50 protein-coding genes are annotated in these 56706 nt (G+C 69.3%); 24 read left to right on the forward strand and 26 right to left on the reverse strand.

Translation table 11 applies throughout. The features are described from left to right. A partial coding sequence (locus QTI51_RS39065; protein WP_286515975.1) for a YadA-like family protein occupies nt 1–3043 on the forward strand: 3043 nt, incomplete at its 5' end. Between the two features lie 149 nt (nt 3044–3192). Here the strand turns inward: QTI51_RS39065 and QTI51_RS07970 are convergent. The 10 genes from QTI51_RS07970 to QTI51_RS08015 all read right to left on the reverse strand — a co-directional run bounded on the left by QTI51_RS07970 (nt 3193) and on the right by QTI51_RS08015 (nt 14923). Next, nucleotides 3193–4836 (reverse strand): two-partner secretion domain-containing protein, encoded by a 1644-nt coding sequence (locus tag QTI51_RS07970; RefSeq protein WP_165840271.1) that lies wholly within the window; start codon nt 4834–4836, stop codon nt 3193–3195. Nucleotides 4837–4932: 96 nt separating this feature from the next. Then, nucleotides 4933–6636, reverse strand: coding sequence for a ShlB/FhaC/HecB family hemolysin secretion/activation protein (locus QTI51_RS07975; RefSeq protein ID WP_116907803.1), 1704 nt, complete (start codon nt 6634–6636; stop codon nt 4933–4935). A 138-nt stretch (nt 6637–6774) separates the two neighbouring features. Then, complete coding sequence (locus tag QTI51_RS07980; protein WP_286515974.1) at nt 6775–7863, reverse strand: ABC transporter permease; 1089 nt, start codon at nt 7861–7863, stop codon at nt 6775–6777. Beyond that, nucleotides 7860–9374, reverse strand: coding sequence for a sugar ABC transporter ATP-binding protein (locus QTI51_RS07985; RefSeq protein WP_286515973.1), 1515 nt, complete (start codon nt 9372–9374; stop codon nt 7860–7862). Before QTI51_RS07985 ends, QTI51_RS07980 begins: the two co-directional genes overlap by 4 nt. 17 nt (nt 9375–9391) lie before the next feature. Next, nucleotides 9392–10492, reverse strand: a complete 1101-nt coding sequence (gene torT, locus QTI51_RS07990) for a TMAO reductase system periplasmic protein TorT (RefSeq protein ID WP_116907800.1) — start codon at nt 10490–10492, stop codon at nt 9392–9394. A 63-nt stretch (nt 10493–10555) separates the two neighbouring features. Then, a complete protein-coding gene (locus tag QTI51_RS07995; RefSeq protein ID WP_286515972.1) occupies nt 10556–11542 on the reverse strand; it encodes a 5-oxoprolinase subunit C family protein in 987 nt (328 codons plus the stop codon). Then, on the reverse strand, nt 11532–12443 hold the full coding sequence (locus tag QTI51_RS08000) for a 5-oxoprolinase subunit B family protein (protein WP_116907798.1): 912 nt from the start codon (nt 12441–12443) through the stop codon (nt 11532–11534). Before QTI51_RS08000 ends, QTI51_RS07995 begins: the two co-directional genes overlap by 11 nt. Continuing rightward, on the reverse strand, nt 12440–13846 hold the full coding sequence (locus tag QTI51_RS08005; protein ID WP_116907797.1) for an acetyl-CoA carboxylase biotin carboxylase subunit: 1407 nt from the start codon (nt 13844–13846) through the stop codon (nt 12440–12442). The genes QTI51_RS08000 and QTI51_RS08005 overlap by 4 nt, the downstream gene beginning before the upstream one ends. Before the next feature lie 3 nt (nt 13847–13849). Next, nucleotides 13850–14098: an acetyl-CoA carboxylase gene (locus QTI51_RS08010; protein WP_116907796.1), complete on the reverse strand. Its 249-nt coding sequence runs from the start codon at nt 14096–14098 to the stop codon at nt 13850–13852. 51 nt (nt 14099–14149) lie between these two features. Next, nucleotides 14150–14923, reverse strand: coding sequence for a 5-oxoprolinase subunit PxpA (locus tag QTI51_RS08015; protein WP_207786626.1), 774 nt, complete (start codon nt 14921–14923; stop codon nt 14150–14152). Between the two features lie 266 nt (nt 14924–15189). Here QTI51_RS08015 and QTI51_RS08020 point away from each other — a divergent pair, with 266 nt between their 5' ends. Next, nucleotides 15190–16116, forward strand: coding sequence for a LysR family transcriptional regulator (locus QTI51_RS08020; protein WP_116907794.1), 927 nt, complete (start codon nt 15190–15192; stop codon nt 16114–16116). Nucleotides 16117–16128: 12 nt separating this feature from the next. Here the strand turns inward: QTI51_RS08020 and QTI51_RS08025 are convergent, their stop codons facing one another. After that, nucleotides 16129–17373: an MFS transporter gene (locus QTI51_RS08025; protein WP_286515971.1), complete on the reverse strand. Its 1245-nt coding sequence runs from the start codon at nt 17371–17373 to the stop codon at nt 16129–16131. Nucleotides 17374–17463: 90 nt separating this feature from the next. Beyond that, nucleotides 17464–18447 carry a LysR family transcriptional regulator gene (locus tag QTI51_RS08030; protein ID WP_116907792.1) on the reverse strand — a complete coding sequence of 328 codons (984 nt, stop codon included), beginning with the start codon at nt 18445–18447 and terminating at the stop codon, nt 17464–17466. Nucleotides 18448–18607: 160 nt separating this feature from the next. Between QTI51_RS08030 and QTI51_RS08035 the strand changes: the two genes are divergently transcribed. Then, nucleotides 18608–19483, forward strand: coding sequence for an NmrA family NAD(P)-binding protein (locus QTI51_RS08035; RefSeq protein WP_116907791.1), 876 nt, complete (start codon nt 18608–18610; stop codon nt 19481–19483). Nucleotides 19484–19502: 19 nt separating this feature from the next. Here QTI51_RS08035 and QTI51_RS08040 read toward each other — a convergent pair whose 3' ends face one another. Beyond that, nucleotides 19503–20390: a LysR substrate-binding domain-containing protein gene (locus QTI51_RS08040; protein WP_116907790.1), complete on the reverse strand. Its 888-nt coding sequence runs from the start codon at nt 20388–20390 to the stop codon at nt 19503–19505. A 183-nt stretch (nt 20391–20573) separates the two neighbouring features. On the opposite strand from QTI51_RS08040, the gene QTI51_RS08045 reads away from it, so the two are divergent. Continuing rightward, entirely contained in the window at nt 20574–21686 is a 1113-nt protein-coding gene (locus QTI51_RS08045; RefSeq protein ID WP_116907789.1) for an MFS transporter, read from the forward strand. Continuing rightward, complete coding sequence (locus QTI51_RS08050; RefSeq protein ID WP_116907788.1) at nt 21683–22303, forward strand: pyridoxamine 5'-phosphate oxidase family protein; 621 nt, start codon at nt 21683–21685, stop codon at nt 22301–22303. The genes QTI51_RS08045 and QTI51_RS08050 overlap by 4 nt, the downstream gene beginning before the upstream one ends. Nucleotides 22304–22352: 49 nt before the next feature. On the opposite strand, the gene QTI51_RS08055 is transcribed toward QTI51_RS08050, so the two are convergent. From QTI51_RS08055 to QTI51_RS08065, 3 genes are all read right to left on the reverse strand, one after another. Further along, nucleotides 22353–22511, reverse strand: coding sequence for an HHHH-motif protein (locus tag QTI51_RS08055; protein WP_165840270.1), 159 nt, complete (start codon nt 22509–22511; stop codon nt 22353–22355). A gap of 161 nt (nt 22512–22672) precedes the next feature. Continuing rightward, on the reverse strand, nt 22673–23977 hold the full coding sequence (locus QTI51_RS08060; RefSeq protein ID WP_116907787.1) for an MFS transporter: 1305 nt from the start codon (nt 23975–23977) through the stop codon (nt 22673–22675). Between the two features lie 85 nt (nt 23978–24062). Continuing rightward, nucleotides 24063–25922 (reverse strand): M48 family metallopeptidase, encoded by a 1860-nt coding sequence (locus QTI51_RS08065; RefSeq protein ID WP_116907786.1) that lies wholly within the window; start codon nt 25920–25922, stop codon nt 24063–24065. A 265-nt stretch (nt 25923–26187) separates the two neighbouring features. Between QTI51_RS08065 and QTI51_RS08070 the strand changes: the two genes are divergently transcribed. The 11 genes from QTI51_RS08070 to QTI51_RS08120 all read left to right on the forward strand — a co-directional run bounded on the left by QTI51_RS08070 (nt 26188) and on the right by QTI51_RS08120 (nt 39144). Then, nucleotides 26188–26928 (forward strand): SDR family NAD(P)-dependent oxidoreductase, encoded by a 741-nt coding sequence (locus QTI51_RS08070; protein ID WP_353506503.1) that lies wholly within the window; start codon nt 26188–26190, stop codon nt 26926–26928. A 94-nt stretch (nt 26929–27022) separates the two neighbouring features. Next, on the forward strand, nt 27023–27856 hold the full coding sequence (locus QTI51_RS08075; protein WP_116907785.1) for a CmcJ/NvfI family oxidoreductase: 834 nt from the start codon (nt 27023–27025) through the stop codon (nt 27854–27856). Nucleotides 27857–27866: 10 nt separating this feature from the next. Next, nucleotides 27867–29222, forward strand: coding sequence for an LLM class flavin-dependent oxidoreductase (locus QTI51_RS08080; RefSeq protein WP_116907784.1), 1356 nt, complete (start codon nt 27867–27869; stop codon nt 29220–29222). Nucleotides 29223–29282: 60 nt separating this feature from the next. Next, the gene (locus QTI51_RS08085) at nt 29283–30521 is read left to right on the forward strand and encodes a multidrug effflux MFS transporter (RefSeq protein ID WP_207786625.1); all 1239 of its coding nucleotides are present in this window, start codon (nt 29283–29285) and stop codon (nt 30519–30521) included. Continuing rightward, nucleotides 30521–31999, forward strand: a complete 1479-nt coding sequence (locus QTI51_RS08090) for an MFS transporter (protein ID WP_207786624.1) — start codon at nt 30521–30523, stop codon at nt 31997–31999. Before QTI51_RS08085 ends, QTI51_RS08090 begins: the two co-directional genes overlap by 1 nt. A gap of 20 nt (nt 32000–32019) precedes the next feature. Then, a complete protein-coding gene (locus QTI51_RS08095; RefSeq protein ID WP_116907782.1) occupies nt 32020–32673 on the forward strand; it encodes a paraquat-inducible protein A in 654 nt (217 codons plus the stop codon). Next, nucleotides 32670–33434 (forward strand): paraquat-inducible protein A, encoded by a 765-nt coding sequence (locus QTI51_RS08100; RefSeq protein ID WP_207786623.1) that lies wholly within the window; start codon nt 32670–32672, stop codon nt 33432–33434. The genes QTI51_RS08095 and QTI51_RS08100 overlap by 4 nt, the downstream gene beginning before the upstream one ends. Further along, entirely contained in the window at nt 33431–35107 is a 1677-nt protein-coding gene (locus QTI51_RS08105; RefSeq protein ID WP_116907781.1) for a PqiB family protein, read from the forward strand. Before QTI51_RS08100 ends, QTI51_RS08105 begins: the two co-directional genes overlap by 4 nt. Further along, entirely contained in the window at nt 35104–35757 is a 654-nt protein-coding gene (locus tag QTI51_RS08110; protein WP_503011486.1) for a PqiC family protein, read from the forward strand. The genes QTI51_RS08105 and QTI51_RS08110 overlap by 4 nt, the downstream gene beginning before the upstream one ends. A 280-nt stretch (nt 35758–36037) precedes the next feature. After that, nucleotides 36038–37639 carry an MFS transporter gene (locus QTI51_RS08115; RefSeq protein ID WP_116907780.1) on the forward strand — a complete coding sequence of 534 codons (1602 nt, stop codon included), beginning with the start codon at nt 36038–36040 and terminating at the stop codon, nt 37637–37639. 11 nt (nt 37640–37650) lie between these two features. Further along, nucleotides 37651–39144 (forward strand): flavin-containing monooxygenase, encoded by a 1494-nt coding sequence (locus tag QTI51_RS08120; protein WP_286515969.1) that lies wholly within the window; start codon nt 37651–37653, stop codon nt 39142–39144. 4 nt (nt 39145–39148) lie between these two features. Here the strand turns inward: QTI51_RS08120 and QTI51_RS08125 are convergent, their stop codons facing one another. Continuing rightward, nucleotides 39149–39700 carry an HD domain-containing protein gene (locus tag QTI51_RS08125; RefSeq protein ID WP_116907779.1) on the reverse strand — a complete coding sequence of 184 codons (552 nt, stop codon included), beginning with the start codon at nt 39698–39700 and terminating at the stop codon, nt 39149–39151. 213 nt (nt 39701–39913) lie between these two features. On the opposite strand from QTI51_RS08125, the gene QTI51_RS08130 reads away from it, so the two are divergent. From QTI51_RS08130 to QTI51_RS08150, 5 genes are all read left to right on the forward strand, one after another. Next, on the forward strand, nt 39914–40948 hold the full coding sequence (locus tag QTI51_RS08130; protein ID WP_116907891.1) for a TRAP transporter substrate-binding protein: 1035 nt from the start codon (nt 39914–39916) through the stop codon (nt 40946–40948). Between the two features lie 105 nt (nt 40949–41053). Then, nucleotides 41054–42853 carry a TRAP transporter large permease gene (locus tag QTI51_RS08135; protein WP_116907890.1) on the forward strand — a complete coding sequence of 600 codons (1800 nt, stop codon included), beginning with the start codon at nt 41054–41056 and terminating at the stop codon, nt 42851–42853. 33 nt (nt 42854–42886) lie between these two features. Beyond that, nucleotides 42887–43933 carry a LacI family DNA-binding transcriptional regulator gene (locus QTI51_RS08140; protein ID WP_116907778.1) on the forward strand — a complete coding sequence of 349 codons (1047 nt, stop codon included), beginning with the start codon at nt 42887–42889 and terminating at the stop codon, nt 43931–43933. 40 nt (nt 43934–43973) lie between these two features. Then, nucleotides 43974–44984: an NAD(P)-dependent oxidoreductase gene (locus tag QTI51_RS08145; protein WP_116907777.1), complete on the forward strand. Its 1011-nt coding sequence runs from the start codon at nt 43974–43976 to the stop codon at nt 44982–44984. 61 nt (nt 44985–45045) lie between these two features. Beyond that, the gene (locus QTI51_RS08150) at nt 45046–45867 is read left to right on the forward strand and encodes an amidohydrolase family protein (RefSeq protein ID WP_116907776.1); all 822 of its coding nucleotides are present in this window, start codon (nt 45046–45048) and stop codon (nt 45865–45867) included. Between the two features lie 146 nt (nt 45868–46013). Here the strand turns inward: QTI51_RS08150 and QTI51_RS08155 are convergent, their stop codons facing one another. Beyond that, nucleotides 46014–48083 (reverse strand): alpha/beta hydrolase family protein, encoded by a 2070-nt coding sequence (locus tag QTI51_RS08155; RefSeq protein ID WP_286515968.1) that lies wholly within the window; start codon nt 48081–48083, stop codon nt 46014–46016. Nucleotides 48084–48170: 87 nt separating this feature from the next. Here QTI51_RS08155 and QTI51_RS08160 point away from each other — a divergent pair, with 87 nt between their 5' ends. The 3 genes from QTI51_RS08160 (at nt 48171) to QTI51_RS08170 (ending at nt 50813) form a co-directional block, all read left to right on the forward strand. Further along, nucleotides 48171–48827 (forward strand): response regulator, encoded by a 657-nt coding sequence (locus tag QTI51_RS08160; protein ID WP_116907889.1) that lies wholly within the window; start codon nt 48171–48173, stop codon nt 48825–48827. Then, nucleotides 48824–50239, forward strand: coding sequence for a HAMP domain-containing sensor histidine kinase (locus QTI51_RS08165; protein WP_116907774.1), 1416 nt, complete (start codon nt 48824–48826; stop codon nt 50237–50239). Before QTI51_RS08160 ends, QTI51_RS08165 begins: the two co-directional genes overlap by 4 nt. Nucleotides 50240–50336: 97 nt before the next feature. Continuing rightward, entirely contained in the window at nt 50337–50813 is a 477-nt protein-coding gene (locus QTI51_RS08170; protein WP_116907773.1) for a VOC family protein, read from the forward strand. A gap of 11 nt (nt 50814–50824) precedes the next feature. Here QTI51_RS08170 and QTI51_RS08175 read toward each other — a convergent pair whose 3' ends face one another. From QTI51_RS08175 to QTI51_RS08210, 8 genes are all read right to left on the reverse strand, one after another. Then, complete coding sequence (locus tag QTI51_RS08175) at nt 50825–52252, reverse strand: MATE family efflux transporter (protein WP_116907772.1); 1428 nt, start codon at nt 52250–52252, stop codon at nt 50825–50827. Then, entirely contained in the window at nt 52249–52875 is a 627-nt protein-coding gene (locus QTI51_RS08180; protein ID WP_116907771.1) for a DUF2239 family protein, read from the reverse strand. The genes QTI51_RS08175 and QTI51_RS08180 overlap by 4 nt, the downstream gene beginning before the upstream one ends. Nucleotides 52876–52938: 63 nt before the next feature. Beyond that, on the reverse strand, nt 52939–53409 hold the full coding sequence (locus tag QTI51_RS08185) for a winged helix DNA-binding protein (RefSeq protein WP_165840269.1): 471 nt from the start codon (nt 53407–53409) through the stop codon (nt 52939–52941). Further along, entirely contained in the window at nt 53406–53771 is a 366-nt protein-coding gene (locus tag QTI51_RS08190) for a GIY-YIG nuclease family protein (protein WP_116907770.1), read from the reverse strand. Before QTI51_RS08190 ends, QTI51_RS08185 begins: the two co-directional genes overlap by 4 nt. A 60-nt stretch (nt 53772–53831) precedes the next feature. Then, the gene (locus QTI51_RS08195; RefSeq protein WP_116907769.1) at nt 53832–54362 is read right to left on the reverse strand and encodes a hypothetical protein; all 531 of its coding nucleotides are present in this window, start codon (nt 54360–54362) and stop codon (nt 53832–53834) included. A gap of 83 nt (nt 54363–54445) precedes the next feature. Continuing rightward, complete coding sequence (locus tag QTI51_RS08200; protein ID WP_116907768.1) at nt 54446–54781, reverse strand: hypothetical protein; 336 nt, start codon at nt 54779–54781, stop codon at nt 54446–54448. Between the two features lie 16 nt (nt 54782–54797). After that, nucleotides 54798–55853, reverse strand: coding sequence for a hypothetical protein (locus QTI51_RS08205; protein WP_286515967.1), 1056 nt, complete (start codon nt 55851–55853; stop codon nt 54798–54800). Nucleotides 55854–55936: 83 nt separating this feature from the next. After that, nucleotides 55937–56626, reverse strand: a complete 690-nt coding sequence (locus tag QTI51_RS08210; protein ID WP_116907767.1) for a hypothetical protein — start codon at nt 56624–56626, stop codon at nt 55937–55939. Nucleotides 56627–56706 lie beyond the last annotated feature (80 nt).

Below are 56706 nucleotides of genomic sequence, written 5' to 3' on the forward strand. Positions count from 1 at the left end.
CAACGTCGACAGTTTGTCGACTTCAACGTCCACGGGCTTGAGCACGGCAACGAGCGGGATCGCAAGCCTTTCGTCCGGGTTGAGCACTGCGACGAGCGGCATCAGCAGCCTGTCGACCGGCTTGAGTACGACGAACAGCAACGTGGACAGCTTGTCGACTTCGACATCGACAGGCCTCAGCACAGCAACCAGTGGAATCACCAGCCTGTCGACGGGCTTGAGTACCACGAACAGCAACGTCGACAGTTTGTCGACTTCAACGTCCACGGGCTTGAGCACGGCAACGAGCGGGATCGCAAGCCTTTCGTCCGGGTTGAGCACTGCGACGAGCGGCATCAGCAGCCTATCGACCGGCTTGAGCACGACGAACAGCAACGTGGACAGCTTGTCGACCTCGACATCGACAGGCCTCAGCACGGCGACCAGTGGAATCACCAGCCTGTCGACGGGCTTGAGTACCACGAACAGCAACATCGACAGTTTGTCGACCTCCACTTCTACGGGCTTGAGCACAGCCACAAGCGGAATCGCGAGCCTGTCGTCCGGCTTGAGCACTGCGACAAGCGGCATCAGCAGCCTGTCCACCGGCTTGAGCACGACGAACAGCAACGTGGACAGTCTGTCGACTTCCACTTCAACGGGCTTGAGCACTGCAACGAGCAGCATCGACAGCTTGTCTACTTCGACATCGACGGGGCTCAGCACAGCCACAAGCGGAATCGCGAGCCTGTCGTCCGGCCTGAGTACCGCGACCATCGGCATCACCAGCTTGTCGACTGGCCTCAGCACCACGAACAGCAACGTAGACAGCTTGTCTACTTCCACTTCCACGGGCTTGAGCACAGCCACCAGCGGAATCGCGAGCCTGTCATCTGGGTTGAGCACGGCGACAAGCGGCATCAGCAGCCTGTCGACCGGCTTGAGCACCACGAACAGCACTGTGGACAGTCTGTCTACATCGACTTCAACAGGCCTGAGCACCGCAACAAGCAGCATAGACAGCTTGTCGACCTCGACATCGACTGGTTTGAGCACGGCGGCCAGCGGGATCACGAGTCTGTCCACCGGGCTGAGCTCCACGAACAGCACCGTAGACAGCTTGTCGACTTCAACCTCAACCGGCTTGAGCACGGCGACCAGTGGGATCGCGAGCCTGTCGACAGGCCTGAGCACGACAAACAGCAACGTCGACAGCTTGTCGACCTCCACATCGACAGGACTGAGCACCGCAACGAGCGGAATAACGAGCCTTTCCACAGGCCTCAGCACAACCAACAGCAACGTAGACAGCCTTTCCACCTCCACATCGACAGGCCTCAGCACCGCAACAAGCAGCATCGGCAGCCTCTCCGCCTCCACCTCCACAGGCCTCAGCACCGCGGCAAGCGGCATCGCCAGCCTGTCGACCGGCCTGGGCACCACGAACAGCAGCCTGAGCAGCCTGTCGACTTCCACCTCGACCGGGCTGAGCACCGCGACGAGCAACATCACCAGCCTGTCGACCGGACTGAGCACCACGAACAGCAGCGTGGGAAGTTTGTCGACCGGGCTCAGCACCACCAACAGCACGGTCGGCAGCCTCTCCACCGGCCTCAGCACGACGAACAGCACGGTCAGCAGCCTTTCCACCGGCCTGAGCACCACGAGCAGCAGCATCGGCAGCCTGTCGACCGGGCTCAGCACCACCAACAGCACGGTCAGCAGCCTCTCCACCGGGCTGAGCGCCACGACCAGCAACATCAGCAGCCTGTCGACAGGCCTCAGCACCACCAACAGCAACGTCAGCAGCCTGTCGACCTCGACGTCGAGCGGGCTCAGCACGGCGAACAGCGGCATCTCCAGCCTGTCGAGCGGGCTCAGCAGCACCAACAGCAGCCTCAGCAGCCTGTCGACCAGCGTCATCGGCGCGACCACGGGCTACAACAGCCTGTCGACCGGGGTGAGCACGGCCAACAGCAACGTGAGCAACCTGAGCACGACGATCAACAACATCAACGACACGGGCACCAAGTACTTCCATGCCAACTCGACCGCGGGCGACGCCACGGCCAGCGGGGCGGAGGCGGTGGCGATCGGGCCGCAGTCGATGGCGAGCGGGGCAAACGCGTTCGCGGCCGGCAACGGCGCGAAGGCGACGGCCGACGGCACGGTGGCGGTGGGCTTCGGCGCGCAGGCCACGGGCGCCAACGCGATCGCGATCGGCACGGGCGCGCTGGCCACGGGCTCGCAGGCGATCGGTGCCAATGCACGCGCGGGCGGCGGCGGCGTGGCGCTGGGCGACAACGCCGACGCGGGCGGCACGCCGCTGAGCAAGGCGGGCGCCATCGCGCAGGGCACGGCCATCGGCTTCGGCGCGGTGGTGCAGCAGACCGGCGGCGTGGCGCTGGGCGCGAACTCGGTGGCGTCCACGGCCGCCGGCGTGGCCGGCTATGTGCCGGGCAGCGCCACGCCGCAGCAGGCCGCGGCCATTCGCGCGACCAACAGCACGCAAGCGGCGGTGTCGGTGGGCGACGCCGGCAGCGGGCAGTTCCGCCAGATCACGGGCGTGGCCGCGGGCACCGCCGACAGCGACGCCACCAACGTCGCGCAGCTCAAGGCCACGGCAAACGCGGTGGCCGCGGGCGGCGTGCAGTACGCCACCAACCCCGACGGCTCCATCAACTACAACCAGGTGACGCTGGGCAACGGCCAGGCGCCCAACGGCACGCGGCTGTCGAACGTGGCGCCGGGCGTGCTGCCCAACGACGCGGCCACCGTCGGCCAGGTGGCGGGCGTGCAGAACCAGTTGCAGGGCCAGGTGCGCGACGTGGCGCGCATCGCGTACTCGGGCGTGGCCATGGCCACGGCCATGAGTTCGCTGCCGCAGGCGATGACACCGGGCAAGAACCTGCTGTCGGTGGGCGTGGGCTACTTCTCGGGCTACAGCGCGCTGGCCATCGGCTATTCGCGCCGCTCGGAAAGCGGCAACTGGGTCTACAAGGTCAACGGCGGCATCAGCGCGCAGCGCTTCAACCTGGGCTTGGGCATCGGGTACGAATGGTGAAAGAAAAAAGGGTGCCACGCATGAGCGCGGCACCCTTGAAGGGGGCGGAGGGCTCCAGCAACAGCTGGTGGTGGCGCCGACGCCGAAGGCTTCAGTGGCGGTGTCCAGCTAGTTCAGGTGAGCCGCATGGTCTTCGGCTTGGCCTCAGTTCAGAAAATAGGGGGTGTCCGGCTGTTCACCCACCAAGCCATGCCAGGCACTGCGTAGGGGCTTCCGTTGATGATGAGGTCGAGGCCATGGAGGGACGGATCTCTGCTCGAACTGCGAGGGTTCAAGACGATGAATTTGCCGTGGTTTGGCCCTTCGCCGAATTTGCCGACAGACGTGAGTGTCGAGTGAGTCCCGTTGCTGAAGCTGAGCATGCCGGAGCTCGGCGAATACGACAAAGCAGTGAATCCGTCGTTGAAATTGACCACGTCCTCACCGGTCAGCCGAGCCGCGGTATGCACCCGGGCGCGCTGCTCCTGCTTGCTCCTGGCTTCTTCCTGCGCCGTTTTCGGCTTTTGTTGCTCCTCCTGTGCTTGCGTCGCAGCGAGCTGGCGGCTGCGTTCGAAGGCGGCTGTTTGCTCCTGGCGCCGCGCATCGTCCTCGCGCGAACGCGCCTGCAATGCCTGCTCGTCCTTCTTCTGAGCTGCCTCCCGTGCTTCCTGGCGCCTGCGTGCCAACATTGCTACCTCCGCCGCCTGTTGCTGAGCGCGTCTTTGTGCCGCCTGCTCAGGGTTCTCCACGTCCGCCCGTAGCTGAGCTGTTACTGTTGCCACGTGCTGAGCGCGATCTATCGCCGCCTGTTTCTCCGCCTGCTGTTTAGCGCGTTCCTTTTCCGCTTCCTGCCGCGCGCGTTCCTGCACCATCTCTGCTCTCAGCTTTGCCACATCCATCCGCTCGGGCTTGGCCGCCGAAGGCCCGTGCGTGACGCCGCCTTGCGGCGAAACCTCCAGGCTGCCCGTCAACGCCTTCGCGGTACCGCCGACGTTCACGCCCACGCCCTGGCCGTTGCCCACCAGCGAGATGCCGCTCGAATACATGCCGCCGAGGTTCGACGCGTCCAGCACGATGGTGCTGCTCACGCTGTTCGACGTGTTCTTGCTCAGGTCGATGTCCGTATTGGCTGCGCCCGTGACGATGCTCGCCTGCCGCTTGCTCTGCAAGCCGGAGACTTCGACCGCGTAGGCAATCAGGTCGACCTGGTCGACCGTGCTGGCGTCCAGGCCTTGCCCGTCGATCTTGCCCTTGGCGGTGTCGATGCGGGTGATGTTGCCGCTGGCGTCGAACACCGGCTTGCCGGTGGTCAGCGTGGCGCGCGACACGTTGACGAAGCTCGCGCCCTTGACGCTGATGCCATTCGGGTTGACCAGCACCAGCCGCGCGCGCTGCCCGGCGATTTCAGTCGCGCCGCCCAGCAGCGATGCCTTCGAGCCGATCACCTCGTTGAGGATGACCTTCGCGGCGCCGCCGCGCAGCGCAGGGTTGCCTGCGATATCGCCGCCGAGCTTGGTGCTCAAGCCCGCGGCGCTGTTGTTCAGGATGAGGCCCTGCGCGCCGACGTTGTAGTCGGTGAACCGGTTGTGCGATACGCCCGCGGCGTTCGGCGCCACGATGTTGACGATGGGGGTCTTGTTGCCAGGGGCGGAAAGTGTCGCCTGGCTTGGTCCGGCGGCAGGCGTGAGTTGCGCGAATGCTGCCGTCGACGAGAGCAGCAGAGAGGCGAGGGCTGCGATTCGGTGTTTGTTTTTTTTCATGATTCCCTTGAGGAGTGAAGACAGAAGGCAGGCGGCAACAAAGGCGACCTGCATTGATAGAGCGGTGTGGGTGTGGCGCTGCCTGGTTTGCCCTTGCATCGAATGCCGATGAACCGATGGCCACGCCCGGCGCGGGCGCGATCGCAAGGTTCAAAAGCTGGTGGTTAAAAGAAAGTTCAGGAACGGCTTGCGGCTCTTCAGTACCTCCGGTTTGGTAACGGGTGTTCCCACTGAAAAGTCGTAGCCGACGCGCCCCTGGTTGCCCCGCAAGCCCACGGCGGCGCCGGCCAGGCGGCGCGCGTGGCGCGGCGTGCCGCCGCCCGACACGGCGCCGGTGTCCAGCGCCGCGTAGGCCTCGCCGAAACCCGACGTGGACGCCGCTACCGGTATCGGCATGGCCACTTCGTTGCGCCACAGCCATCCGCCGGGCGCGAACAACGTCGTGTTGCCGTCGAAGCCGCGCACGCTCTCGCGGCCTCCCAGCTGCAGGTATTCGGACGAAGGCAGCGGCGTGGGCGCGTGCTGCAGCAGCAGGCTGCCGCGGTAGCCGAATCTTTGCCCGCCTGCCTCGAACGGCAGGTCCGCGGAGGCCCGCGCCGTGGCGACGCGGTAGCGCCCGTTCCAGTCCGGGTGGTCTTGCACATGGCCAGGAAACCGGCTCTCGCCGGGCAGGCTGCCACGCAGGCCGACGCCGAATTCGAACAAGGCGTCGTCGAACTTCTCGAGATGGCTGAACGCGAGGTCGAAGCCCGTGGTGTCGCGCCGCTGAACATCGAGCGCCTTGCCGTCGAACCAGCCGTTCTCCTGCCGGCGAAACAGCGAGAGCCTGAGCGTGCCCTTGCTGTGGCCCGAGCGATATGGCACATAGGCCATGCCCATCTCGAAGCGGCGCGTGCGCGAGGCATAGGGATACGTTCCCTCAGGGTCTTCGATGCGCTGCCGCGCGGCCCACTCGCTGGCACCGACGGAGACCGACGCGTACCCGATGGGCACGTTCCACGCAATGCTCCTTGCCGTCGAGCCTCGCGTGCGCCTGCGAAAGGGCGCGTCGCCGCTGAAGGTGGCGATCAGCTGGTCGTGCAAGTGCAGCGGCGAGTCGATGGAAACCACGGCCCCCAACTGGTTGCGGCCCGACGCATCGACACCCGCGTTGTCGGCGGTCAACACGCCGTGCACGCGCGCGGCGTCGGCGGGGTGCCTGAACACGATGTCGCTCTGGCCGGCCTCGGCGCCCGGCAGCAGGTCAAACGCCGTGGTGCGTTGGCCCGGCAGGCGGCGGATATTTTCAAGCGCCTGGTCCAGGTCGCGCACGTTCAGCAAATCGCCTGCCGTGGCCGGCAGCACCGTGGCGGGCGATCCGATGCGGCCTTCGGTGTCGCGGATCTGGCCGATGCGGCCCGCGACGATCTCGATGAGCAGGCGACCCGTCGACAGATCCTGTTCCGGCACGACGACCTGCGTGGTCATGTAGCCCCCGTCGAGCAGCGCCCGTGCAATGGCCGTGCGGGCCACCCGCAGCCCTTGCGCGCCGAGGCAATGGCCTTCGATGGCGACGCGGCCGGGCAGCCACGGAAAAGACGCGGCGCCGCGCCATTCGATGGACGAAATCAGGAAGCAGGGCGTTTCGGCGGGGAATACGGTCGGCGAGGCGGCGCCGGCTTGCGTGCGGGTCAACAGGTCGGGCCGCTCGGCCACGCGCGCCCTGGCTTCGTCGAGTTGCAGCCGCAGCCGCTGTTCGTTGTGCGCCGACGCATCGGGCGATGCGGTTTGTGCGGCGGCCTTCAGCGCGAACAGCAGGCAGACCGCCGCGTGGAGCGAGGCGCGCGCCGCCGTTTTTCTTCTTGTTCGATTCAAACTGTTCCATGCCGTAGCCAAACGGCGATTGAAGTTCAGTTCGACTTTTCGACGGCTAGGAGAGGGCTGATTCGGCTTTTGTTTTTTGCCGGGAACGTGGGGTTGTGTTAGCTAGCCTCCTTTGTTTTCATTTGCAGCTCAATGCCCTGTCGGCGCCACCATGCGATGGCGCAGCTGGTCGGCCACCACGGCCACGATCAGCAGCACGCCCAGCACCACCATCTGCAGGTACGAGCCCACGCTAGCCAGGTTCATGCCGTTCTGCACCAGCCCGATGAAGATCGCGCCCATCACCACGTTGGGCACGCGGCCGATGCCGCCGCGCAGGCTCACGCCCGCGATCACGCAGGCGGCGATGGACTCCAGCGCCACCGTGCCGCCCAGGTTGGCCTCGCCGGTCTCGACGCGCGCGGTGAGCAGCAGGCCGCTCACGGCCGCCAGCCCGGCGCACAGCAGGTAGGCCGTCAGCAGCACGCGGCGCGTGTCGATGCCCGAGAGCGCCGCGGCCTTGGCGTTGCCGCCCACGGCCAGCAGGTGCGTGCCCGTGGGCATGCGGCCCATGAGCACGGCCATGCCCGCGACGCACACGGCCGTGACCCACACAGGCACCGGTACCCCCAGCAGCGTGCCGAAGCCGAACAGGTCGCTGAAGCCGGCCGGCAGGCCCGACACCGGCACGCCGCCGGTAAGGTACAGCGCCAGGCCGAAGCCGATGGACTGCACGCCCAGCGTCACGATGAAGGGCGACACGCCGACCACGGCCACGCCGATGCCGTTGACCAGGCCCACCGTGAGCCCCGCGAGCAACCCGCACGCGCAACCGGCGATCACCACGACCCAGGTCGCATCGGGCAGCGCCGCGCCCAGGGCCTGCATGGCCAGCGCCGACACCACCGAGGCGATGGCCATCACCGTGCCCACCGACAGGTCGAAGCCGCCCGTGACCAGCGCCAGCATCTGGCCCATAGACACCAGCACCAGGTAGACCGACTGGCGCAGCAGGTTGACCATGTTCTGCACGGTGAGGAACTGGTCGGACAGGGTGCTGAACACCACGATGGCGATCACCAGCATGAAGGGCAGCACGCCCAGGCGCAGGAACAGGTTGCGCAGCATGCCGAGCACGCGTGCGCCCAGGCCGGGTGGAGCGGACAAAGGCGAGGCTGAAGGCATCGAGGAAGGCATCGAGGAAGGCATGGACGAAGGCAGGGAGGAGGGCGCGGTCATGGGTCTCTTTCGCTGGAACCGAAGAACAGGTTGAGCACGGCGGTCTCCTGGATGGCGTCGCCCCGCAGCTCGCCGGCGATCTCGCCGCGGCACATCACGTACAGGCGGTGGCTCAGGTGCAGCACCTCGGGCAGGTCCGACGAAATGACCACCACCGCCGCGCCGCCCTCGCAGAGCTTGCGAATCACCTGGTACAGCGCGGCGCGCGTGCCGATGTCCACGCCCACCGTGGGTTCGTCGAACACGTAGAGCGCGGCGTCGCGCGTCATGCCCTTGCCGAACAGCACCTTCTGCTGGTTGCCGCCCGACAGCAGGCCCACCGGGCGGTCGAGGTTGCGCGGGGCCAGTTCCACGCGCTCGGCCGCTGCCGCCGAGAGCTTGCGACCCAGGCGCCTGCGCAGCCAGCCACCATGCCCGCGCAGCGGCCCGTGCACCAGCGGCAGCACGATGTTGGCGCGCGAGGCAAAGCCCAGCACCAGCCCCTCGCCCTTGCGGTCGGGCGGCAGGTAGAACATGCCCTCGTCGAGCAGCCGGCGCACCGTGGCGCCGGTGCGCGGCTGGCCCTTGAACAGCACGCGGCCTTCGCTGACCGCGTCCAGCCCGTACACGGCACGGAACAGCTCCGACTTGCCGCAGCCCACCAGCCCCGCCAGCCCGACCACCTCGCCGCGCCGCACCACCAGGGTCGCACGGCGCACGCCGTTGGGCGAGCTGAGCCCGTCGATCTGCAGCACCACCTCGCCGGGGCTGGACGCGATGCGCGGATAGACCTGCTCGACGGCGCGCCCGCTCATCAGTTCGATCAGCCGGTCGGCGCCGGTCTCGCGCGCTTGCACGGTGGTCACCTTGCGCCCGTCGCGCAGCACCGTGATGCGGTCGGCGATCTGCGCAATTTCCTGCATGCGGTGCGAGATGTAGACGATGCCCACGCCGCGCGCCTTCAGCCGCGCGACCAGCGCGAACAGGCGCTGTGTTTCGGTGTCGGTGAGCGAGGCGGTCGGCTCGTCGAGGATCAGCACCGACACCTCGCCGCGCAGGCCCTTGGCAATTTCCACCATCTGCTGCTGCGCGCGCGACAGGCCCGCCACGGGTGCGTCGCAGTCGATGTCGAAGCCCAGGTCGGCCAGCATCGCGCGGGCGCGCTCACGCAGCGCGCCGCGGTCGAGCAGGCCGGCCTTGCACGGCTCCTCGCCCAGGCTCAGGTTCTGCGCCACCGACAGCGTGGGAATGAGCGAGAACTCCTGAAACACCGCGCTGATGCCGTGGCGCCGCGCCTCGTGCACGCTCGACAACTTCACCGGCGCGCCGTGCATGCGGATCTCCCCGGCCGAAGGCACGTTGGCGCCGGCCAGCAGCGAGATCAGCGTCGACTTGCCCGCGCCGTTCTCGCCGAACAGCACGTGCACTTCGCCCGCGCGCAGGTCGAAGTCGACGCCGTCGAGCGCGATCACGCCCGGGTAGCGCTTGCCGAGCCCGCTGGTCTGGAGCAGCGGCTGAGACGATGAAGGCATGGGCCCGCCCGCCTTGGCTACTTGACCTCGAACACCGGCTTGAAGCCCGGCGGCGGCAGGATGTCGTCGAGCTTCACGCTCTTGATGTTGCCGCTGTCGACCACGAAGATCTTCGGGCCCACGTGCTTCACCAGCTCCTTGTTCTCGAGCAGGCGCACGGCCTGGTCGACCGCGATGCGGCCCTGCACCACCATGGAGTCGGCCGGGGAGGCGACGATGCGGCCCTTTTGAATGCCCTCGTACACGCCCGGTGTCATGTAGAAGGACAGCACCTGCACCTTCTTGTCGAGGCCGCGCGAGCGCAGTAGGCCGGTGGCGGCCTCGGCGGTCACGGCCGTGCCGGCCACGTAGGCCAGGTCGGGATTGCCCTGCAGCACGTCTTCGACCAGCTTGCTCTGCGCTTCCTTGCCGGTGTCGCCGTACTTGGGGTCGAGCATCACCACGGCGCTGCCCTTCACCGCGTCCATGAAGCCCTTGTGCGCGGCCTCGACCCAGCCCGCGCCGGCCGGGCCCGGGAACCAGCCGACCTTGACCGCGGGCGAGCCGGCCGGATGCTTCTTCGCGAGGTACTCGCCGGTGGAATGCCCCATCGTGTAGAACGACACCAGCGACTTGGCCGACAGGTCGGGGGAGTTGATGCCGTTCACCAGGTCGATCACCGGCACCTTCTTCGCTGCCGCGGCCTTGATGACGTTGTTGAGCCCGTCGCCCGAAATCGCGCCGATGATCACCGCGTTGGCGCCGCGCGCCACGCAGTCTTCGATCTGCGAGACCTGCTTGCCCAGGTTGGTGTAGCCGCCCGCGTCGGCCACCTGCAGCTTCACGCCCTGGCGCCTGGCCTCTTCGATGACGCCGTAGTCCACGCCCAGCCAGTAGGCGTCCTTCATGTGCGGGAACGACACGCAGATGTCCCACTTCTTCGAGGCCTTGGCCAGCGGCGTGTAGTCGATAGGCTTCTTCGTGCCCTCGGCGGAGAAGGCGGGCTCGGTGGCCTCGGCCTTGTAGGGGAACCAGTCGGCCGCCGAGGCACTGGCGTGCCAGAGCAGGGCGGCGGCGAGCGAACTGGCGAGCAGTGAAATGCGTGACACGCGTGAAACGCGCAGGAGCGAGCTGTTCATGAAGAACTCCTAGGTGGCAACAACAGAAAAAGGAAAAGGCGAAAAAAGGCGAAAGGCGCGCGGCTAGTTAGGGAGCGCCGCGAGCGCCTCACGAAGGCGCGCGATGCGCTGTCGTCGCTCGGCGCGGGCTTCCAGCGCCTGCGCCATGTCGACCTCGACGAAGCGCGCCTTGTGGTTGGGCTGCATCTGCGCGATGAGGTCCATGTCTGCGCTGATCACCGTGCCCACCATGGCGTAGCCGCCACCCGAGACCGCGTCGCGGTGCAGGATGATCGGCTCGCGCCCGCCCGGCACCTGGATCGACCCGTAGGGGTAGCCCGCGTCCACGATGTTCGACGGGTCGGCACCCGCGCCGAAAGGCGGCTTGCGCTCCAGGAACTTCAGCGGCGTGCCGTTCTTGTAGCGGTACCCGATGCGGTCGGCCTCGGAGCCCACGCTCCAGGCGTCGGCGAAGAAGCTGTGCACCGATTCTTTCTGCAGCCGATGAAAGTAGATGCCCGGCAGCACGCGCAGCGCGACTTCCTTCGCGAGCACCGGCAGCAGTTCGGCGGGCGCGGCGCGGCCGGCCCTGGCGCGCGGCGATGGCGTGCCGACGGGCAGCCGGTCTCCGGCCAGCAGCTTGCGGCCGTTGAAGCCGCCGAAGGCGCCCAGGCCGTAGGTGGAGCGGCTGCCGAGCACCACCGGCACGTCGATGCCGCCCGCCACGGCAATGCACATGCGCGCGCCCAGCTTCATGAAGTCGAAGGCGAGCACATCGCCGGCCTGCACCGCGAACGATGCGTTGCGCGGCGCCTCCTGCCCATTGAGCTTCGCCCTGGCCTCGGCGCCCGTGACGGCCACGATGGCCGGCGCGTCGAAGCGCAGTTCGGGCCCGAGCAGCGTGGTTTCCATTGCCGCCGCGCCCTCGTCGTTGCCCACCAGCAGGTTGGCCAGCACCAGCGCCTGCTGGTCGAGCGCGCCCGACAGCGGAATGCCCAGGTGGTAGTAGCCGGGGCGGCCCGCGTCCTGCACGCTGGTCGCAAGGCCGGGCTTGATCACTTCAATGGCCATGGAGCACCTTCAGCAACTGTCGGTTGTAGCCGTCGGGGTCGGCCAGGAATTCGTCGAGCGAGAACGACACGGGTTCGATGCGCAGCGTGTACGTGCCGGCCTCCACCTGCGCGACCTGGCGGTCGTACTCGGCGCGGTCGATGGGCTTCCACTTCACGATGTCGCCGGGGCGGAAGAACACCATCAGCTCCTTCAGGTACGACAGGCGCTGCGCCGGGTCGAAGATGGGCGCGGGCGTGACGCCGAACATCTGGTAGCCGCCCGCGCCGCGCACCGAGTAGATGCAGCTGAAGCAGCCGCCGTGTCCCAGCGTGAGCCGGGGTGTGTCGGTGCGCGGGCTGAGGTACTTGGGCACCTCGATCTGCCGCTGGCGCTCCACCATCTGGAAGAGAAAGGGCAGCCCCGCCACGAAGCCGACCATCGACACGAACCACGGCGCACCCGAGTGCGCGGCGATGAAGGCGTCGACCGAGGCGTGGCCGTTGATGCGCGCGGCGTATTCGATGTCGGTGCTGGCCGGGTCCTGGTGACGCTCGCGAAAGCGCATGAGCGTCTCGTGCGTCCACGGGTCGTTGTAGAGCACCGGAATCTCCACGATGCGGGTCTGCAGTTGCCGGTCGGCATCGCCCAGGCCGGCCTCGATCTCCTTCAGCGCATGGAGCAGCACGTCGGGCACGATCCTGTCGGGGTCGAAGCGCACCAGGTAGGCGGCGTTGGCGGGGCAGATCTCGGTCACGCCGGCGAGCTCGCCCGCCTCCACGCGGCGGCGCAGCGCGTTGCAGATGGCCATGCCCTTGAAGAAGGCGGGCAGCGACATCTCCTCGCTGATCTCGACGAACAGGTGCTCGTCGCCGCCGAAGCTGTAGCGGGCCTGGGCGGGCAGGGTGGTGGCAGTGGTCATGCGGTGACTTTCAGAGCTGGAGCAGCCAGGGGCGCGACATCCACCAGCGGGTTCTCCGCGAGCCAGGGCTCCAGGAAGCCGGTGTGGAAGGCGGCCTTGGCAACGTTCGCGTCGTCGCACAGCGCGCGGTGCAGTGCGATGGTCGTGTGGATGCCTTCGACCTGCAGCTCGCCCAGCGCGCGGCGCATGCGGGCCAGCGCGCTGGCGCGGTCGCTGTCGTGCACGATGAGCTTGCCCAGCAGCGAGTCGTAGTAAGCCGGCACCGTGTAGCCGGGGTACAGCATGGTGTCGAAGCGCACGCCCGGCCCGCCCGGCACCACCAACTGATGCACCTTGCCCGGGCTGGGCATGAAGTTCTTCGCCGCGTTCTCGGCGTTGATGCGCACTTCTATCGCCGCGCCGGTGAGCCGGATGTCTTCCTGCTTCAGCCGCAACGGCTGGCCCAGCGCGATGCGCAGCATTTCTTTCACCAGGTCGATGCCGGTGACCATCTCGGTGACCGGGTGCTCGACCTGGATGCGCGTGTTCATCTCGATGAAGAAGAACTCGTGCGTGTCGTCGTCGTACAGGTACTCCAGCGTGCCCGCCCCGCGGTAGGCCACGGCATGGGCCAGGCGCAGCGCCGAGTCGCACAGCGCGGCGCGCGTGGCCGCGCTGATGGCGGCCGAAGGCGCTTCTTCCCACACCTTCTGGCGGCGGCGCTGCAGCGAGCATTCGCGCTCGAAGCAGTGCACCACGCGCTGGCCGTCGCCCAGTATCTGCACCTCGATATGGCGCGCCCGGCGAATGAAGCGCTCCAGGTACACCTCGCCGTTGCCGAAGGCGGCCAGCGCTTCGGCCGTGGCCGTGGCGAACTGCTGCCGCAGCTCGGCCTCGCCGTGCGCCACCCGGATGCCGCGCCCGCCGCCACCGGCGGAGGCCTTGATCATGATCGGGTAGCCGATGTCCTTCGCCACCTCCACGGCCACGTCGGGGTCGCTCACCACGCCGGCGCTGCCGGGCACCGTGGGCACGCCGGCCTTCATGGCGGCGGCGCGCGCGGCGGCCTTGTCGCCCATGGTGCGAATGGCGTGCGGCGTGGGGCCGACAAAGACCAGCCCCGCGGCTTCGACGCGCTCGGCGAAGGCGGCGTTTTCCGACAGGAAGCCGTAGCCGGGGTGCACCGCGCCGGCACCGCTCGTGGCTGCCGCCTGCAGGATGGCGTCGATGTCCAGGTAGCTCTTGCTCGCGTGGGCCGGGCCGATGCGCACCGCCTCGTCGGCCATCTTCACGGCCAGCCCTTGCGCGTCGGCGTCGCTGTACACGGCCACGGTCTTCAGGCCCAGTTCCCTGGCGGCGCGCACGATGCGCACCGCGATCTCGCCGCGGTTGGCGACGAGCAACTTGTCGAATGCGGCAGCCATGGCTCAGGCGGTCTCGATGACGGCGAGCACCTGGCCCGGATCGACCGGCTCGGCGTTCTCCACGCCGAAGCGCACCAGCCGGCCGGCCGCGTCGGCCGTGACTTCGCTGAACTGCTTCATCACCTCGACCAGGCCCAGCACGTCGCCCACGGCCACCATGTCGCCTTCGGACTTGAACAGCGGCGCGTCGGGCGCCGAGCGGCGGTAGAAGGTGCCCGGCAAGGGGCTCAGGACTTCATGGGTAGCGGACATCGGTGCACTCCTGGAACAACAACAACGGAAACAAGAACAAGAAAAAGAGGCTCAGCCCAGCGCGGGCAGGCCCGCCACGCGAATGCCGTGCCCGGCCAGCGCGGCCCGCGTGGTGCGCACCAGCGCCAGCGCGCCGGGCGTGTCGCTGTGGATGCAGACCGAGTCGAAGCCGATGGCCACGTCCTCGCCCTCGACCGTGCGCACCACGCCCTCGGTGCAGGCGCGCACCACCTTGGCCGCGACGGCTTCCGCATCGAGCGCGCCGACGCGGCGCGTGAAGACAATGGCGCCGCTCAGGTCGTAGTCGCGGTCGGCGTAGAACTCGCGCACCACCGGCTGCCCCAGCTCGCGCGCGACCCGGCAGGTGACGGAGGCCTCCATGCAAAACAGGCGCAGCGTGGGCTCGATCTGCCGCAGCGCCGTGACCAGCGCGCGCGACAGCGCCTCGTCGCGCGCCGCATGCATGTACAGCGCCCCATGCGGCTTGATGTGCTGCAGCCGCAGGCCCTCGAGCCGTGCAAACTCGCGCAGCGCGCCCAGCTGGTAGACCATGTCGTTGACCAGCTCGTCGGCCGGCGCGTGCATGTGGCGGCGCCCGAAGCCCACGAGGTCGCGAAAGCCCGGGTGCGCGCCGATGGCCACGCCGTGCTCGCGGGCCAGGCCGACCATCCTGCGCATGATGTTCGGGTCGCCGGCGTGGAAGCCGGTCGCGATGTTGGCCGAGGTGATCAGCGGCATCAGCGCTTCGTCGACGCCGTCGCCGATGGTCCAGGGGCCGAAGCCTTCGCCGATGTCGGAGTTCAGATCGATCTGCGTTTTCTTCACGGGTCGCGGCCTTTGTTCGGTGCGCATCGCCGGGGCGGCGGTGCAGGACGAAGCGAAGATTAGTCAGCACCCCCACGGCTGAAAAGCATTGTTTTCAGGCAGCCCGGTATCTGAAAAACAGATACTGCGCCGGCGCGCGTTGGCCGCTACGCTGGAGGGGCGCGACACGGCGGTATCGGCTTTGCGCCTGCGGGAGCACGTTGCCAGCGCACTCGCGAATACCCTCGAACGCCCCCAACACCCCCAACACCCGAAAGACCCGCACCATGTCCCTGACGCTGCGTCAGCTCAAGTACTTCTCGGCCGTGGCCGAGGCCGGCCGCATCTCGCACGCGGCGCAGCAGCTAAACATCTCGCAGTCGGCCGTCACCATGGCCATTCGCGAGCTGGAGGACATGATGGGCCGGCAGCTGTTCGAGCGGCACCCCCACGGCGTCGAACTCACCAAGGCAGGCCGGCGCTTTCTGGGCCATGCCTACACGGTGCTGGCCGCCGCCGACGAGGCGCTGCGCATGCCGCACGAAGGCGCCGACGTGGAAGGCGCCATCACCATCGCCGCGAGCTACACCGTGCTGGGCTACTTTCTGCCGCACCACCTGCAGCGCTTCGAGCAGCTGCACCCGCAGGTCACGGTGAAGGTGCACGAGGTGGCGCGCGAGGCCATCGAGGAAGGGCTGATCACCCAGCGCTACGACATCGGCGTGCTGCTCACCTCGAACGTGGTGCTGCGCGAGCTGACGCTGGAAACCTTCTTCGGCTCGCAGCGCCGGCTGTGGGTGCCGGCCAAGCACCCGCTGCTGGACAAGCCCGAGGTCACGCTGGCCGACGTGGCGGCCGAGCCCTACATCATGCTCACCGTGGACGAGGCCGCCGCCACCGCGCTGAAGTACTGGAGCAAGACGCCGCTGCAGCCCAAGGTGCGCCTGCGCACCAGCTCGGTGGAGGCGGTGCGCAGCACGGTGGCCAACGGCCTGGGCGTGACGGTGCTGTCGGACATGGTCTACCGGCCCTGGTCGCTGGAGGGCAAGCGCATCGAGACCATCAACCTGCGCGACACGGTGCCCACGATGAACATCGGGCTGGGCTGGAAGCAGGGCGTGGAGTTTTCGCCGGCGATGACGGCGTTTCGCGAGTACTTTCGCCAGCAGTTCCTGGAGCCGGCCTCGGCGCGGCAGGTGCGAAGCCGGGGCTGAAGGGCGCGCGGCTCAGGCCGCCACCGGCAACCGCCGCAGCCCCGAGACGCGCGAAGCAAAAATGATCGCGGCCTGCAACGCAAAGCCCGCGAGCGCCAGCAGCAGGCAGGCCGGCTCGCCCCACGCGGCGCCGACCACGCCGCCCAGCGCCGCGCCCAGGGGCCGCGCGCCGGTGTTCACCGTCAGGAACACCGCCGACACCCGCCCCAGCATGCTGGCCGGCGCCACGCTCTGGCGCAGCGTGGTCGATGTGATGACCCAGACCATCGGCCCCGCGCCGAACAGGAAGAACGACAGCGCGGCCAACCCGGCACCTGCGGCACCTGCGGCCCCCGAAGCATTCGGCACCGCGAGCGTGGCCGCCATGACCGCCGCCGCCACCACCGCGACCGCGGGCCCGACCTGGATCGCGCGGCCGAACGGCAGCCGCGCGACCACGCGCGAGGTCAGCAGCGCGCCGGCCACCATGCCCGCGCCGTACATCGCCAGCGTGAAGCCCACCGCCTGCGCGCCCAGCCCCAGCGCACGCACCGCATAAGGCACATAGGCGGCCTGCAGCACGAACCACGAGATGTTGAAGACCGCGCCGGTCAGCAGCATGGGCCGCAGCAGCTCGCTGTGCCACACCAGGCGCGCGCCGTCGCGCACCTCCAGCAGCGGATGGCGGCCCGACGCCGGCGCGCGCGGCGCTTCGCTCAGCCGCAGCAGCAGGCCGACGGCCGCCACCGACAGCGCAGCCGCCAGCACGAAAGCCGCCGGCGCGCCGGCCCACGCGACCAAGGCGCCCGCCAGCGCGGGCCCGGCCGTGAAGGCCGCGCTGCGCGCCAGCTCGAGCCGACCGTTGGCCACCGCGAGCGATTCGCGCGGCACCAGGGCCGGCACCAGCGCGGGCGCCGCCACGCTGAAGCCCACGGTGCCGACCGCGCCCAGGAAGCCCAGCAGCGCCAGCCACCCGATGCCGAGCGTCGACGTGCACACCATGCCCAGCAACACCAGCAAGGATGCCGCGCGCAACCCTTCGGCCGCGACCATCAGGCGCCGTCGCGACATGCGGTCGGCGAGCAGCCCCAGGGGCATGGACACGAGCAGGAATGGCAGCGTCTGCACCGCCGCAAGAAAGCCGATGTCGCCCGGCCCGGCGCCGAGCGCGAGCACCGCGACCAGCGGCACGGCGGCCAGGCTCAGTTGTTCGGCGGACTGCGCGGCGAGGTTGGACCAGGCGAGGAAGACGAAGGGGCGGGGCAGGCGTGCGGGCATGGGGGTGAACTGAGATGAAGTGCGTGCGAAGACTTCATCTTGCGAGCCGGCAGCCCGTGGCGCTGGCCGTTTACGGACCTGCGAGCAAGCTCAGCGCGCGGGTTTGGCTTTCGGCTTCGCTGGCTTCACTGGTTTCACTGGCTTCGGGGCCCGCGCGGGAGCCGGCGTGGGCCCCGGCACGATCACGCTCATCACGAAGTCGATGAACGCCCGCACCTTGGCCGCCGGCAAGTGCCGCGACGGGTACAGCGCGTAGATCGGCAGGCGCTCGTCGGGCCAGTCGGGAAACAGGTCGACCAGCTCGCCGCTGTCGAGCTGCGGCTGGATGCCCACCGCCTTGATCTGCGCCACGCAGATGCCCGCGAGCGTGGTCGTGAGCACGGTGCCGGGGTCGCTCAGCAGCAGCCGCCCGGTGGTGGGCACCGTGAGCTGCTTGCGCCCGCGGTGGAACTCCCAGGTGTACGGCTGCCCGGTGACGGGGTTGCGCACCTGCAGGCAGGCGTGCGCGGCCAGGTCCGCCGGCCTGGCGGGGCGGCCGTGGCGCTCCAGGTAGGCCGGGGTGGCGACGGTGACCACGCGCGAGTCCATCAGCTTGCGCGCCACCAGCGACGAGGAGGGCGGCTCGCCGAAGCGCACCGCGATGTCGAAGCCCTCGGCCACCAGGTCGCCGAGCTGCTCGCGCGCGATGAGCTCCAGCGTGAGCTCGGGGTACAGCGCCACGAAGCGCGGCAGGTGCGGCGCCAGCAGCAGCCGCGAGGTGAAGGCGTCGGTGTTCACGCGCAGGCGCCCGCGCACCGCGCCGGACGCGCCCGAGGCCGTGGTGACGGCGTCTTCGATGCCCAGCACCAGCGGGTTGATGTTGGCGTACAGCAGCCGCCCCTCGTCGGTGAGGTTCAGCGAGCGCGTGGTGCGGTCGAACAGCCGCACGCCGATGCGTGCCTCCAGCCGCGCGATGGAGCGGCTCACGCCCGAGGGCGTGAGGCCCAGCGCCGTGGCCGCGTTGGCGAAGCTGCCGCCCTCGACCACGGCGGCCAGCACGCTGACGTTGGAGAGAAGGCGTCCGTCGAGGGTCATGGGGTGGCTTCCGCGGTCCTGTTTGATTGGTGATTCGGTGTCATGAATGATACGACCGCAGGTCGCTTTACTCAAAGGTGAGCGCTTTCTACCATTCGACCCCAACGAGCCCGCCATGGGCTTGTCGTGAACCCACCCAGTCGAAAAAAGGAAAAGTCTCATGTACGCAATCACCGGTATCACAGGCAAGGTCGGCGGCGCCGCCGCACGCGCGCTCCTGGCCGCGGGCCAGCCCGTTCGCGCGGTCGTTCGCGACGCGGCCAAGGGCCGCTTCTGGTCGGAGCTCGGGTGCGAGGTCGCGCTGGCCGACATGCACGACGTCGACGCGCTCAAGCGGGCCTTCGCGGGCACGGCGGGCGTCTTCGTGCTGCCGCCGCCGCAGTTCGATCCGCAGCCGGGCTTTCCCGAGGCCAAGGCCGTCATCGCGGCGGTGCGGCAGTCGCTCGAGGCGGCACGGCCCGGCCGGGTCGTGTGCCTGTCGACCGTCGGCGCGCAGGCTGCCCAGCCCAACCTGCTGAGCCAGCGCACGCTGATGGAGGAGGCGCTGGCCACGCTGGCGCTCCCGGTCAGCTTCCTGCGGCCCGCGTGGTTCCTGGAGAACCTGGCCTGGGACATCGCGCCGGCGCGCGAGCAGGGCGTGCTGCAGAGCTACCTGCAGCCGCTGGACCGCGCCGTGCCGATGGTCGCCACGGCGGACGTGGGCCGGGTGTCGGCCGAGTTGCTGGTGCAGGCCGGCGGCGCGCCGCGCATCGTCGAGCTCGAAGGGCCGGCGCGGCTGAGCCAGCACGACATCGCGGCGGCGCTGGCCCGCGTGCTGGGCCGCCCGGTGCAGGCGCAGGCGGTGCCGCGCGAGACCTGGGCCGCCATCTTCAGCGCGCAGGGCATGCGCAACCCGCTGCCGCGCATGCAGATGCTTGATGGTTTCAACGAGGGCTGGATTCGCTTCGAAGGCGCTGAAGGGGCTGAAGGGTCCGATGCCACCGTGCGCAAGGGCACGGTCGGCGTGGAAGAAGTGATCCGTTCGCTCGCGGCCTGAGGTTGCCGCGCGGGCGTGCTCAGGCCGCCTCGGCCTGCATGCGCTCGAACCACTCGGCCACGTACGCCGCCTCCGGCGCGGCGTCGGGCGCGAGGCCGTAGTAGTAGCGCTCCAGCGTCATGCGCAGGGCCGGCAGCGGCGACTGCAGCCGGCCCGAGGCCAGGTCGTGCGACACCAGCGAGGTCGGCGCCAGCGCAATGCCCAGGCCGTCGACCGCGGCCTGCAGCACGAAGTGCAGGTGGTCGAACTGCAGGCGGCCCGCCGGCCGCGCGCGGGGTGCGGCGAACTGCTTCTTCCAGGCGTCCCAGTCGTCCTTGCGCGTCCTGGCCGACAGCAGCACGTGCGAGGCCAGCGCGCGCAGGTCGGCCAGCGGGTGCTGCGCGAACAGCGCCGGCGCGCCGACCACCAGCACTTCGTCTTTCAGGAACGGCCGCAGCTTGATCGACGGCGGCCAGCCCTCGCGCCCGCGGCGCACCGCGATGTCGAAGCTGTCGAGCGCCTGTTCGGGCATCACCGTGCTGGTGACCACCTGCGGCTCGATGTCGGGGAACTGCTCGACGAAGGAGGGCAGCCGCGGAATGAGCCAGCGCACCGCGAACGACGGCCGCACGTTGATGCGCACCGCGCGCGCCGGCCCCTGCGCCTGCAAGGCCCGCGCGGCCGCGCCGATCTGCGCGAGCGCGGGCTCGACCTCGGCGAAAAACTGCTGGCCCTCGGCGGTCAGCGCCACCTGGCGGATGCGGCGCTCGAACAGCGCCACGCCCAGGAATTCTTCAAGGCTCTTGATCTGCCGGCTCACCGCGCTGTGCGTGACGTGCAGTTCCACCGCGGCCCGTGTGAAGCTCAGGTGGCGGGCCGCCGCGGCAAAGGCGCGCACGGCGTTCAGTGGAGGTTCTCTGGACGGCATGCGTGCAATTTTCTCACGCATGCCGGGCGTTTATGTCGTTTGTCGGCACCGCGTGGTGCGGCGCACTATCGGAATTCGATGTCTCGCACCACCTCTACCACCTCTACCTCTTCCGCTCCCGCTCCCGCTCACGTTCCCGACCGAGCTCCTGGTTCCACCGACCTGAACTCCCGCCACGCGGCCATGGCGCTGGGCCTCTCCCTGCCGGCCGACGTGGTGCTGTACCTGCTGCTGCCCATGTACGCCAGCCAGTTCGGCGTGACGTTGGCCGAGGCCGGCATGCTGCTCGCCGCCAATCGGCTGGTGCGCATCGCGGGCTACGGCTACGTGGCGCGCTTCTACGCCCGGCATGGCGACCGGCTGACCTGCGGCATCGCCGTGGTGGCCGCCGCGGTGTGCGGCCTGGGCTACGCCACGCTGTCGGGCTTCTGGGCCTTGCTGCCGCTGCGGCTGATGTGGGGGCTGTGCTTTGCGGCACTGAACCTGTCGACGCAGGCGCTGGCCACGGCCGACCCGCTGGGCGCCGCGCGTCGCAACGGGCGTTCGCGCGCCTTCATCGCGCTGGGGCCGGTGCTGGCGCTGCCGCTGGGCGCGCTGCTTGCGCACTGGAGCGGGCCGCGCGCCATCTTCGGCATCCTGGCGGTGTTCTCGCTGCTGGCCTGGTTCGTCACGCGGCGGCTGCCGGCGGCGCCGCACCCCATGCCCAATCCGGGCAAGGCCACCAGCCGATTCAAGCGCCCCAACAGCCTCGACAGCTGGTCGTTCATGGAAGGCCTGACGCTCGACGGCCTCTTCATCGTCGGGCTGTCCTACCTGGGCAAGGACCTGATGCCCGGCGGCGCGGTGATCGTCGCCGGCGTGCTCATGGCGCTGCGCTATCTCGCGGAAATCTTGCTGAGTCCGGTGGGTGGCCGCATGGCGGAGCGCTTCGGCGCCGAGCGGCTGCTGGTGTGGCTGTCTTTGGTGACGGCCCTTGCGTTGGTCGGCTTCGGGCTGGGCTGGCTGTGGAGCTGCGCGGCGCTCATCGTGGTGCTGCGCGCCTTGCAACTGCCGCTGCTGCCGCCCATCGTGGCGCGCCGCACGCCGGGGCCCGAGCGGGTGCAGGCGCTGGCCGCGCGCTCGGTGTGGCGCGACATCGGCGCGGGCACGGGGCCGCTCATCGCGGGGCTGCTGCTGCCGGTGGCGTCGCCACCTTGGATCTACGGCGTGGCCGCGCTGCTGCTGGCGCTGACGGCGCTGGCCTGCGGCTGGAGCGCGTCGCAACCCTCCGTCAACATCCAGGAACGAAGCACATGACCACGCCCCATGCCATCGACACCGTCGCCAAGCTCGAGGCCCTGTTCGGCCAGCCCGGCGAGGCCTCGCTGAAAAAAGAGGTCGCGTACCTGCACCCGATGTACCAGGCGCTGATTGCCGCGTCGCCCTTCGCGGCGCTCGCCACGCTGGGCCCGCGCGGCCTCGACGTGTCGCCGCGTGGCGATCCGCCGGGCTTCGTGGCGGTGGAAGACGACAAGACGTTGCTCATGCCCGAGCGCCGCGGCAACAACCGAATCGACAGCCTGCGCAACATCGTGGCCGACCCGCGCGTGGCGCTGCTGTTCTTGATTCCGGGCGTGGGCGAGACGCTGCGCGTGAACGGCAGGGCGCGCATCACCGTGGCGCCCGAGCTGCTGGCGCGCTTCGCAATGGACGGCAAGCCGCCGCAGTGCGTGATCCGCATCGGCGTGGAGAAAGTGTTCTTCCAGTGCGCGCGGGCCATCCAGCGTTCGAAGCTGTGGGCGCCGCTGCCGGCCGATGCCCGGCGCGAGGTGCCGACGCCGGGGGCGATCCTGTCGGCGCTGACGGCGTCGGCGTTCGACGGGGAAACCTACGACAGGGAGTTGCCCGCGCGGCAGCGGGCGACGCTGTATTGAATTGAAAAAGCCCGCTTTCGCGGGCTTTTCGTGGCGCTTGCCGGCGCGCTCAACGCACCCAGTGGCACACGCGGTGGTGGTGGCGCGCGTCCCACTTGCACACCTTGTGCGGGCGGTGGTTGGGCGCTGCCGAGGCAATGCTGGGGGCCAGCACGGCGAGGCCGGCGAAAGCGAGGACGCTGGAGAGGATGAGCTGCTTGGTCTTCATGTGATTCTTTCTAAGCAATGGCATCGAGGGAAGGGAGGGTGCGTCTTTCAACGGGCGCCCTCACAGAACGGGCCGGGGCTGCATTCAGATGACGCCTGTTTACACATTCGTTGTCAAAATTCTTAGGGGCGAATTAGCCCTCAGCCCCAAGCCCTCAGCCCTCAAGCCCGCCCACCCGCCGGGGCCGCCGCCTGCTCCGTGCGCGCGTCGTGCCCGATCACCAGCACCAGCACGAAGGCCACCACCGACAGCAGCGCCAGGAACACCACCGCGTACACGTCGTTGCCCATGCGGTCCTTCAGCGCGCCGAAGATCGTCGGGCCGATGTAGCCGCCCAGGTTGCCGATGGAGTTGATCCACGCGATGCCCGCCGCGGCCGCCGTGCCGCTCAGGATGGCGGTGGGGAGGGTCCAGAAGGTGGGCAGCGCGCTGAAGATGCCGAAGGCGGCGAGCGTGACCGCGGCCATCTTCGGAATGGGCGCGCTGGTCTGCGAGGCCAGCACCAGGCCGACGAAGATGCATGCCAGCGGAATCAGCAGGAACCACTTGCGCTCCTTGCGTGCGTCGGAAGCACGCGTCCAGAACAGCATGGCAATGGCGCCCACCAGGTACGGAAAGGCGTTGATGAAGCCGATTTCCACATTGCTCAGCCCGCCGAAGCCCTTGATGATCTGCGGCAGGAAGAAGCTCAGGCCGTACAGCGGCACGGTGATGCCCATGTAGACAAAGCCGAGCCCGATCACGCGCAGGTTCAGCAGCGACTGCTTCCACGAGATCTTGTTGATCGACTCGCGGTTGCGGCGCTCGGCGTCGAGCGTGGTCTGCAGCCAGCTGCGCTCCTCGGTGGTGAGCCACTTGGCGTCCTTCGGGCCGTCGGGCAGGTACATCAGCACGAAGAAGGTGAGGATGAGCGAGGGAATCGCCTCCAGGATGAACAGCCACTGCCAGCCGTGCATGCCGCCCACGCCGTCCATGTTGAGGATGTAGCCCGAGATGGGCGAGCCGATGACCGTCGAGATCGGAATGGCGAACATGAACCAGCCCACGATGCGCGCGCGGTACGCCGCCGGGAACCACAGCGTGATGTAGAAGATCACGCCCGGAAAGAAGCCGGCCTCCGCGATGCCGAGCAGGAAGCGCACGATGTTGAAGCTGGTCGAGCCGCCCACCCATGCCTGCGCGGCCGACAGAATGCCCCAGCTGAACATGATGCGGGCGATCCAGCGGCGCGCGCCGAAGCGTTCGAGCGCCATGTTGCTGGGCACCTCGAACAGGAAGTACGCCAGGAAGAAGATGCCGGCGGCGCTGCCGAACACGGCGGCGGTGAAGCCCAGGTCCTTGGACATGGCCGCGCCGGCAAAGCCGAGGTTCACGCGGTCGAGGTAGGCGATGAAGTAGCTGATCATCAGCAGCGGCAGCAGCCGCCAGCTGATCTTCGAGATGGTTCTCTGTTCGACGGGGTTCATGGTTTGTCTCCGGTGTTGGATGGTTTTATGGAGTGCGGGAAGTAAATCGCGAAGGGGGAGGGCGGCGTTGGCGCCGCCGGGGGTGTCAGTCTTGCGCTTGCTGTTGTCGGGCCCTCATGATCTGGTGGCGTTGCCAGTACTGCCCGGCGGCGGCCTTGAAGTTGTCCTTCTGCTTGCCCAGGCCCGCGAGCTTCACCTTGGTGGTGCGCGCGCCCAGCATGCCCTTGTCGTGGTGGGTGACGACGAGGGTGTCGCCGAAGCTGCTGTCCTTGTAGGTGAGGCCCTTTACCTCGTCCCATGCGATGAAGGCGCCGCCGTCCGCGGTGGTCTGCAGGCCGGCATAGCTCACGTCGATGCGGTTGCCGCCCTTCAGCGCGAAGCCCACCGGCGGAAAGTGCCGCAGCACCACCGCGCGTTCTTCCTCGGTGGCGGGCTCGTAGCGGTAGGCCAGGCTCAGCTCGTGGTTCTGCACGAAGCGCTGTTCGTACGCGCCCCACAGGCGCTGCTCGATGGCGTGGGCGGTTTCTATCTCGTCGGCCCAGGAGGCCTGCGGCACAGTCGCGACGATGGCGCCGTACGCGGCCTCGGGCACGTGGTGGCCCACGTTGCGCATGCGCTCCAGCAGGGGCGGATGGGTGTCGTAGGGGTGCGGCACGTCGGCCGTCTTCATGGCCTCGATGAAGGCCTCGGAGCGGGCATAGGGCGGCAGGCCGTCGGCCACGAAGCCCGCGATGCCGAGCGCGCCGTCGTGCTGGCGGTTCTGCGCGAAGAGCTGGTGCTCCACGTCGTTGCGGTAGCTGGCGTAGGCCGAGATCTTGATGAGCGACTGCACGATGGCGTGCGGCGCCGTGAGCCCGGCGGCCACGCGGTCGGCGCGGTACTCGCGCTCGCGGCTGTCGCGCGCCAGCGCGAAGGCGAAGATCATGCGGTACAGCCGCAGCAGGTAGTGCGCCACGATGGTGAGGCCGCCGCTGCGCATCTTCCAGGTGTACTGGTCGAACTGCAGCAGCTTGGGGCCCAGCGCCGCGCTGCTGCGGGTGTCGCCGCCGCCCAGGTGGGCCAGCTCGTGCGCCAGCACCGCGTCGGCCTCGGCCTGGTCGAGCACGCGCAGCAGAGGCACGCTGACGAACAGCGTGCGGCCCTTCAGCGCGCGGCCCTGCACCTCGCACGGCGCCTCGGTCACGAAGAAGTTGGTGTCGATGCCCGCCACGATCTGGTCGGGCGGCGCGGTCTTCACGCGGCCGGCCAGCTGGCGCACGCGCTCCCACAGCCGCGGGGCGTCGGCCTGCGCGATGAGCTCGCCCTCGATCTCGTTGCCCGAGGGCAGCTTCTTGAACAGCGTGTAGATCGCATAGAACACCGCCGCGCCGGCCGCGATGCCCGCCAGCGCGATGAGCTTGATGTAGTAGCTCTGCCAGAAGTAGGCCGTGAGCCAGAACGACAGCCACACCAGCATCGCGCTCTGCAGCACCACCTCGAGCGCGCTGGACACCGTCATGAGCCGCCAGCCCGCCACGAAGCTGGCGTAGCGCAGGCCGCGGTTGGCGAAGGCCAGCGCGCCCAGCACCAGCGCCGCCACGAGCAGCGCGGCGCCCAGGCCGATGGTCCAGAGCGCGGCGCGGTCCGCCCAGTGGAACTGCCACTGCATCGAGTACGGGCTGCACACCTTGTCGTGGAAGTTGCGGTCTTCCGGCGCGGTGGCGTCGCAGGCCGTCGACAGCGGGTGGCTGCGATAGAAGCCGGTGGCTTCGGCCTTGTCAGCGGCCGACAGGCGCGCGTCGCCGGCGATGCGTTTTTCTACCGACTGCAAAAAGGCCGCGTCCTGCGAACGCAGCGCGTACTCGGTGAAGACCAGCGTGGCCGCCGGAATGGCGAACAGCCACACGAGCGTGAGAGCGAAGACGCGCAAGAGGTCGCGATGGACCATGGTGCGTGCGAGGGCCATGACATGTTGCTCCTGGACGGCGGCTGCCGTGAGTTGTTATCGATGTGTTCCGGGAAGCGATAGCGTAGCGGGCACGGCGCATGGAGTGAAGCGTGGTTGCCCGTCAAGCCGTCGCGGTCACCGACCTGCCGCCGAATAAGGTTATCGCTTTTGGGTCGTTCCGCGCTCCGGGGTGCAGGTATAGCCTTCGCGCTCATCTATGACTGTCACCTCCGTCACGCCCCCTGGTTCTTCCACCCACGCTGGCCAATCACCGATTCCACCTGTGGCGTGGATCGCCGGTGTCGGCGCCAGCGCCGGCCTCGGTGCCGCGCTGGCGCGGCGCTTCGCGGCCGAAGGCTTCGTCGTCGCGCTCACGGGCCGCACGCAGGCGCAGCTCGACACCGTGGCCCGCGAAATCGCGGCGGCCGGTGGCCGTGCCCATGCCTTCGCGGGCGACGTGGCGAGCGAGGCCGAAATACACGGCATCGCGCAGAAGGTGAGGGCGCTGGGCCCGCTCACCGTGGCCATCTTCAACGCCTCGACCGGCGCGCGCGCACCCACGCTGGAGCTGTCGGTGGAGCAGTTCACGCAGGCCTGGCGCACCAGCGCGCTGGGCGGCTTCATCTTCGGGCACGAGGCGCTCGGCGGCCTGCTGGCCAACCCCTTCGAGGCCAACGGCGCGCGCGGGCGCGGCAGCCTGCTGTTCACCGGGGCCACGGCCGCGCTGCGCGGCAAGCCGCCGTTCGCGGCCTTTGCCGCGGCCAAGGCGGCCCTGCGCTCGCTGAGCCAGAGCCTGGCGCGCGAGTTCGGCCCGCAGGGCGTGCACGTGGCGCACGTGGTGATCGACGGCGGCATCGACGGCGAGCGGCTGCGTGCCGGCGCGCCGCAGCGCGTGGCGCAGGCCGGCGACGACGGGCTGCTGCAGCTGGAGGCCATTGCCGAGAGCTACTGGCAGCTGCATGTGCAGCACCGCAGCGCGTGGACGCAGGAACTCGACCTGCGTCCGTTCAAGGAACCGTTTTGAGAATTCTCAGGAGTCAGAGCGCATGAGCGTCGGATCGAACAGCGGATCGAACCGCGGCTCGGGTGGGGGATCGGGTGTTGGCTCGAATGGCCAGATGCTGGCCGCGACACTGCCCGGCGTGGAGGCCGAGCTCAACTACCTGAAGGCGGGGCAGGGCCGGCCCGTGAGCTACACCTTCGAGCCGCCGCCTGGCACCCCGTGGGTGACCGGCGAGCTGGAAGCGCGCCGCGTGACCATCCGCGACGGCCGCCCGCTGGTGGCGCTGAACGAACTGTCGCTCGACCGCAGCGGCTTCACGCAGATTTCGCACCGCAGCGTGGTGGCCGATTTTTCGCACGACGCCACCATCCGCGACATCTACTACCGCGAGGCCGAGGCCCTGTTGCGCGACGTGACCGGCGCCGAGAAGATCGTGGTGTTCGACCACACGCTGCGCGACAGCGCACAGGGCTCGCGCCGCACGGCCGAGCTGCGCGAGCCGGTGCGCCGGGTGCACAACGACCAGACGCCGGCCTCCGCGCGCCGCCGCGTGCACGACCACCTGCCGGCCGACGAAGCCGAGGCGCGGCTCAAGCAGCGCTTTGCCATCGTCAACCTGTGGCGCCCGCTGGCCACGGTGGAGCGGCTGCCGCTCGCGCTGTGCGACGCGCGCTCCATTTCGCCCGAAGACCTGGTGCCCAGCGACCTGGTCTACCCCGACAAGGTGGGCGAAACCTATTCGTTCACCTGGAACCCCCGACACAGCTGGTACTGGTTTCCGCGGCTGCGGCCCGACGAGGCGCTGCTGCTGAAGATTTTCGATTCGCGCGAAGACGTGGCGCGCTACACGGCGCACACCGCCTTCGAAGACCCGACCGGTTCGCGCGAGGCGCCCGCGCGGCGCAGCATCGAGCTGCGCGCGCTGGTGTTCTGGCCCGCGGGCAAATGAAGGTGGCGCAATGAGTTCTGGCAAAGGTTCCGGCGAAGGCCCCCATAAGCAGCTGCGCCTCGGCGCCTTCATGCGCCCCGTGAGCATCCACACCGGCGCCTGGCGCTACCCGGGCGCATGGCCCGACGCCAACTTCAACTTCTCGCACCTGAAGCAGCTCGCGCAAACGCTGGAGCGCGGGCGCTTCGACGCCTTCTTCATGGCCGACCACCTCGCGGTGCTCAACATGCCGGTGGAGGCGCTGCAGCGCAGCCACACCGTCACGTCGTTCGAGCCGTTCACGCTGCTGTCGGCGCTGGCGCAGCACACGCGGCACATCGGGCTGGTGGCCACGGCCTCGACCACCTTCGACGAGCCCTTTCACATCGCGCGGCGCTTCGCCTCGCTCGACCACCTGAGCGAAGGGCGCGCGGGCTGGAACATCGTCACCACCTCCAACCCCGACGCGGCGCTGAACTTCGGGCGCGACGACCACATGGAGCACGACGAGCGCTATGCGCGCGCCCGCGAGTTCTACGACGTGGTCACGGGCCTGTGGGACAGCTGGGCCGACGACGCCTTCGAGCGCGACGTGGACAGCGGCCGCTTCTTCGACCCGGCCAAGCTGCACGTGCTGGACCACAAGGGCAAGTACCTGTCGGTGCGCGGGCCGCTGCACATCGCGCGGCCGGTGCAGGGCTGGCCGGTGATCGTGCAGGCCGGCGCGTCGGAAGCCGGGCGCCAGCTCGCGGCCGAGACCGCCGAGGCCGTGTTCGCCGCGCCGGGCACGCTGGCCGCGGCGCGCAGCCTGTATGCCGACATCAAGGGCCGCATGCGCCGCATCGGCCGCGACCCCGACCACCTGAAGATCCTGCCGGCCGCGTTCGTCGTGGTCGGCGACACGCTGGAAGAAGCCCGCGCCATCCGCGCCCGGCTCGACAGCCTGGTGCACTACGACAGCGCCATCGCGTCGCTGTCGATCGCGCTGGGCCACGACGCCTCCAGCTTCGACCCCGACGCACCGCTGCCCGACGTGCCCGAGACCAACGCGAGCCAGAGCAGCCGCGCGCGGGTGGTCGAGCTGGCGCGCGCCGAAGGCCTTACCGTGCGCCAGCTGGCCCAGCGCCTGGGCGGCTACGGCGGCCTGGCCTTCGTCGGCACGGCGCAGAGCATTGCCGACCAGATGCAGGAATGGCTGGAGAGCGAGGGCTGCGACGGCTTCAACGTGATGTTCCCGTGGCTGCCCGGCGGGCTCGACGCCTTCGTCGACAAGGTGGTGCCCGAGCTGCAGCGCCGCGGCATCTTCCGGCGCGAATACGAAGGCAGCACGCTGCGCGAGAACCTCGGCCTTCCGCGCCCCGGCAACCGATTCTTCGAACAGAATTAGCGCGCCGGGCCCGAGGCCCCACGCCTGCACCGATTGGCGCCGTTGGCGACAATCGGGCCAATGCGTTCTTCTCCTTTCTTCAAGATGGCCCTGTTGCTGGGCCTGCTCTCGGCCATCGGGCCTTTCGCCATCGACATGTACCTGCCGGCGCTGCCGGCCATCGGGCAGAGCCTGCGGGCCGACATCGGCGCGGTGCAGATGAGCCTCACGGCGTTCTTTCTCTCGCTGGGCGCGGGCCAGCTGCTGTACGGCCCGGTGTCCGACATGTTCGGGCGCAAGCCGCCTCTGTATGTGGGGCTGGTGGTGTTCGCGCTGGCGAGCGTGGGCTGCGCGATGGCCACCGACATCCAGACGCTGATCGTGCTGCGCTTCGTCCAGGGCCTGGGCGCCGCGGCCGGCATGGCCATTCCGCGCGCGGTGGTGCGCGACCTGCACACCGGCACCGACGCGGCGCGGCTCATGTCGCTGCTGATGCTGGTGTTCAGCGTCTCGCCCATCCTCGCGCCGCTCGCGGGCAGCGTGGTGATCGCATTCGCCGGCTGGCGCGGCGTGTTCTGGGCCGTGACCATCGCGGCCGTGGCGGGCTTGGCCATGACGGTGAAGCTGCTCGACGAAACGCGCCCGGCCTCGCAGCGCGTGGAAAGCAGCCTGGGCAGCGCGCTGGCGGCCTACTGGCTGCTGCTGCGCGACCGGCACTACCTGGGCCTGGTGTTCATCGGCGGCTTTGCGCTGGCGGGCTTCTTCACCTACCTGGCCAATTCGTCGTTCGTGATGATCGACCACTACGGCCTTTCGCCCGCGCTGTACAGCGTGGCCTTCGGCGTGAACGCGGCCGCCTTCATCGCGGCCTCGCAGTTCACCGGCGCGCTCGGCGAGCGCTACGGGCTGGTCAACCTCGTCAAGTTCGGCGTGGTGTGCTGCGGCGTGGCAATGGTCGCGATGTTCGTGTACTTCGCGGCCGGCGGCGACAGCATGTGGGTGCTGATTGCGCTGTACTTCATTGCCTCGGGCTTCATGGGCCTGGTGATTCCGACCACCGGCGTGCTGGCGCTTGAAATGCATGGCGCCATTGCCGGCACCGCCTCGGCGCTGCTGGGCACGCTGCAGATGCTCACGGGCGCGCTGGCCATGGCGGTGGTGGGCCTGTTCACCGACGGCCGGCCGCTGCCCATGGTGGCCGGCATGGCCGCCGGCGCGCTGATCGCCGGGGTGCTCACCTGGCTCACGCTGGGCGGGGTGCGCTCGGAGCCGACCGCCAAGCCAGCTTCCACGCCACAACAAAGGACACGGCAAGCCTGATGAACACGGTACGCGCAGGCGCCACGCTCCCGGTGGCCGAACACACAAAGCCGCACGGCGAGCCCATCGACGGCCTCGCCCCCACGGAGCGCCGCTGGGCGATGCTGGTCATCATCCTCGGGCTGATCGTGGCGGTGCTCGACGGCACCATCGTCAACCTGGCGTTGCCGGGCATCGCGCGCGAGCTGCAGGCCAGCCCGTCGCAGTCGATCTGGGTGGTCAACGCCTACCAGATCGCCACGCTGGTGATGCTGCTGCCGCTGGCTTCGCTGGGCGACCTGGTGGGCTACCGGCGCGTGTACCTGGTGGGCATGGCGGTGTTCACGCTGTCGTCGCTGGCGGCCACCTTCGCCAACTCGCTGGGCACGCTGATTGCCGCGCGCGCCTTCCAGGGGCTGGGCGCGGCCGGCATCATGAGCGTGAACGCGGCGCTGGTGCGCCTCACATACCCGTCGTCGCAGCTGGGCAAGGGCATGGCGATCAACTCGCTGGTGGTGGCCACTTCGTCGGTGGCGGGGCCTTCGGTGGCGGCGGCCATTCTGTCGGTGGCCTCGTGGCCGTGGCTCTTCGCCATCAACGTGCCGCTGGGCATCGTCACCTTCGCGTTGGGCATGCGGGCGCTGCCGTTCAACCGCGTGGCACCGGCGGCGGGGCTGCGCTTTTCGCCGGTCGACGTGACGCTCAACATTCTGATGTTCTCGCTGGTGTTCCTGGGCGTAGACCGGCTGGGCGTGCGCGAAGGGCCGGTGCAGGGCGCGGCCGGCGCGGCCGGCTCCGTGGGCTCGCAGGCGTCGGCCTGGGCCATTCTGGCGGCCGGGGTGGCGGTGGGCGTTGTCTACCTGATGCGCCAGCGCAAGCAGGCGGTGCCGCTGTTTCCCATCGACCTGCTGCGCATTCCGGTGTTCGCGCTGTCGATGGGCACCTCGGTGGCGGCGTTCTGCGCGCAGATGCTGGCGTACATCGCGCTGCCGTTCCTGCTGCTGGAGGTGTACGGGCGCAGCCACATCGAGGCAGGCCTGCTCATTACCGCGTGGCCGCTGGCCATCGTGGTGATGGCGCCCATCGCGGGGCGGCTCATCGGCCGCTACCCCGACGGGCTGCTGGGCGGCATCGGCCTGGCGCTGCTGGCCTCGGGGCTGGCGCTGCTGGCGGCGCTGCCGGCGCACCCGGGCAATGCCGACATCGCGTGGCGCATGGCGCTGTGCGGCCTGGGCTTCGGGCTGTTCCAGTCGCCGAACAACCACACCATCGTGACCTCGCCGCCGGCGCACCGCAGCGGGGCGGCCAGCGGCATGCTGGGCACGGCCCGGCTCACCGGCCAGACGCTGGGCGCGGTGGTGCTGGCGGCGGTTTTCAGCCTGTGGAGCCCGCACGGCGGGCACGGCCCGGTGGTGGCGCTGGTGCTGGCCGCCAGCTTTGCCGCGGTGGCGGCGGTTTTCAGCACCTTGCGGCTCAAGACGACAAGCCACGGCAATTGAATGGGTTAGGGTACTCACCCATGAAGGAAGTACCTGACACCGTGGTCTGCCCCGGCTGCGACGCGCTCTACAGCCGCGCGCCGCTGCACCCGCGCGACGTGGCGCGCTGCCCGCGCTGCGGCACGGAACTCGACCGCCACCCCGGCCGTCAGGAGCGCCGCATCCTCCCGCTGACGGTGGCCAGCCTGATCATGTTCGCCATCGCGAACCTGTTTCCCATCGTGGAGATCGAACTGCGTGGCCTCACCAGCCAGACCACGCTGGCCGGCGCCGTGGTGGCGCTGAGCGCCGAGGGCATGTCGCTGGTGGCGCTGCTGGTGCTGGCCACGACCATTTTGTTTCCGCTCTTGCAGCTGTGCATCCTGGCTTATCTGCTGGTGCCGCTGAGCCGCGCGCACCGGCCCGTGGGCTTTGCGCTGCTGGTGCGCGCCATGCAGTCGCTGCGGCCGTGGGGAATGATCGAGGTGTTCCTGCTCGGCGTGCTGGTGGCCATCGTGAAGCTCTCCAGCATGGCGACCGTGGTGCCCGGCCCGGCGCTGTGGGCCTTCGTGGCGCTCACGGTGCTGCTCACCTCGGTGCTGTCGTTCAACCCGGGTGCGTTCTGGGGCATGGCGTTTCGGCCGAAGGACGCGCAGGGCGAAGAGGTCACGCAAGAGAACGGGGCAGCGTCATGAGGCTGTTCGATGTCGTGCGGCGCCGCGGTCCGCGTGATTCACGCAATGAGGCCGCCCCCGGCGACGCCCACGAAGACGAAGAACCCGCGCCCGTTCCCACCGCGGCTTCGCTCGGCCTCATGTCCTGCCGGCATTGCGCCGCCGTGTGGCAAGACGCGCAGGAGGGCGACGCATGCGGGCGCTGCGGCACCCACATGCACACGCGCAAGCCGCAGAGCCTCACGCGCACCTGGGCCTTTCTGCTCGCGGCCTGTGTGATGTACATCCCGGCCAACCTGCTGCCGGTGATGATCACGCGCACGCTGTTCGGCGCGCAGTACGACACCATCCTGAGCGGGGTGATCTATTTCTGGGTGTCGGGCGCCTACGGGCTGGCCGCCATCGTATTCATCGCGAGCTTCCTGGTGCCGCTGTTCAAGCTGGCGGTGCTTTTCTTGCTTGTGGTGACGGCCCAGCGCGGCAGCAGCTGGCGCCAGCACGAGCGGGCCAAGCTGTACCACATCATCGAGATCATCGGCCGCTGGTCGATGCTCGACGTGTTCGTGGTGTCGCTGCTGACAGGGCTGGTGCAGATCCAGGGCTTCGCGGTCATCACCGCGGGCGTGGGCATCGCGGCCTTCGGCTCGGTGGTGGTGCTGACCATGCTCGCCTCGCTGAGCTTCGACCCCAAGCTCACCTGGGACAGCAAGCCCACCCAGGACACATTGCAGGACAAGACGATGGCGCAGGCACATGACAACAGGGACCGTAAACCAGCATGAGTGAAGAAGACCAACCCCAGGAACGGCCGGCGGCCCCCACACCGACCCCCACGTCGGCAGCCGGGCCAGCCTTGCCGAAGCCGCGCGTCACGCGGCGCCGCGAATGGCTGCCCTCGCTGATCTGGCTCATTCCCATCGTGGCGGCGCTGGTCGGCATCACGCTGGTGGCGCGCATCTTGATGGAGCGCGGCCCCGAGGTCGTGCTCACCTTCAAGACCGCCGAGGGCCTGGAGGCCGGCAAGACGGCCGTCAAGTACAAGGACGTGCAGATCGGCCTGGTCACGCACCTGCGCCTGGCGCGCGACCGCTCCCACGTGCGCGTGCTGGTGCAGTTCAACAAGGACGCCGAGGGCTTCACCGCCAGCGACTCCCGTTTCTGGGTGGTGCGCCCGCGGCTGGACACCTCGGGCATCTCGGGGCTGAACACCTTGCTGTCGGGCGCCTACATCGGCGCCGACGCGGGCGTGTCGAAGGAAACCGCCGGCGAGTTCACCGGCCTGGAAACCCCGCCCATCGTCACGCGCGACGACTCGGGCAAGCAGTTTCTGCTGCGCGCCAACGACGTGGGCTCGCTCGACGTGGGCTCGCCGGTGTACTACCGGCGCGTGAAGGTCGGGCAGGTGGCCGCGTACGAGCTCGACGGCGACGGCCGCGGCGTGACCATGCGCGTGTTCGTCAACGCGCCGTACGACAAGTTCGTGGGCATGAACACCCGCTTCTGGCAGGCCAGCGGCATCGACGCCCAGCTGAGCGCCAGCGGCTTCACGCTGCGCACGCAGTCGCTGGCCACCATCCTGCTGGGCGGCATCGCCTTCCAGGCGCCCGAAGGCGTGATGGGGCCGGTGGCCAAGGAAAACGCGTCGTTCACGCTCGCGCAGGACGAGGCCACCGCCATGAAGGAGCCCGACGGTCCTTCGCAAACGCTGCTCATGTACTTCAACCAGTCGCTGCGCGGCCTGGCGCCGGGCGCGCCGGTCGACTTCCGCGGCGTGGTGATCGGCGAGGTCAAGTCGATCGGCGTGGAGTTCGACCGCGCCGAGCGCGAGTTCCGCATGCCGGTGCTGGTGCAGGTGTACCCCGACCGCCTGCGCCGCCGCGAAACCGCGGGCGCCGAGCAGCCCGAGACGCGCGCCACCCAGCAGGAGCGCCTGCGCTTCCTGGCCGAGAAGGGCCTGCGCGCCCAGTTGCGCAACGGCAACCTGCTGACCGGCCAGGTCTACGTGGCGCTCGACTTCTTCCCGAAGGCGCCGGGCGCCAAGGTGGACGTGACCAAGAACCCGATCGAGCTGGCCACCGTGCCCAACAGCCTCGACGAGATCCAGTCGCAGGTGCAGGAAATTGCGACCAAGCTCAACAAGGTGCCGTACGAGCAGATCGCGACCGACCTGCGCACCACGCTGGCCACGCTCAACAAGACGCTCACCGCCGCCGAGCAGACCGTCAACCGCATCAACAGCGACGTCACGCCCGAGCTGGCCGCGGCCATGAAGGACGTGCGCAAGACCGTGAACACGGCCGAGCGCACGCTGGCCGACGACTCGCCGCTGCAGCAGGACATGCGCCAGACGCTGCAGGAGCTCACGCGCGCGGCCGGCTCGGTGCGCGTGCTGACCGACTACCTCGAGCGCCACCCCGAGTCGCTGCTGCGCGGCAAACCGGACGACAAGAAATGAAGAAGACCCCCGCATTCCTCACACGCCGCGCCACCCCCGCGCTGGCGGCCGCGCTGGTTGCAATGGCGACGCTCGCCGGTTGCGCCAGCAAGCCCGACAACTACTACACGCTGGCCAGCCCGGTGGCCGCGGCCGATGCCGCGCCCTCGACGCTGGGCAGCGCCGCGCCGCTGTACATCGAGCTGGCGCCGGTGGCAGTGCCCGAGCGCTTCGCGCGCCCGCAGATGGTGGTGCGCCAGCCCAACGGCAGCGTGCAGGTCGAGGTGCTGGAGCAGCACCGCTGGGCTTCGTCGTTCGAGAACGAGCTGCGCGATGCGCTGTCGAGCGGCATATCCACGAGGCTGGGCGCGCTCGACGTGACCAAGGGCGGGCGGCAGACCTCGCAGCCCGTGTGGCGCGTGGCCGTGCAGCTGCGGCAGTTCGACGCGGTCGATGGCGGGCGCGTGGACGCCAGCTTCAGCTGGACGCTGCGGCGCTCCGACGAGGCGCGCACCGTGGTGTGCCAGGCGAATTTCGGCGAAGCGGTGGGCAGCGGGATGGACGCGGTGGCGCAGGGGGCGCAGCGCGTGACGTCGGCGGCCGCGGCGGCGATGGCGCGCAGTGTTGCGGCGGCGCGGGCGAATCCGATGGGGACTGCTTGCGCTGTTTGAGGGGGTGAGTTTCTGCGGCTGCGCTTGTGTGTGCGCAGCTTCCAGTTGGGGGATGCCCCCATCCCGGCCTTCCCCCAGAGGGGGAAGGAGCAAGACCTAAGCTGAAAACGGTTGGGGGCTGAGCGTCTGAATTTCTCCCTCCCCCTCTGGGGGAGGGCCGGGGTGGGGGCACGACGGCGCCTGTACATGCGCGGCATCCCGTCGGAAGATGTCCCCATCCCCACCTTCCCTTGAAGAGGGAAGGCACAAGACAGGGCATCCCACCACAAGGAGACCTTTCATGGCACAGATCGGCAAGGCGCCCTGCGACGACACGCTGATCCTGCACGGCGTGCGCCCCGGCGACACCGGTTGCCCCCCCGCGTCCAAGCCCTGGGTGCTCGCCGCGGCCATCGTCGGCTCCAGCATGGCCTTCATCGACGGCACGGTGGTCAACGTGGCGCTGCCTGCCATCCAGGCCGACCTGCACGCCACCGCCTTCCAGGCGCAATGGGTGGTCGAGTCGTATGCCTTGCTGCTCGCGGCGCTGCTGCTGGTGGGCGGCGCGCTGGGCGACCACTACGGGCGGCGGCGCATCTTCGCGATCGGGGTCGGCATCTTCGCGTTGTCGTCGGTGGGCTGCGCGCTCGCGGGCAGCGTGCACCAGCTGATCGCGGCGCGGGCGGTGCAGGGCGTTGGCGGGGCGATGCTGGTGCCGGGCAGCCTGGCGCTCATCAGCGCTTCGTTTCCCGAGAAAGAGCGGGGCAAGGCCATCGGCACCTGGTCGGGCTTCAGCGGCATCACGGCCGCGGTGGGGCCGGTGCTCGGCGGCTTCCTGGTCGATCACTTCTCGTGGACCTGGGCCTTTCTCATCAACGTGCCGATGGCGCTCGGCGTGCTGTGGATCGTGTGGCGGCACGTGCCCGAGAGCCGGGGCGCCTCGGCCGGCGGCGGGCTCGACGGGTGGGGCGCGCTCCTGGCCACGGCCGGTCTCGGCGGCATCGTCTACGCCTTCATCGAGGGGCCTACGCAGGGCTGGCGCGCGCCGGCGGTGCTCGCGGCACTGGCCATCGGCGTGGCGGGCAGCGTGGGCTTCTTCGCCGCCGAGCGCAAGGTGCGCTCGCCCATGCTGCCGCTGGCGCTGCTGCGCATCGGCAACTTCAGCGGCGCCAACTTGCTGACGCTGCTGCTGTACGCGGCGCTGGGCGGCGCGCTGTACTTTCTGCCGCTCAACCTGATCCAGGTGCAGGGCTACTCGGCCACGGTGGCGGGCGCGGCGCTGCTGCCTTTCATCTTCACCATGTTCACGCTCTCGGGCTGGGCGGGGCAGCTGGTCGACCGCTTCGGCCCGCGCATGCCGCTGGTGATCGGGCCGTCGATTGCCGCGGTGGGCTTCGCGCTGTTCGCGCTGCCGAGCGTGGGCGCGAGCTACTGGAGCGGGTTTTTTCCGGCGGTGGTGGTGCTGGGCTTCGGCATGACGGTGACGGTGGCGCCGCTCACCACCACCGTCATGAACGCGGTCGGCCCCGACCTCGCGGGCGTGGCCTCGGGCGTGAACAACGCGGTGTCGCGCGCGGCGGCGGTGTTGGCAATCGCGGTGTTCGGCGCGATCATGGCCTGGGCCTTCGACGCCGCGCTGGCCGGCCACCTGCGCGACATGGGCGCCTCCGCGCAGGTGTCGGCGTTCCTGGAGGGCGAGCGCAGCAAGCTGGCCGGCGCCGCGGTGCCGCCGGGGCTGGACGCCGCCACCGCCGCGGCCGTCAAGCGCGCGGTGGCCGAGTCGTTCGTGGCGGGCTTTCGCTGGGTGATGCTGGTGGGCGCGGCGCTGGCGGTGCTGAGTGCCGCGAGCGCGTGGCTGACGATCCGGGGTGGGCCCGCTGAAGGAAGCCCTGGCAAGACATAAGGAGCGTTCCCATGTCGATGCAGCAGGAACAACATGTCGATGTGCTCATCGTCGGCGCCGGCCTCTCGGGCATCGGCGCGGCCTGCCACCTGCAGGCGAAATGCCCGCAGCGCAGCTACGCCATCCTCGAAGGGCGCGAGCGCAGCGGCGGCACCTGGGACCTGTTTCGCTACCCGGGCGTGCGATCCGATTCCGACATGTACACGCTGGGCTACCGCTTTCGCCCGTGGACGCAACCCCAGTCGATCGCCGACGGCCCGGCCATCCTGAACTACCTGCGCGACACCGCCGCGCAGCACGGCATCGAGCGCCACATTCGCTTCAACCACCGCGTGGTGCGCGCCGCCTGGTCGACGCCCGACGCCTGCTGGACGGTCGACGCCGAGCTCGGCCCCGAGCGGCTGCCGGTGCGCCTGCGCTGCAACTTTCTCTTCCTGTGCAGCGGCTACTTCCGCTACGACGCGGGCTACACGCCCGCGTTCAAGGGCACGGCCGATTTCGGCGGGCGCATCGTGCATCCGCAGCAGTGGCCCGAAGGGCTCGACGTGAGCGGGCAGCGGGTGGTCGTCATCGGCAGCGGCGCCACCGCGATGACGCTGGTGCCCGCGCTCGCCGCCAGCGCGGCGCACGTCACGCTGCTGCAGCGCTCGCCGACCTACGTGGTGGCGCGGCCCGCCAAGGACGGGTTCGCCGGCGCGCTGCGGCGGGTGCTGCCGGCCCGGCTCGCCTACGGCGTCACGCGCTGGAAGAACGTGCTGCTGGGCATGTTCTTCTTCAAGCTGGCGCGCCGCCGGCCGGAGCGGGTGAAGCGGTTGATCGTCGGTGGCGTGCGCCACGCGATGGGGCCGGGCTACGACGTGGCCACGCATTTCACCCCGCGCTACAACCCGTGGGACCAGCGCGTGTGCCTGGTGCCCGACGGCGACCTGTTCGCCGCGCTGAAGTCGGGCCACGCGTCGATGGTGACCGACCACATCGACACCTTCACGCCGGGCGGCATCCGGCTGCGGTCGGGCCGGGAGCTGCAGGCCGACCTCGTGGTCACGGCCACGGGGCTGGAACTGGAGGTGCTGGGCGGCGTGCAGCTCGAGGTGGACGGCCACCGTGTCGACCCGGCCGCCACCTTCAACTACAAGGGAATGATGTTCAGCGACGTGCCCAACCTGGCCTCCACCTTCGGCTACACCAACGCCTCGTGGACGCTGAAGAGCGACCTGACCTGCACCTACGTCTGCCGCCTGCTCGACCACATGCGCAAGCACGGCTGGCGGCAGTGCACGCCGCGCAACGACGACCCCGCGCTGGCGCCGCAGCCGTGGCTGGATTTTTCCTCGGGCTATGTGACGCGCGCGGTCGGCAGGTTTCCGAAGCAGGGCTCGCGCACGCCGTGGCGCGTGCACCAGAACTACGCGCGGGACCTGCTGAGCCTGCGCTTCGGGGCGCTGGAAGACGGGGTGATGAAGTTCTCGAACCCGGGCCGTCCATCGAAGCCCTCCGAGGTCTAGCCGGTCAGGTCGGCGCGCGTTCCGGCAGCAGCAGGGCGTCGAGCTCAGCCCACAGCGCATCGCACTGGCCCGCGCGGAACGCGGCGGCGCGAAAGGTCGGCTGCTCGCCGCGGTACGTATCCCACAGCGCGCGGTGCCCGTCGGCCACGCAGGCGCGCACGTTGGCCAGCCGGTCGGCCGCCTTCACCACCAGCGCGAGTTCTTCGTCCCCCGTCACCTGCGCCAGCGCCGCATAGGTCTTGGCCTTGCGCTCCTTGCGGTTGGTGCCGGGCGCGTCGGTCAGCAGCGACACGCAACGCGCGACCAGGTCGCCGAAGCGTTCCTGCACCTGCGAGACGGTGGCTTCGGTGTCTTCGACCACGTCGTGCAGGTAGCCGATGACCTGCGCCGTCTCGCCGTAGGGCTGGAGGAGGGCGACGACGGCGTCCAGGTGAAAGACATAGGGGTGGATGCCGTATTTCTGGTCGCCGTGCATCTGGACGGCGTAGGCGCGGGCAATCGTGGTTGCGGCGAGGGTCGCGGGCGTGGCGGATGTATCGGGTTTGGCAACGGTCATGCAGCTCCTGAAGCGTCTTTGGCCGGTTCATTCTGCGCCGGTCTTCGCGTTGCCGGCCTGGGCGGCTTTACCTCGTTTACGAAGGAAAACACCTACCGCGAGTGCATTGCCGTCGTTCTTGTGTATCGATACAGTAAATCGTTGCACCAAGCGACCGAGCACGACCCGATCCACGAACAACAGATGGGCCACCGACCCACAGGAGACAACACCATGACCCCGATTTCACGCCGCAGGTTCGTCCAGTCATCGTCCGCCCTGTCGTTGGCCGCGGCCACGGCGGGCTTCTCGCCGCATGCGTTCGCGCAGCAGAAGACGGTGGCGCTGCGCCTGTCGTCCTCGCACGTGGCCGACCTCAATTCGTCGCACTTCGCGTGGTCGCAGCTGATGCAGGCCAACCTGAAGAAGGCGGTGGGCGAGCAGATTCGCATCGACTACTTTCCCAACAACCAGCTCGGCAAGGAAAGCGACGTGGTGCAGCAGGTAAAGGTGGGCTCCATCGACATGATGCTCACGGGCTCGTCGATCTGGGCGACCGTCACGCCGCAGCTGGGCATGCTCGACCTGGGCTACCTGTTCGACAGCTACGACCACGTGTCGCGCGCGGTGGAGGCGGGCGTGGGCCCCAAGCTGAACGACATGCTGGTGAAGAGCACAGGCTGCCAGATCATCACCTGGGGCGCGCACTACGGCGCGCGCAACGTGTACACCAAGCAGCCGGTGAAGTCGCTGGCCGACATCAAGAATGTCAAGCTGCGGGTGCTGCCCACGCCGGCCTTCATCGAGACCTTCAAGATCATGGGCGCCATCCCCACGCCCATTTCCTTCGGGGAGCTCTACATGGCGGCGCAAACCGGGGTGGTCGACGGCTTCGAGCACGACGCGGGCACGGTGCTGGCCAACAAGCTCAACGAGGTGGTCAGGCACTGCTGGATGACCGAGCACCTGTTCAGCCCCATGGTCTGCGTGGCCGGCAAGCGCGCGATGGACCGCGTGCCCGCCGCGCTGCGCCCGGCGTTCCTGCAGGCCGCGGCCGACTCCACGCTGCAGCAACGCCAGATCGGCAACGAGCGCACGCAGCAGGTGGTCGAGGAGCTGAAGAAGCTGGGCATCGGCTTCACGCCCATGGCGAAGAACGAGCGCGACCTTGTCCGCAAGGAAATGGAGGCCAAGCTCTGGGCCGGCTTCGCCAAGCAGTACCCGGAGACCGGGCCGCTGTTCGCCACCATCAACGCGGCGCGGGCCTGAGCGGCCATGTCGAGCATTTCGCTTCCCGTGCAACCGCTGCTGCCGCTGGAACAGGCCACCGGCTTCGACGCCAGCCACGCCACCGGCCGCTGGCTCGCCTGGCTGATGCGCATGACCGAGTACGTGGCCGGCGCCGTGCTGGCGGTGGACGTGGTGGTCGTGTTCGTCTCGGTGATCTTTCGCTACTTTCTCCACGACCCCTTCGACTGGGCCGAGGAGGTGGCGCGCGCGCTGATGGTGATCCAGGTGTTCTTCGGCGCGGCCACGGTGCTCGCGCGCAGCCAGCACGTGGGCGTGGACCTGTTCCGCGGCATGCTGCCGGCGCGCTGGCAGCCGGCGCTCATCCAGCTGGGCAGCTGGATCATCGTGGGCGTGTCGGGCAGCCTCTTTGCCTCGTCGTGCGAGCTGCTGGTCGACTCTTACAACATGACCACCTCCATCGGCCTGCCGCAGTGGATCTACGTGTACCCGGTGGCCATCGGCAGCCTGTTCATGACGCTGTTCGGCCTGGCCAACGCGGTGAACGGGCCGCGGCGGATGGTGTGGGGCACGCTGGGCGCGGTGGTGGTGGCAACGGCCGCGGTGGTCGCCTGGAACACCTTGAACAGCGAGCACGCCATACCGCCCTGGGCGCTGCTCACGGCCGGCTTCTTCGGCGGCATGGCGCTGGGCATGCCCATTGCCTTCGTGCTGGCGCTGTCGTCGCTGGTGTTCTTCATGGCCGACCCGTCGTTGCCGATGCTGGTGTATTCGCAGCAGGTGATGGCGGGCACCGACCACTACGTGCTGCTGGCCATTCCGTTCTTCGTGCTGGCGGGCCTGCTGATGGAGGCCAACGGCATGTCGTCGCGGCTCATCGAGCTGCTGCTGCGCATGTTCGGGCGGCTGCGCGGCGGGCTGGGGCTCATCACCATCACGGCCACGGCCTTCTTCTCGGGCGTGTCGGGCTCCAAGCTGGCCGACATCGCGGCGGTGGGCGGCATCATCATGCCGGCCGTGCGCAAGACCCGGCAGGACCCGAACGAGACCGCCGGCCTGCTGGCCTGCACCGCGGTGATGGCCGAGACCATTCCGCCCTGCATCAACATGATCATCATGGGCTTCGTGGCCAACATCTCGATCGCCGGGCTGTTCATGGCGGGGCTGGTGCCGGCGGTGGTGATGGCGGTGTCGCTGGCGGCGGTGACGATCTACGTGGGCACCAAGATCAACCCCGACGAGGCCTTCGACGTGCGCACGCCCACCTTCCGCCTGCTGGGCGGCGCGCTGGTGGCGCTGGTGATGGTGGCCATGATCGGCAAGGGCGTGACCTCGGGCATCGCGACCTCGACCGAGGTGTCTTCCTTCGCCGTGGTGTACGCGCTGGTGGTGGGGTGGCTGGCGTTTCGCGAACTCACCGTGAAGTCGGTGGCGCGGCTCTTCGTGCGCTCGGCGTCGATGGCGGGCGGCATCCTGTTCATCGTGGCGGCGGCGTCCAGCCTGTCGTTCGCGCTCACGATCCAGCAGATCCCGCAGTACCTGTCGGAGTTCATGGTGGGCTTTGCGCACTCGTACGGCAGCACCATGTTCGTGATGCTGTCGGTGCTCATCATGATCGTGTTCGGCGCCATCCTGGAGGGGGCGCCGGCGCTCATCATCTTCGGGCCGCTGCTGACACCCATCGCGTCGCAGCTGGGGGTCAATCCGCTGCACTTCGGCACGGTCATGGTCATTGCCATGGGCTTCGGGCTGTTCGCGCCGCCGGTCGGCCTGGGCCTGTTCGCTACCTGCGCCATCACCGGCACGCAGGTGAAGGACGTGGCGCGGCCGATGATGAAATACCTGGCCGTGTTGTTCGTTACCCTTGTGCTGCTCGTGCTGGTGCCGGCGTTTTCCACATGGCTGCCGACGCGCATGGGCATGTGAGCACACAACAGAGAGACGAACAGGAAGGATGCCGTGAGCAGAATCAGCGATGTAGCCCAGCGGGCGGGCGTTTCCACCAGCACCGTGTCGAACGTGCTGAACGGCCGCAGCGACCGCATGGCCAAGGAGACGCTGGAGCGTGTCGAGACCGCCATCCGCGAGCTGAAGTACCGGCCCAACACCTCGGCGCGGCAACTGAAGACGGGGCACACGCCGCTCATCGGCCTGCTGGTGCCGTCGATGGCCAACCCGATGTACGGCTTCATCGCGCGCGAGGTGGAAACGCTGGCGCAGGAGCGCTACGGCTTTCGCATCATGATCGGCAACACCTACCGCGACGCCGCCAAGGAGGCGCACTTCTTCGAAGACCTGATGGCCCACGGCGTGCGCGGCGTGATCATCATCTCGTCGCTGGTCGACGAGCAGCATGTGGAGGCCGCGGCCGAGCGCGGGCTGGTGGTGGTGAGCTACGACCGTCGGGCCACGCCCGATGCGTCGGGCGCATCGGTGATCGACCACGTGACGGTCGACAGCTTCGAGTCGTCGCGCATCGCCACGCAGCATCTCATCGCGCAAGGGCACCGGCGGCTGGCCTTCGTCACGCCTTCGGGCCGCACCATGAGCCGCAACGAGAAGATCGCGGGCTTTCTCGCCGCGGCGAAGGCGGCGGGCCTCGAAGCCAGCGCGCAGGTGGTCGAGGGCCTGCCGGTCGACGAGTACGGCGACTCGATGATGAGCGAGCTGGGCCGCATGCAGGCCGGCCTGATCGCCCGGCGCGAGCAACGCCCCACCGGCGTGATCGGCGTGAACGACCTGCTGGCCTTCGGGCTGATGGCGGGGTTTCGGGACGCGGGGCTGTCGGTGCCGCAGGACGTGTCGGTCATCGGCATCGACAACGTGTTCCTGTCCACGCTGATGCACCCGGCCATGACCTCGGTGCGCGTGCCCGTGCCCGAGATGGCGCAGGTGATGGTCGAGCGCGTGATGAGCCGCCTGGCCGATCCGTCGATCGCCACGCAGGAGTTCGTCTTCGCGCCCACGCTGGTGGCGCGCGAGTCGGTGGCGCCGCCGCGCGACTGACGCAACGCTTCCTTGTTTCCATATTTCGTTCATTTCCTTCATGACCACGGTTTTCGTCAGCCATCCGCAAAGCAAGCTCGCCCACTACTTCGGAGACCGCGCCATCGCCGCCTTGCGCGCCAGCGCCCAGGTGAGCGACGTGCGCTTCAACCCGACGGACACCGACCTGTCTTCGCGCGAGTTCGCCGAGCTGGCGCAGGGCTGCGACGCCATCGTGTCGTACCGGCAGACGGTGGGCGACGAGGCGCTGTTCTCGGCGCTGCCGCAGCTCAAGGCTTTCGTGCGCTGCGCCATCGACATCCGCAACATCGACCTGGCCTCGGCCAGCCGCCACGGCGTGCTGGTGACGCAGGCCAGCGCGGGCTTCATCGCCTCGGTGGCGGAGTGGATCGTGGGCGTGATGATCGACCTGGGCCGCCACGTGAGCGCCTCGGCCGAGGGCTATCACGCGGGCCGCCACGTGGTGCCGGTGATGGGGCGCGAGCTGCGCGGCAGCACGCTGGGCGTGATCGGCTACGGGCAGATCAGCCGCTACCTGTGCGACATCGCGCTGGCGCTGGGCATGCGCGTGGTGGTGCACGACCCGTTCACGCGCACCGGGCGCGCCGAGCTGGCCGAGACCGGGCTCGATGCGCTGCTCGCGCAATCGGATTTCGTGGTGTGCCTGGCCGCCGCCACCGAGGCGACCGAAAACCTGATGAACGCGCGCGCCTTCGCCGCCATGCAGCCGCACGCCTTCTTCGTGAATGCCGCGCGCGGCAACCTGGTGGACGAAGACGCGCTGCTCGCCGCGCTGGACGCCGGCACCATCGCTGGCTGCGCGCTCGACGTGGGCCGCGCGCCCGACCAGATGCCGTCGCCGCGCGTCGCGGCGCACGCGCGCGTCATCGCCACGCCGCACATCGGCGGGCTCACGCCGCCCGCCGTGGAGCACCAGGCGATGGAAACCGTGTCGCAACTGGCCGAGATCTTCCAGGGCAGGGCGCCGAAGGGCGCGGTGAACGCGGCCGAGGCGTACCGCTGGCGGCAGGCCTTCGGCGGGACTGCCTGAATTTCTCGATCTCCTTCACGCCCACCCCAAGAACTCTTCACGAACTCCTCACGAAGCCCCCATGGAACCCACCCGGAACCCGCGCTACCCCGGCGCCTGCGACTGCCACGTCCACATCTACGAAGACCGCTTTGCGCTGGTTCCGAACGTCGCGTGGGTGCCGCCGCATTCGCCGGTGTCGGTCTACCGCGAGCAGGTGCAGGTGCCGCTGGGCATCGAGCGCGCCGTGGTCGTGCAGCCCACGGGCTACGGCTTCGACAACAGCTGCACGCTCGACGCGCTGGCCCAGTTCGGCGACAGCGCGCGCGGCATCGCGCTGGTGGCGCCCGACGTGGCCGACGCGGAAATCGAGCGCCTGCACGCGGGCGGCATGCGCGGCGTGCGCTACATGATGATCGGCGGCGTGCTGGGCTGGGAGTCGCTCGAACCCATGGCCGCGCGCCTGGCCCATGCCGACTGGATGGTCAACCTGCAGCTCGATGGCCGCACCATGCCCGCGCACGAAGAGGTGCTGAAGCGCCTGCCGTGCCGGCTGGTGCTCGACCACAACGGCAAGTTCCTGGAGCCGGTGGCGCCCAGCCACGCGTCGTTCCAGTCGCTGCTGCGCGTGATCGATTCGGGGCGCGTGTGGATCAAGCTCTCGGCGCCGTATGAAACCTCGAAGGCCGGCGCGCCGGGCTACGACGACGTGAGCCTGCTGGCGCGCACGCTGGCCGAGACCTTTCCCGAGCGCTGCCTGTGGGCCAGCAACTGGCCGCACCCGGGGCGCGACCCGCGGCCGCAGAGCGCGCCGCTGTACGACCTGCTGTTCGACTGGGCGGCCAGCGACGACACGCGCCGCCGCATCCTGGTGGACAACCCGGCGGCGTTGTACGGGTTCTAGGCTGCGTCGAGGCGCAGCGCACCGGCAGCGTGGTGCGCGACCCGCGCGCCTTGCGCTACCGCACCGCACGCAACCTGGTCACCGACCACCACCGCCGCGCCGCTGGTGATGCGGGGCCGCGGCAGCCGTGGCAACCCTGGCGAGCGCTATTGCTGCCGCGGCATCAGCTCGTAGAAGTCGAAGCCGTTGCTGCGCCCGCCCAGGCAGGTGGCCAGGGTGTCCTCGATCTTGCGCGACTGCGCGAGCCGGTTGCGCCACTTGCGCACGCCGTGGCCTTCGTCTGGGAAACCCAGGAACTCGACCGGCCGGCCCAGCCTTCGCAGTTCGGCGACCACGTCGTCGGAGTCCTGCCGCAGCACGCGCACGTCGTTGCCGCCATGAATCACCAGCAGCGGCGCGGTGATGCGGTCGATCTGCGAAATGGGCGAGTCGGCGAGCATCTGCGCGCGCTCGTCGGGCTTGTTCACGTCGCCGAAGAACCGGGCGAAGTAGTGGCGGTTGCGCCAGAACGGCGGCCAGTTCTCGATCACGCGCGGCCAGTTCGCCACGCCCACCATGTCGACGCCGCAGCGGTAGTCGTGCGGCTTCTGAATGAGCTGGGCCAGCACCGAGTAACCGCCGAAGCTCGCGCCCAGCACCGCCATGCGTTGCGGGTCGGCCACGCCCTGGTCGATGGCCCATTGCACGGCCTCGGCGATGTCGCGCTGCAGGCGGTCGTTGGTCTGCCGGGCGCCGGCCATCATGAAGGCGCGGCCGTAGCCGGTCGATCCACGGTAGTTCACGTTGAGCACGGCGTAGCCGCGGTTGGCCAGCATCTGCGTGCCGTTGTAGCTGGCCGGGCGCCAGCGCTCGCGCAGCCACGGGCCGCCGTGGATGTCGACCACCAGCGGCGCCGGGCCCTGCACGCCACGCGGGCGCACGAGGTAGCCGTGCACGGTCAGCCCGTCCGAGGCCTTGAACGAGAAGGGCTCCATGGGCGAGAAGATGTCGTTGGTCGGCGGGCGCGCCGGGCTCAGGCGCTGCACCTGCTGCGTGCCGCGGTCCCACAGGAGCTCGACGCCCCCGTTCTCGGTGATGGCGCCGATCACCATGCGCTGGTCTTCGGTCATGCCCCACGGGCGCGCGATGACGGGTTCTTCCGTGAGCCATCCGCGCTGGCGCGCTTTCTTCACGGCGTCGGATACGTCGTTGCCCAGCGTGGGCTCCAGGTACTCGATGCGCGGCTTGCCCGTTTCGTACACATAGGCGAGCGGGTCGCCCTGCTGCGGCGGGAACACGCCGAAATCGAGGTCGACCTCGGCGTTCTCGGCCAGCACCTTCTCGTTGCCGGTGGCGAGGTCGGCCTCGACCAGCACGACCTTGTCGCGGCCCACGTTGGTCAGCGCCCAGAGCTTGCCGGCGGCATGGTCGATGCGCTGCGGCCAGAAGCTGTCGAAAGCCTGCACGGTCTTGAAGGCGCGCCAGCTGCCGTCGGGCTGCCGCAGTTCCAGCAGCAAGTCGGAGCCGTCGACCTCGCCGAGCTGCCGCATGCGGCCCGAAAGCTCACGCTGCGCGTCGATGAACCAGCCCACCACGCGGCTGCCGGGCTCGCTGCGCGCCACCTCCTGCACAGTGCGCGTGCGGGCGTCGGCCTCGAACAGGTCCATGCTGGAGCGCTCGCGCTGGTTGTTCGCGAAGAAGAAGCGCGCGCTGCCGGGCGCGCCAGGCCCCACGAAGGTGGAGCGAATGCCGGCACCGGGCGACACGGCCCACGGCTTTTCATTGGGCGACTGCGTGTCGAGCACGAAGATCTGCGTGTTCTCGTCGCCGGTGAAGTCCTTCAGGTACGCGATGTGGCGGCTGTCGCGCAGCCAGCTGTAGGTGGGGCCGGAGATGAAGGACCGCGCCAGCGTGCCGGTGGCGAAGGTGCGCGTGCCGGTGCCGCCGGGTTCGCCCGCATCGGCGGTGCGGCGCACGCCCAGGCCTACGTCGGTGCCCACCGTCTGCGTCGACAGCAGCCATTGGCCGTCGGGCGACAGTACATGGCCGCTGACCACATCGATGTTCGCCACGAAGCGGCGCATGGGCACCAGCGGCGGCAGCGTGTCGTTCTTCTGCGCGGCGACCAGCGCCGGGTGCGTGGGCGCGGTGGCGCAGGCGCCGAGCAGGGCGAGGGCGCCCGCGGCAAGCGCCATGGCCGCGATGCGGTGGCGAAGTGATCGTTGCGTGCTTCTCATGTCTCCGGTTCCCTTCCTTGTGTGACCGGATTCTGTGCGGCCCAACCTTTGGCAATGCCAAAGGTCGGCTCCCGCACAATCGCGCCCGTGCACATCCTGTTGATCGAAGACGACCTCGACCTCGGCCGCGCCCTGCAGGCCGCGTTGAAGGTCGACGGCCTGAGCAGCGAGTGGCGCCGGCGTGCCGCCGATGCGCCCCGCGTGCCCGACGCCGCGGTGTTCGACTGCGTGCTGCTCGACCTCTCCTTGCCCGACGGCAACGGCTTCGACCTGCTGGCGCGCTGGCGGCGCGAGGGCAGCGCGCTGCCGGTGATCGTCATCACCGCGCGCTCGGCGGTGGAAGACCGGCTGGCCGGGCTCGACGGCGGCGCGGACGATTTCGTCATCAAGCCCTTTGCCACGGCCGAGCTCATCTCGCGCATTCGCGCGGTGCTGCGCCGCTCGGCGCGCCAGGCCAGCGAAGCCTGGGCGCTGGGCCCGCTGACCATCGAGCCGCGGCGCCACACGGCCTCGCTGCACGGCGAGCCGCTGGACCTGTCGCCGCGCGAGTTCAAGCTGCTGCTGGAGCTGGCGCGCGAGCCGGGCGCGGTGGTGGCCAAGGGCGTGCTGGCGCAACGGCTGGAGCCGCTGGGCGAACCGCTGGACTTCGCGGCGGTGGAGGTGCACGTGTCGAACCTGCGGCGCAAGATCGGCAGCGCCATGGTGCACACCGTGCGCGGCGTGGGCTACATGCTGGCGTCATGACGGCGGCGCTGGCCTTACTGCGGCGCTGGACGCGGCCCACCATCGGCCAGCGCGTGCTGCTCGCGCTGCTGGCGGCGTTCTTCCTGGTGTGGGCGATGCTGGTGCTGTACTTCTACATCCAGTTCCGCCAGCAGCTGGCCGTCGACCAGGGGCTGAAGAAGTTCGGCCGCGCGCTCACGGCGTCGCTGCACGAGGTGAAGGACGAAGCCGAAGCCCTCACGGTCATGAAGGCCGCGGCCACGCAGTTCGACACGCTGCGCATCAGCGGCAACCCGGGCGGCAGCACGCTGATGCAACTTCGCGAGAGGCACGAAGGTCGCGACGGTCGCCTCGTGTACGCGTCGCCGAACCTGGGTGCCCGGCAGCTCGAAGGGCCGCTGGGGCAGGTGACGGAGGCCGACCTGGGCGGTTCGCCGTACTGGGTCTACGGCAGCGACGCCGGCCGCTGGACGCTGCACCTGGCCGAGCCGCCCATCACCGGCGCCTGGGTGGTCGAGCGCAACGCGGGCCGGGTGCTGCCGCACCTGCTGCTGTCGTTTCCGCTGGTGCTGCTGCCGGTGTGGTTCGCGGTGCGCCATGGCCTGCGGCCGCTGCAGCAGCTGGCCGACCGCATCGCCCGGCGCGGCAAGACCGACCTGTCGCCCATCGGCTTCGATCCGCCGTATGCCGAGCTGAAGCCGCTGACCGCCGCGCTCGAACGCATGCTGCAGCAGCTGCGCGACAAGGTGGCGCAGGAGCGCGCCTTCGTGCACGACGCGGCGCACGAGCTGCGCACGCCCATGGCGGTCATCGCGGCGCAGGCGCATGCGCTGGCGGGCGCCGCCAACGCCGCCGAGCGCGAGCGCGCCCAGCTGCACCTGGAGCAGGCCATTGCGCGCGCCTCGCACCTCACGCAGCAACTGCTGGACCTGGCCTTGCTCGACGACGCCCAAGGCGCCGCGCCCCGGCGCATCGACCTGGCGCAGTTCACGCGCCAGCTCATTGCGCAGGCGGTGCCGCAGGCGATGGCGCGCGGCATCGAGCTGGCCTTCGACGCGCCCGACAGCCTGCAGGCCGACATCGACATGCCGGCGTTCCAGTCGGTGCTGGAAAACCTGCTGCACAACGCCATCCGCTATGTGCAGGACGGCGCGCAGGTGGCCGTCACGCTGCGCGAGGAAGCCGAGGGGTTGCTGCTCTCGGTGGTGGACGACGGGCCGGGCATTCCCGCGGCGGAGCAGGGGCGGGTGTTCGAGCGCTTCTATCGCGGCGCGGACGGTGCCGCGCAGCAGGCCAGCGGCTCGGGGCTGGGGCTGGCGATCGTCATGCAGGCGGTGCACCGCATGGGCGGGCAGGTGGCGGTCACCGAGGGGCTCGCGCCGGGGCGGGGCGTGGGGTTTCGCGTGGTGCTGCCGGCGGTTCGCAGCGCATGACAACTTCCTGCTGACGGGGTTCGCACAGGTTGACACGCCCCTCTAGAGACCTTGATACTGAACTCTCCGGTTCATCATCAACGCAAAAGGAGACCCCATGCAGAAGATCGTTCCCTGCCTCTGGTTCGACGGCAACGGCGAGGATGCGCTGAAGTTCTACAGCGCCATATTCCCCAATTCACGCGTGACCGACACGCTGCTCTGGGGCGACGTCAACCCCGCCAAGAAGGGCCAGCTGCTCACTGCCACTTTCGAGCTCGACGGGCAGGAGTTCATGGTGCTCAACGGCGGGCCCGAGTACAAGTTCAACCCGGCCATCTCGATGTACGTTAGGTGCGAGACGCAGGCCGAGGTCGACAACTACTGGAGCAAGCTGCTCGAGGGCGGCGGCAAGCCGGTGCAGTGCGGCTGGCTCACCGACCGCTTCGGCGTGTCGTGGCAGGTCGCGCCCACGCCGGTGATCCGCATGTTCCAGGACAAGGACCCGGCGAAGGCCGCCCGCGCGATGCAGGCGATGATGAAGATGGTCAAGCTCGACATCGCCGAGGTGAAGAAGGCCTTCGACGGGGCCTGAACTTGCGGGGGCTACACCAGGCGGTGGATCGCCTTCTTGCGCCACACCAGCTGGTAGTAGCCGGTCTGCAGCAGCAGCATCGCGCCGAAGGTGGCGGGGTAGGCGATCCAGATGCCGTCCAGCCCCAGGCGATGGCTCATCACATACGCCACCGGCACCTCCACCCCCAGGATGCAGACGATGGAGATCAGCGTGGGCACCAGCACCGAGCCGCTGGCCCGCATGATCCCCGACAGGGCCGACGCCATGCCGAACAAGACCAGGCTCCACAGCATGATGTGCAGCAGCGTCTGCGCGATTTCGATGACCGGCGCGCTGGTGATGAAGAAGCCCATCAGGTGGCGCGAGAACAGGTAGCCCAGCAGCACCAGCCCGCCGGTGAGCACCAGGTTCATCAGCAACGCGGTCTTGGCGATGGCGCCCAGCCGGTCGGCGCGCCCGGCACCGATGGCCTGCGCACCCAAAATCGACGTGGTGATCGCGATCGAGATGGCCGGGAACTGCACGTACGCCACCACCTGGTTCACCGCGCCGTAGGCGGCCGTGGCGTTGGAGCCGTAGCTGTTGACCATCGACAGCAGCACCACTTCGGCCAGCGCCACCACGATCATCTGCACGCCCGTGGGCACGCCGATCTTCAACACCGCCTTCAGCAGGTGCGGCTGGATGCGCAGGTTGCGGAAGAACTCGGCGTCGGGCGCCAGCGGGCTCTTGCGCTGGCGCAGCCTGAAGCCCAGCCACAGCGTGGCCAGCACAAAGGCGAGCACGGTGGCCCAGGCACCGCTGGCCACGCCCAGTTGCGGCAGGCCGCCCCAGCCGCGAATGAGCGCGGGCGTGACCACCAGCCCCACGAGCGTGGAAATGACCAGCGTGAACAGCGGCGTGATGGTGTCGCCCACGCCGCGCAGCATGGCCGTGGACATCAGGAACACGAACAGCCCCGGCATCGCGATGAGCATGATGCGGGCGTAGCGCGTGGAGTCGGCCAGCACGTCGGGCGGCGTGCCCAGCGAGGCCAGCATGGGCGTGGTGAAGATGCCGCCGAACACGGCGATCAGCAGGCCCATGAGGATGCCCACCGACAGCGTGGTGCCGGCCACGGCCTTGACCTTGGCGACATCGCGCGCGCCCCAGGCCTGGCCGATGAGCACCGACGCGCCCGCGCCCAGCCCGATGACGAAGGCGATGAAGAAGAACATCACTGGAAAAAAGCTGGACACCGCCGCCAGCGCGCGCACGCCCAGCATCTGGCCCACGTAGATGTTGTTCAGCGTGCCCGACAGCGACTGCAGGATGTTGCTGAGCAGCATCGGCGCCAGGAAGAAAAGAAAGACTTTCCACAGCGGGCGCGGTGAATTGACGGGCGCCACGGGCACGCCTTGCAGGCCGCTCTGGCCGGCGGCACTGCTGCCGCCGGTGGTTTCGGGTGTTGTTCTCATTGAGGGGTGTTCCAGCCGGCGGCCGAGAGTTTTTGCAGGTGCGCGCGCAGGTCGGCGGGCCAGGGTTCGATCAGGGTCCGAAAGCGCGGCGCTTCGCCTGCGAACAGCGCGCGGGTGGCTTCCTCGAAGCCGGGCAGGTTGCCCGCGATGGCGGTCATGAAGCGGTAGGTGGCCTCGCGCGCGGCGCGCACGGTGTCGCGGTCGGCGTGCACGTGGCGCGCGTCGTCGACCAGCTTGCGCAAGGCGACCGATGCACCGCCGGGCTGGCGGCCCAGCCAGTCCCAGTGGCGCGGCAGCAGCGTGACTTCGCGCGCGACCACGCCCAGCTTGGGCCGGCCGACGCCGCGCGGGGCGTCGTCGCGGTGGGCGAGTGCCGCGCCGTGGGCCGGCGTTGTCGCGATGTTCGGCGCTGGCCGTGCGTGCAGTTCGCGCGGGTCGAGGTCGAGTTGCTCGCCGGTCTGGTCGTCGAACGCGAGGTAGGGGCCGGGGTCGTCGCGGCGGCGCAGTTGCTCGATCACTTCGGCCTTGCTGCCCTGGGCGACGCGCTGGAAGCCGAAGAAGACGGTCAGCGTGGTCAGGGGAGTAGGGGCGGCCGGCGGCGTGAGGGGGTTGTCTGGTGACATGCGGGTATTTGTCTCCCGGTGTTCGGGCGAAAAAGCAGGTGCGTAATCTACCTGCTGTGGCGCTCAGGCGTGCAGTTCGTTGTCGCCGATGAGGGTCGCGAGAACTTCGTGGGCCGACTGCAGGCGCCCGTGCGCGACCGGCTGCACGAAGGCCTTGCAATGCGCCTCGACGGTGAGGAGCGCGGTCTGCGCCAGTTGCCGGCCCCCGGGGCGCAGGGCCGCGTGGCGGCGCGGGTCGGCGGCAGGGCCCGGCACGCGCTCGGCCAGGCCGGTTTTCTCGAGCAGCACCATCCGGCGCATGAGCGCGGACATCGGCAGGCCCAGGGTGCGTGCCAGCGCCACCAGCGGCATGCCGGCGCCCTCGGCGCGCAGCAGCACGCTCAGCAGGATGAAGTCGCCGAAGTCGAGCCCGTGGAAAGCGCCCAGGTCGTCGCCGAGCCGCAGGCCCAGGCTGGCGTGGGCGCGGCCCAGGGCGAGGCAGAAGTCGAGCGCGGTGGCTGTGTTCGCCGTGGTCGCCGTGTTCATGCTGCTCATGGCGTGTTGTAGCCCTGGCTGCCGAAGCATTGCAGTTCTTCCTGCCACAGCGTGAGCAGCTTCTGGAGTTCGTCGGCGCGGTCGAACGCGAGGTCGTCCGGGCGCTCCTTCACGCGGTCGATGGTTTCGAACGCGAAGTGCGCCGCGCCGTGCGCGAGCCAGTCTTGCTGCAGCGCCTTATTGCGGTGCGAGCGCAGGTTGAGCTCGAAGCGCGCCCGGTTCATGGCGCCTTCCACGTCCAGGCTGCCGGACACATAGACGCGGCCGTTGCTCAGGTTGCGCACGACGAACACGCCGGCGGGCCGTGCGTTTTCCTTGTACTGGCGCGTCAACGCGCGCCGGGTGTCGGGGGAGAGGTTCATGTGGTCAATATTACCCGGGCGAAATTAAATTCGCAATATACCCGGGTAAAAATAAGCCGCTCAACTTTCCCGCAACCGCCGCCAGCCGCGCGAGATGCGCCGGTTGATGGCCTTCACCGTGCGCCACGGCCGGCTCTGGCGCACCAGCGCGAGCACCTGGTCTTTCCACGCCTTCCAGCGCGGATACCAGCGCGCGAACCAGGGAATGCGCATCAGCGGCCCTTCGACCAGCTGGAAGATCCGCGCGACCAGCGCCGTGCCGACCAGCTTGGCCAGCACCAGCACCGTCAGCGCGGTGGCGGCATGCCCGTTGCTGAAGAGAAAAAGCGCCAGCACCTTCACCGGCAGCAAGACCAGCACCGGCACGAAGAACGCCAGCAGCGCGCCCCAGGGCGGCAGGCGGCGCAGCCGGTCTTCGAGCGCGGCCCAGAAGGGCAGGCGCGACAGCCGCGCGACGAGGGCGGCCAGCGGCTCCCAGCCCCATTCCTCGAAGAGCAGCAGCGGCACGACGATGACGGTGGCAATGGCGCGCAGCACCGCGCGCAGGAGACCGCCGAAGGAGCGCGCAAGGGAGCGCACAAGGGAGTTCATGCGCGAAGGGTACGGCAATGCGCGCGCCGGGTGGCGCGCGCGGTCGGTGAGCGGGGTGTCTTCCTACCTGCTTGCCTGACTGCCTACCTTCCGGCCGGCAGGAAGAACAGGTACTCACCCCGGCCCAGCTCCGGTGTCACCTCGTAGCCCGGGCACAGGTCGGAAACGCACTGGATGATCACCACCCGCGGCCAGATCGTGGCCGAGGTCGGGTAGCCCGGCATGTACTGCGGCACGTGCCACACGCCCAGGTCGCCGACCGGCTCGGCGTTGTCGGTACCCCGGGCGTTCTGCAGGCCGCTGCCCATGGGCATGCGCTCGATGCGCACCACGTTGAGGGGCGGCGGTGCGGCCGCCGCGACCGTTGCCATGCACGCCAGGCAAGCGGTCGCCGTCCAGAAAAGCAGTGTCCTTGTCATTTCGGACTCCTGCCGTTCACTGCGGGTAGTCCGTCGAGCGCGGTGCCACGGCCACGTCGCCGACCACCGATTCGCCCATCATCCGCGCGGCGCGGATGGCGGCCACGTCGGTCGGATCGATGGCGGTCACCGTGGCGCTGGCGACCGGCGTCATCCGCACCTCGGGGAACACGGTGGCGGGCTCTTGCCGCGCGACAGGCGCAGCCTGGGCGACGGCGGCGGGCGCCTTCTCGGCGATGGGCGCGGGTGGCGCGGGCAGCGGTGCCGTCGCGGGGGCCGTGGTGGGTGCGGGCATGGCAACCGGTTCAGCAGGCGCGATGGCGGCCACGGGCTGTGGCGCTGCAGCGGGTGCAGGTGTGGGTTGAGGCTGTGCCTGCGCCTGAGCTGCAGGGGAGGGCGCGGGCGCGGGCGTTGGCGCCGTGGCCACGGGAGCCGCGGGTGCAACCGGAGCGGCCGGTATCGGTGCGACGGGCGCGACCGGTGCGACAGGCGCCACGGCCACCGGACGCGGCGCCGATGCGGAAAGCTGCGGCCCATAGGCGCTCACGCGTTCATCCGCGGACATCGATTGCGGGCACTTGGTGCCGGTGAGCTCCAGCGCGGCTTGCGCGGCGGGGTCCATGCAGTCCATGGCCAGCGACGCGGCCTTCATGCCCTTGTTCCAGAGCTCGCGGCTCATCTTCAGGCGCTTGCAGTGCTCGTCCGTCCAGGTGGTGCCGAAGCTCAGGCCGACGCCCGGGCCGTTGGCGCTCGCGCTGGTGCTGCCCATGCAGGTGTCGTTGCTGGTGGTGAGATTGGGGCCGTTGACCGACGGCACGTTCTTGATCGTGTAGCTGCCCTGGTAGTCCACCGTCTGGCTGGTGGCACCGGTGTTGTTGACGTTCTGGTTGCTGGTCATCGTGGACGAAGACGTCACGCTGGCCGGGCTGGAGAAGGTCACGGCCTGGGTGTTGCCCTGCGCCGACGTGGTCGCCGAGCTGGTCGAGCCGTTGCTCGAGCCGCCGTTGTTGGTGGTCTGGGCCGTGGCCGCGGCGCAAGCGGTCAGCAGTACGCAAAAAATCAGCTTCTTCATTTTTTCGTCTCCTTGGATGACCGGGGAGGGGCGGCGCCCCTCCCCATGAGAACAGCAACCGTTGCCTGAAACTCTTTCGGATCTCAGGGAGCCGATGCGCTGGCGCTGGCGCCGGCCGTGCCGCTGGTGCCGCCACCGTTGCTGAAGCCGCCGGCATTGCCGAACGCGAAGTTGCTCACGCCGAAGGAGCCGCCGTTGGAGCCTGCCATTGCCGAGGTGCTGGTGCCGTTGATCGGGCCGTTGATGGCGCCCGACGAGGCGTTGTAGCCCGAGGTGGTGGTCGAGGTGCGGGTCACCACGGCCAGGCCGCCGCCAGGGCCGGCTGCCGTGGCGGCCGTGTTGTTGGTGGCCGATGAAGCCGTGCCGGCGACCGCGCCGTTCACATGCGTCGCGCCGCCAGCCGAGTAGTTGGCGCTGCCGGCCGAAGCGGCGTTGGCCGAGGCATTGGCTGCGCCTGCGGCTGCGCCGTTGCCGGTGGTGAGCGCCATGCTGGTCACGCGGCCGGTGCTGGTGGCCGAGCCGTTCGTTGCAGCTGCGCCGGTAGCGAAGCCCGGGAAAGCGATGGCCCCGCCCGAAGCGCTGGCGTTGGCCGACGAACTCGAATTGGCCGCGTTGTAGCTCAGGGCGCTGCCGGTGCCGGAGCTGGCGGCGCTGGAGCCGGCTGCGCTCGAAGAACCGGTCGACGTGGAGGTGGCCGCAAGGGCCGAGCTGCCCGTTGCCGAAGCAACGCTGCCGACCAGGACCACTGCGATGGCGATGAGAGTCTTCTTCATGATGCTGCCTCTATAGATGTGTGAACAAACCTGACGACCGGACCATCCGGTCATCAGCTGACGGTCAGTGGCACAGAAAA

The organism is Variovorax sp. J22G73, assembly GCF_030317035.1.
Lineage (GTDB): Bacteria > Pseudomonadota > Gammaproteobacteria > Burkholderiales > Burkholderiaceae_C > Variovorax.

Bases quoted from the DNA above. Each gene is read 5' to 3' on its own strand.
- QTI51_RS08180 (WP_116907771.1), bottom strand. From the start codon at position 52,875: ATGTCACCAGACAACCCCCTCACGCCGCCGGCCGCCCCTACTCCCCTG.
- QTI51_RS08195 (WP_116907769.1), bottom strand. From the start codon at position 54,362: ATGAACTCCCTTGTGCGCTCCCTTGCGCGCTCCTTCGGCGGTCTCCTG.
- QTI51_RS08175 (WP_116907772.1), bottom strand. From the start codon at position 52,252: ATGAGAACAACACCCGAAACCACCGGCGGCAGCAGTGCCGCCGGCCAG.
- torT (WP_116907800.1), bottom strand. From the start codon at position 10,492: ATGAACAGCTCGCTCCTGCGCGTTTCACGCGTGTCACGCATTTCACTG.
- QTI51_RS08170 (WP_116907773.1), top strand. From the start codon at position 50,337: ATGCAGAAGATCGTTCCCTGCCTCTGGTTCGACGGCAACGGCGAGGAT.
- QTI51_RS08010 (WP_116907796.1), bottom strand. From the start codon at position 14,098: ATGTCCGCTACCCATGAAGTCCTGAGCCCCTTGCCGGGCACCTTCTAC.
- QTI51_RS08095 (WP_116907782.1), top strand. From the start codon at position 32,020: ATGAAGGAAGTACCTGACACCGTGGTCTGCCCCGGCTGCGACGCGCTC.
- QTI51_RS08040 (WP_116907790.1), bottom strand. From the start codon at position 20,390: ATGCCGTCCAGAGAACCTCCACTGAACGCCGTGCGCGCCTTTGCCGCG.
- QTI51_RS08205 (WP_286515967.1), bottom strand. From the start codon at position 55,853: ATGAAGAAGCTGATTTTTTGCGTACTGCTGACCGCTTGCGCCGCGGCC.
- QTI51_RS07985 (WP_286515973.1), bottom strand. From the start codon at position 9,374: ATGCCTTCATCGTCTCAGCCGCTGCTCCAGACCAGCGGGCTCGGCAAG.
- QTI51_RS08155 (WP_286515968.1), bottom strand. From the start codon at position 48,083: ATGAGAAGCACGCAACGATCACTTCGCCACCGCATCGCGGCCATGGCG.
- QTI51_RS08125 (WP_116907779.1), bottom strand. From the start codon at position 39,700: ATGACCGTTGCCAAACCCGATACATCCGCCACGCCCGCGACCCTCGCC.
- QTI51_RS08045 (WP_116907789.1), top strand. From the start codon at position 20,574: ATGGCGCTGGGCCTCTCCCTGCCGGCCGACGTGGTGCTGTACCTGCTG.
- QTI51_RS08165 (WP_116907774.1), top strand. From the start codon at position 48,824: ATGACGGCGGCGCTGGCCTTACTGCGGCGCTGGACGCGGCCCACCATC.
- QTI51_RS08085 (WP_207786625.1), top strand. From the start codon at position 29,283: ATGCGTTCTTCTCCTTTCTTCAAGATGGCCCTGTTGCTGGGCCTGCTC.
- QTI51_RS08005 (WP_116907797.1), bottom strand. From the start codon at position 13,846: ATGGCTGCCGCATTCGACAAGTTGCTCGTCGCCAACCGCGGCGAGATC.
- QTI51_RS08135 (WP_116907890.1), top strand. From the start codon at position 41,054: ATGCGCATGACCGAGTACGTGGCCGGCGCCGTGCTGGCGGTGGACGTG.
- QTI51_RS08105 (WP_116907781.1), top strand. From the start codon at position 33,431: ATGAGTGAAGAAGACCAACCCCAGGAACGGCCGGCGGCCCCCACACCG.
- QTI51_RS08025 (WP_286515971.1), bottom strand. From the start codon at position 17,373: ATGCCCGCACGCCTGCCCCGCCCCTTCGTCTTCCTCGCCTGGTCCAAC.
- QTI51_RS08115 (WP_116907780.1), top strand. From the start codon at position 36,038: ATGGCACAGATCGGCAAGGCGCCCTGCGACGACACGCTGATCCTGCAC.
- QTI51_RS08190 (WP_116907770.1), bottom strand. From the start codon at position 53,771: ATGAACCTCTCCCCCGACACCCGGCGCGCGTTGACGCGCCAGTACAAG.
- QTI51_RS08035 (WP_116907791.1), top strand. From the start codon at position 18,608: ATGTACGCAATCACCGGTATCACAGGCAAGGTCGGCGGCGCCGCCGCA.
- QTI51_RS08100 (WP_207786623.1), top strand. From the start codon at position 32,670: ATGAGGCTGTTCGATGTCGTGCGGCGCCGCGGTCCGCGTGATTCACGC.
- QTI51_RS08000 (WP_116907798.1), bottom strand. From the start codon at position 12,443: ATGACCACTGCCACCACCCTGCCCGCCCAGGCCCGCTACAGCTTCGGC.
- QTI51_RS08150 (WP_116907776.1), top strand. From the start codon at position 45,046: ATGGAACCCACCCGGAACCCGCGCTACCCCGGCGCCTGCGACTGCCAC.
- QTI51_RS08120 (WP_286515969.1), top strand. From the start codon at position 37,651: ATGTCGATGCAGCAGGAACAACATGTCGATGTGCTCATCGTCGGCGCC.
- QTI51_RS08200 (WP_116907768.1), bottom strand. From the start codon at position 54,781: ATGACAAGGACACTGCTTTTCTGGACGGCGACCGCTTGCCTGGCGTGC.
- QTI51_RS08090 (WP_207786624.1), top strand. From the start codon at position 30,521: ATGAACACGGTACGCGCAGGCGCCACGCTCCCGGTGGCCGAACACACA.
- QTI51_RS08060 (WP_116907787.1), bottom strand. From the start codon at position 23,977: ATGAACCCCGTCGAACAGAGAACCATCTCGAAGATCAGCTGGCGGCTG.
- QTI51_RS08185 (WP_165840269.1), bottom strand. From the start codon at position 53,409: ATGAGCAGCATGAACACGGCGACCACGGCGAACACAGCCACCGCGCTC.
- QTI51_RS08110 (WP_503011486.1), top strand. From the start codon at position 35,104: ATGAAGAAGACCCCCGCATTCCTCACACGCCGCGCCACCCCCGCGCTG.
- QTI51_RS08065 (WP_116907786.1), bottom strand. From the start codon at position 25,922: ATGGCCCTCGCACGCACCATGGTCCATCGCGACCTCTTGCGCGTCTTC.
- QTI51_RS08075 (WP_116907785.1), top strand. From the start codon at position 27,023: ATGCTGGCCGCGACACTGCCCGGCGTGGAGGCCGAGCTCAACTACCTG.
- QTI51_RS07995 (WP_286515972.1), bottom strand. From the start codon at position 11,542: ATGGCCATTGAAGTGATCAAGCCCGGCCTTGCGACCAGCGTGCAGGAC.
- QTI51_RS08145 (WP_116907777.1), top strand. From the start codon at position 43,974: ATGACCACGGTTTTCGTCAGCCATCCGCAAAGCAAGCTCGCCCACTAC.
- QTI51_RS08050 (WP_116907788.1), top strand. From the start codon at position 21,683: ATGACCACGCCCCATGCCATCGACACCGTCGCCAAGCTCGAGGCCCTG.
- QTI51_RS08030 (WP_116907792.1), bottom strand. From the start codon at position 18,447: ATGACCCTCGACGGACGCCTTCTCTCCAACGTCAGCGTGCTGGCCGCC.
- QTI51_RS08055 (WP_165840270.1), bottom strand. From the start codon at position 22,511: ATGAAGACCAAGCAGCTCATCCTCTCCAGCGTCCTCGCTTTCGCCGGC.
- QTI51_RS08210 (WP_116907767.1), bottom strand. From the start codon at position 56,626: ATGAAGAAGACTCTCATCGCCATCGCAGTGGTCCTGGTCGGCAGCGTT.
- QTI51_RS08080 (WP_116907784.1), top strand. From the start codon at position 27,867: ATGAGTTCTGGCAAAGGTTCCGGCGAAGGCCCCCATAAGCAGCTGCGC.
- QTI51_RS07980 (WP_286515974.1), bottom strand. From the start codon at position 7,863: ATGACCGCGCCCTCCTCCCTGCCTTCGTCCATGCCTTCCTCGATGCCT.
- QTI51_RS08130 (WP_116907891.1), top strand. From the start codon at position 39,914: ATGACCCCGATTTCACGCCGCAGGTTCGTCCAGTCATCGTCCGCCCTG.
- QTI51_RS08020 (WP_116907794.1), top strand. From the start codon at position 15,190: ATGTCCCTGACGCTGCGTCAGCTCAAGTACTTCTCGGCCGTGGCCGAG.
- QTI51_RS07970 (WP_165840271.1), bottom strand. From the start codon at position 4,836: ATGCAGGTCGCCTTTGTTGCCGCCTGCCTTCTGTCTTCACTCCTCAAG.